The sequence below is a fragment of the Planomicrobium sp. CPCC 101079 genome (genome assembly GCF_007859275.1).
Classification (GTDB): Bacteria; Bacillota; Bacilli; order Bacillales_A; family Planococcaceae; genus Planococcus.
Genome location: NZ_VOHC01000011.1, coordinates 115,118 through 172,788, shown reverse-complemented (window position 1 = coordinate 172,788; position 57,671 = coordinate 115,118). Strand labels below are relative to the sequence as shown.

Here is a 57,671-nt window from a genome sequence, read left to right as displayed (position 1 = left end):
CTTTGAATTTGATTTCCTTGTTGCACATAACGTCCGGGTTCGGTGTTCTTCCTGCTTTGTATTCCTCAAGGAAGTACGTGAACACCTTGTCCCAATATTGCTTTTCAAAGTTTACGGCATAATACGGAATGCCGATTTGGTTGCAGACGCGGATAACGTCTTCATAATCTTCCGTCGCTGTGCAGAAGCCATTTTCGTCGGTATCATCCCAGTTTTTCATGAAGATGCCGATGACATCATAGCCTTGTTCTTTTAATAGGTACGCGGCGACCGAGGAGTCGACGCCGCCGGACATGCCGACGACTACGCGTGTATCTTGTGGTGCTTTTGCAGTCATTTATCTCACCTTTTCACTGAAGCGCTAAACGCTTGCTGATTTGGGCTGTTTTTTCAGCCGCTTGGATAATATCCCCTTCAGTCAGGCCGATGCCGAAACTGAAACGGATCGAATTGCGAATTTGTTCCGCTTTTTCCCCATACATCGCCACGAGAACGTGTGACGGATCGATTGAGCCCGCTGTGCATGCAGAACCGCTTGACGCAGAAATGCCGGCCAAATCGAGATTCACCAGGAATGACTCGATATCGATGCCGGGAATGCTTAAATTTAATATATGCGGCATTTGGTGGCTGCCGTTTTCGCTAAATTCAACGCCTTCTTTTTTAAGAACGGCTTTGAACGTTTCTTTAAATCCGTTGTAAAGTGCCCATTTCTCTTCTTTCGTCTCCAAAGAAATGGCGACGGCTTTCGCGAAAGCCGTAATGCCAGGCACATTTTCAGTGCCAGCCCGCCGCTTGCGTTCTTGCTCACCGCCGGTCATTTGCTGCGCAAGCGGCGTACCTTTGCGCTGGTACAAGAAACCGACGCCTTTAGGCCCGTTCAATTTATGTGCGGACACAGACAATAAATCCACATTCAATTGTTCCACATCGATCGGCAAAATGCCATAGGCTTGCACCGCATCGGTGTGGAATGTAATGTCTGAATCTTTTAGAAGCTCCCCGATTTCTGCAATCGGCTGAATCGTTCCGACTTCATTGTTGCCTAACATGATCGTCACTAAAATTGTATCGTCACGCAGCGCTTTTTTCACGTCTTCTGCCTCGACCTGTCCATTTGCGTCAACCGGCAGGTAGGTGACATCATAGCCTTCGCGTTCCATTTTCGCACAAGCATGCAAAACTGCATGGTGTTCAATGGCAGAAGTAATGATGTGTTTGCCGGCCTTTTTTGCAGCTGTGCCAAAAATTGCCAAGTTGTCAGCTTCAGTACCGCCGCTCGTAATGATGATTTCCGGATCGCTTGCGTTTATGCTTTTCGCGAAAACCCGGCGTGCATCGTCAAGCGCCTTTCGCGCTGCTCTTCCGGTGCTATGGATGCTTGACGGATTGCCATAAACTGTTCCGAGCGCTTCTGTGAATGTTGAAACCACTTCCGGATGCATCGGAGAAGTAGCCGCGTGGTCTAAATAAATTCGGTTCATTTCCTTAACTCCTTCTATATATAAAACATGTAATTTTCATTTTCGCCGTCTTGGTGGTTGGCTAAATCGTCAATTGTCGTCGTATCGAGCACGTTTTTTACGGCATCGCGTATCCGCACCCATAATTCCCGCTGTGGCTGAGCTTCATCGTCAATGCCTTCAACTGGCTGGATCGGCCCTTCTAGCACGCGGATCACATCACCAGCTGAAATTTCTTTTGGCGAGCGCGTCAGCATATAGCCACCATATGCCCCACGGACACTTTTTACAAGCCCGGAATTTCGGAGCGGCGCAACTAATTGCTCCAAATAAGCTTCTGACAAATCGTAATCAGCAGCAATTTTCCGGAGCGGAACCGGACCTTCCCCATATTCTTTTCCTAATGCGATCATTATGGTCAAGCCGTAACGGCCTTTTGTCGATATTTTCATGGTTACACCTCTAAGTCAAATTCCATTATTCTTCAAATCAGTATAGCATAAATGCGCCAAATGGACTTGCAATGACTTTTCAAAGTTGACGCGATATACTGATAGAACAGATGTACGGAAGGAGTTTTTTATTTGCAGAACGAACCTTTGGCTTTCCGGATGCGTCCTCGGACGATCGATGAAGTGGTCGGCCAGCAAGACGTCATCGGCCCACAAACCGCGCTATACAAAATGATCAAGAATGGGCACATCCCGTCCATGCTTTTATACGGCGAGCCCGGGATCGGCAAAACGTCGATCGCCCATGCCATTGCGGGTACCTCAAAGTTGCCGTTCATCGCTTTGAATGCGACAACCTCCGGAAAAAAAGATGTGGAAGATGTCGTCACCGAATCCCGGATGACCGGCAAAGTGCTGCTTTTCCTTGACGAAATCCACCGATTCAATAAGCTTCAGCAAGACGCGCTCTTGCCGCATGTCGAAAGCGGCTCAATCATTTTAATCGGGGCGACGACGGAAAATCCTTTCCACGACGTCAATCCGGCGATACGTTCCCGCTGCGGCGAAATCAAGCAGTTAAAGCGGCTGACGCAAGAAGACGTTGCCGCATTGTTGAAAAGCGCGCTGGAAGACCCGAAACGCGGACTTGGCAGCCAGGCGATCGATATATCGCAGGAACAGATTGAGCGCATTGCTTCGGGTTCCAACGGCGATGCCAGAAAAGCGCTGACGATGCTTGAATCAATCGTCATGGCTTCTGATGAACGCGATGATAAAACGATTGTCGATGACGCCATCATTGAACAGATGATGAAGCGAATCGGCGTCTTTGGCGATAAAAAAGGGTCGCATTTTTATAATTTGCTATCGGCGCTCCAGAAATCAGTGCGCGGCAGTGACATCAATGCTGCAATGTATTATTTGGCGCATCTTCTCGAAAATGGCGATTTAACAGCGGTGACGCGGCGCTTGCTCGTCATGGCCTATGAAGATATCGGCCTAGCCAATCCGGCGGTCGGCGGCCATGTGCTCGCCGCATGCCAGGCGGCCGACCGCCTCGGATTGCCGGAAGCGCGCATTCCGCTTGCTCAAGCGGTCGCTGAAATGTGCTTGTCCGAAAAATCCAATTCGGCCTATAAAGCGATCGACGCGGCAACTGCCGCCATCCACAAAGGCCATACCGGCGACATTCCGATGCATTTGCGTGATGCCCATTATGCCGGCAGTGCCGAACTTGGCCACGAGGGCTACCGTTACCCGCACGATACACCGATCGGCTCGTTCGGCGGCTGGGCCGACCAGGATTATCTGCCGGCAGCAATCAAAACCGCCGAGTACTACAAACCTGTCATTGCGGGCGAAGAGAAAAAGTTCGCCGGCATTTATGAAAAACTAAAGACGTTCCGAAAGAATAAACGATAAACCAGAGCCATTTCCTAGACGGAAATGGCTGCAGACTGTAGACAAAGTGCAGGATAGTTGAATTAGGATGCATTAAACCAACCGGACCGGCCACTCCGCTTTCCGTGGGCTCGGCTTCAGCCTCCTCGCCACTGGAAAAACGGTTGCTCCTGCATCGCTGCGCTAGCTTCGTCGCAAAGACTTGGCCTCACTGCCTTCGGCCAATGTCTTGCCTGCGGGGTCTTCAGCTCGAGTCGCTGCGCTGCTCCCACAGGAGTCTGCGTTGCCGATCCGGTTGGACATCCTTCTTGAATCCGGACTGCCTCCATCCCATGTGTCTGGATGGAGGAAAAGATGGCGCAAGGCACCGGGTATCCACTTCTTGCTTAGGCACCGGAGCGCAAGCCGGCGGAAAACCACTTGCTCCTGCATCGCTGCGCTGCTTCGTCGCAAAGGCATTGCCCGAACGGCCTTCGTTCAATGCCTTTCCTGCGGGAAAGCGAAGTGCCGAAATCCACTCGGGACGCCAGGACCGAGTCCGTTCGGCGCGAGCCCGCGGAAAGCGACCGGCTGAAGCGGAGATGCCGGTCGCTCTCCTGTAGAATGTGTATCTTTATTCCGTTAAAAAGTTAATTAGTCTTTTGTCTACAAGCTCGAGCCATTTCCTAGACGGAAATGGCTTTTTTTATGGTTGCATGGGATTTATGGACGTTCACTAAAATTCCCAAAGAAAAACCGGCTCAACTTTCGAGCCGGTTCCTATTAGTTTGTGCGAACACGCTTGATTGGAATATTTTTTGTAATGTCGTTGATGACCCAGCTCGCTGCAATCAAGCCGACAGTGGATGGAGTGAACGCGTTTGAACTCGGAGGCATTTGCGCTTTCCGGATAGCTGCACCTGGTTTGCCGACAGTTTCTACCACATCTTCACGCACAACTATCGGGCTCTCGTCCGAAAACACGACGGGAATGCCTTTTTTGATCCCCGCATCGCGCAGTTTTTTGCGGATCACTTTTGCAAGCGGATCGGTGTGCGTTTTGGAAATGTCCGCAATCTGGAAGCGGGTTGGATCGGTCTTGTTTGCAGCTCCCATGCTGGAGATGATTTTCACCCCGCGCTTATAGCATTCCTGCATCAAGTGGACTTTGTAGATCATTGTATCGGATGCATCAATGACATAGTCCGGATTATAGCTGAAAAATTCTTCGTACGTCTCTTCGGTATAGAACATATGTAAAGAAATAACTTCGCAATCCGCGTTGACATCCGCAATCCGCCGTTTCATGACTTCTGCTTTGGATTGGCCCACTGTGGAAAGATTGGCCACCAGCTGGCGGTTGATATTTGTTATATCGACATTGTCCTTATCGACGAGAATGATCCGGCCGACGCCGCTGCGCGCAACAGCTTCCGCAGCGAATGATCCGACACCCCCGACGCCAAGAATGGCGACAGTTGAATTTTTCACTAAATCAAGGCCTTCTTTGCCTATTGCAAGTTCGTTTCGAGAAAATTGATGTAACATGATGTCCCTGCCCTTCAAAATTAATCGGTGTACTAGGAATTATACACATAAAAAATCCCTCCGACAAATTGTTGGAGGGAGAAAAGTTAATATTAGTAAAGAATCCCGATCGTGCCGTCTTTTTTGATGCTCATCGCTTTGAACCCGCTTCTAGCAGGTGGGTGACCTCTTCATCACTTTTAACTTCCGGTGAGGGCATGTTAGCCATGATGAAATCCAGTCTCCCGACGACAAAATGTTGGGTCAAAACTGAATTGCTGAAAACGAACACATCAGGATTCTTTAATAACTAGATATTAGCACACCTTCACGAAATAGACAAATGTTTTAATCTGAAACTTATTGATTATTCTGATCTTTCACCACTAGGCTTAATTCCTCAAGCTGCGCTTCTGACACAGGGCTGGGTGCATTCGTTAAAAGATCGCTGGCGCTTGCCGTTTTCGGGAAGGCAATGGTATCACGCAAGTTCGTGCTGCCAGACAGCAGCATAACCAAGCGGTCCAGACCAAACGCAATTCCGCCATGCGGAGGTGTTCCATATTCGAAAGCTTCCATCAAGAAGCCGAACTGCGCTTTTGCTTCTTCTTCCGAAAAGCCGAGAACGCTGAACATTTTCTCTTGGATGTCACGGCGGTAAATGCGCGATGAGCCCCCGCCAAGTTCGTAGCCATTCAGCACCAAGTCATACGCTTGCGCGCGGACATTTTGCGGCTCTGACTCCAACTTGTCGATATCTTCTTCAAACGGCATCGTGAACGGATGGTGGGCAGCGAAATAGCGGCCTTCTTTTTCGTCGTATTCAAATAGCGGCCAGTCAGTGATCCACAAAAATCTATAGATCGAGTTGTCGATCAAGCCAAGCTCTTTGCCGAATTTCAAGCGAAGTGCACCAAGCGCGTCTGCAACAACCGATGCAGAATCAGCTACAAACAGCAGCAAATCCCCTGCTTCCGCTTCTGCACGCTCGGTTAGAGCGGCAGCTGCATCGCCTTCAAAAAACTTGGCGATCGGCCCTTTCACGCCTTCTGCTTCCACTTTCAGCCATGCCAATCCTTTGGCTCCGTATACAGCTGCAAATTCACCAAGCGCATCGATGTCTTTGCGTGAGTAGTTAGCGGCAACGCCTTTGACGTTGATCAATTTCACTTGTCCGCCGTTTTCGATAGCGCCAGAGAACACCTTGAACGCGGAATCTTTGACCAAGTCCGAAACATTTACCAATTCCAGGCCAAAACGGACATCAGGTTTATCGGAACCGAACCGGTCCATCGCCTCTGTATAGCTCATGCGCTGGAATTTCGGTTCAATATCAACGTTCTTGACTTCTTTCATCATCTGAACCATCAGGCGTTCGTTCAACCGGATAATGTCTTCCATCGTCTGGAAGCTGACTTCCATGTCGATCTGTGTGAACTCCGGCTGCCGGTCAGCACGCAAGTCTTCGTCGCGGAAACAGCGGGCTATTTGGTAATATTTGTCAAAGCCCGAAACCATGAGCATTTGCTTGAAAAGCTGAGGCGATTGCGGAAGCGCGTAAAATTCGCCTTCATGCACCCGGCTCGGCACCAAATAATCACGCGCGCCTTCAGGTGTCGATTTTGTCAAAATCGGTGTTTCCACTTCAAGGAATCCTTCTTTGTCGAGGAAGTTGCGGACGGATTTCGTGATATCGGAGCGCATTTTGAACGTTTCGAACATCACCGGACGGCGAAGATCCAAATACCGGTATTTCAACCGCAAGTCTTCGTTGACATCCGTATTGTCTTCAATGGCAAATGGCGGGTTTTTCGCTGCGTTAATGATGGCTGCATGGTCCACTTGCACTTCAACTTTCCCGGTTTTCATTGATGGATTGACTTGGCCATCGGCTCTTGCAACCACTAAGCCTTCGATGCTGACAACAAATTCGTTGCGCAATTTTTCGCCGATTTCAGCAGCGCGCTCGGAAATTTCCGGGTTGAACACCACTTGGACAATGCCTGAACGATCGCGTACATCGACAAAAATCAAACCGCCCAAATCCCGGCGTTTTTGAACCCAACCTTTTAATGCGACACGCTGGCCGATGATAGATTCGTTTACTTCTCCACTATAATGCGATCTTAGCATAATTATTCCCCCAGTGATTTCTTCTTCATAATCGTTTCTGCTAATTGTTCAAATGCCACATTTTGCTGCTCGCCACTGGCCATTTCTTTGACTGCGGCTTTGCCATTGGCAATTTCGTTCTCACCGATGACAATAACATACGCCGCTTTTTTGCGGTCAGCCGATTTCATTTGCGCTTTTAATTTACGGCCGCCAAAATCCATATCCGCTGAAATGCCGTTTTCGCGCAGCTCTTTTACGATGCTGAACGCTTTTTTCTTGGTCGACTCATCCATCGCAACCACATACGCTTCCAGGTTTTGAGACTGCCCAATTTCGACTTTCTCCATTTCAAGCGCCAACAGCAGCCGCTCGATGCTCATCGCAAAGCCGATTCCTGGCGACTCCGGTCCGCCTAGGTCTTCGACTAAACCATTGTAGCGCCCGCCTCCTGCGAGGGTAGTAATGGCTCCGAAACCTTCAGCGTCGCTCATGATTTCGAATGCGGTGTGGTTGTAATAATCCAGGCCGCGAACCAAATTCGGATCGACCACATAGTCGATGCCCAAGTTTTCCAAATAGCCTTTTACGTCGTCAAAGTATTGACGGGATTCTTCGTTTAAGAAATCGGCAAGTGAAGGCGCTGTCGCCATCAACGGGTGGTTGCGGTCCACTTTACAATCCAGAATGCGCAGCGGGTTCTTATCAAGACGCGTTTGGCAGTCGCTGCAAAACTCGCCGATGCGCGGCGCAAAGTGAGCAATCAATGCTTCTTTGTGTGCGATCCGGCTTTCCGTGTCGCCAAGTGAATTGATGACGAGGCGCAAGCTTTTCAGGCCGACTGAACGGTAAACGTCCATCGCAAGGGAAATAACTTCCGCATCAATCGCCGGGTCTTTGGAGCCGATCGCTTCCACCCCGAATTGGACGAATTGGCGCATGCGTCCAGCTTGCGGGCGTTCGTAGCGGAACATCGGGCCCGTGTAGAACAATTTCACCGGCTGGTCGGGCAAGCCGAACAGTTTATTTTCAACGTATGCACGGACAACAGATGCTGTTCCTTCCGGGCGCAGCGTCAAGCTGCGGTCGCCACGGTCCTGGAATGTGTACATTTCTTTTTGGACGATATCGGTCGTATCTCCGACGCCGCGCTGAAACAATTCGGTATGTTCGAAGATCGGAGTCCGTATTTCCTTATACTGATAAAGCCGGCAAAGCTCATTGATTTTTTGTTCAACTTCCTGCCATTTGCCAGATTGGTCCGGCAAGACATCATACGTGCCACGTGGTGCTTGAATGCTCATGATTTTCACTCCTCTAATTTTCCATACAAAAAAGCTCCCGCCCCTTGCAATAACGCAAGGGACGAGAGCCTGTATTAGCTTCCGCGGTTCCACCCTAGTTGATGCACAAACGTGCACCCTCTCATTCCGGATAACGGCCGGTTCCGTCTTTTCCTAATAAACAGCAAATGCCGTCGTTCAGAAAAAAGCCTCAAAAGTGTTTTTCATCACCGATCCCTGCAGGAAAGTTTACAGCCTAAGACTTCCCCTCTCTTTTCAGCCAATCATGCGACTACTTTCTTCGTCATCAGCAAAATATATAAAGATAATAAAGTTAATCTTAATTATTCTCGCAAATCTTGTCAACCTTTTTCACCAATGCGCTGTTTTTTTTGATATTATAAATTCATAATCAAATATGGAGGTGCTAAATGAACCGCAAGTGGCTTACTGCTATAATTTTATTTTTTTTACTGACAGCCAATTGCTTGCCGATTTTCGGCGGCCACTCAGCTGTCGCAGAAACTGGGGGCACAGAGATCAATGCCTCAACAGTCAATGTCCGGACCGGACCTGGCTTGTCGTACAGCGTTTCAGGCTCACTCGCTAAAGGCGACAAAGTGACCGTCACCGGCCAGGAAGGCGATTGGCTTGAAGTACAGGCTGGCGATGCCAGCGGTTGGATCGCTTCATGGCTGACTTCCTCATCAAGCGATAATGCAGCGGCCCAAAAAGCCGTATCTTCTGTTGACCGTTTGAACGTCCGAGCGCAACCCGAGCTTTCGGCTTCAGTCCTTACCCAAATGAACGCTGGCGACCAAGCGGAATTGATTGGGGAAACAGGCGACTGGGTGGAAGTGGAATTCCGCAATACGCGCGGCTTCGTTTCCAAACAATACATAACAGCGACAAAAACCAGCACGGAAAACCCCGCTCCCGCGGCAAACGATGTGTCTTCTTTTGAAATCGCAGTCAGCGCCTTGAATGTCCGCAAAAAAGCTGACCTTAGCTCAGATAAAATCGCGACGGTCCATCAAGGCGAAGTGTATTCGGTCCAGTCCCTCCAAGGCAATTGGGTAGAGATCCGCTTGTCTGCTGATGCAACGGGCTGGGTATACGCTTTCTACGGCCACTTGTCCGACAAGTCCGCTAAATCAGCGGCTTCTGCAGCAGCAGAAACGGTTACCGTTCTGACTGCCGGCACCAATCTGCGCTCCGAGCCTTCTACAGCTTCCGGAGTTGTCAGCCGGGCAGATGCTGGCGATCAATTGACCGTAATTGACAAGCAAGGCGATTGGTACCAAGTTGCTTTGCCGGATGGCCAAGAAGCTTTTATCGCGACTTGGGTCGTGACGGCTGGCGAAACGGCAATTGCCCAGAAAACAACAGAGAAAAAAGAAGCAAGCCGAAAAGCCGGTACACTGAACGGCCTGACGATCGTCCTCGACCCGGGGCACGGTGGCCGTGACGGCGGAACCGTAGGAGTGCGCGGAACCACAGAAAAAGATTTGACGCTTAAAACAGCGGAAGCTTTGTCCCATTACCTCCGCTCTGCAGGGGCCGAAGTCATTATGACCCGCCAATCAGATGTTTACGTCGATCTTCGCAAACGCGTATCGGACGGCCACCAAGTCGCGGCGGATGCATTTATCAGCATCCATTACGACGCGATTGCCGACAACAGTGTCCACGGATTTACCACATACTTCATGCACAGTTACCAGCAACAGCTTGGCGAGTACGTCAACGCCGGTCTTGAAGGCAAACTGTCGCTCGACAGCCGCGGCGTCCGCAATGGCAATTACCTGGTGCTCCGCGAGAACCAGCAACCGGCCATTCTTGTCGAACTTGGCTATTTGAGCAATTTCAACGAAGAACGGATTGTCACGACCAGCCAGTTCCGCGATCAAGCGGCGCTTGGTCTGTACACAGGAATCATCAATTATTTCGACGCCCAGCTCGGGCAATAGCGAAAAACGGCATGGGAGCCCCCATGCCGTTTTTTTATCTTTTTAGCCATTTTATGTTTTCTATAGAACAAAACCGGCACAGGGAAGTGATATTCTGTGCCGGTTTTGTTATTTGGATTCGACTAGAATGGTGACGGGGCCGTCATTGATAAGTTCAACGTCCATCATGGCGCCGAAGACGCCGGTTTCAACCGTCAAACCGTTTTCCCGCAACGCATCATTAAATGCATGCCAGAGCGGTTCGGCAATTTCCGGACGGGCGGCCGAGGTAAAGCTTGGACGGCGCCCTCTTTTCACATCGCCATATAACGTGAACTGGGAAACCGACAAAATGTCGCCGCCCACTTCTAAGACCGAATGATTCATTTTGCCTTCTTCGTCTTCGAAAAGCCGCATTTGAGCGATTTTTCCAGCCACATATTTTGCATCATCGACAGTATCCTCATGGGTGATGCCGACAAGCAGGACATAACCTGAATCAATTGCTCCCGTTACGGTCCCTTCGACTTTGACGGAAGCTTGTTTGGAACGCTGTAAAATTACCCGCATAGCTCCTCCTTAATTGGTGACGCGCGTCACTGAATAGACATCCGGAAGCTGTTTGATCCGCTCGACGACTCGGTTCAAATAAGAAATATGCGGGATCATGATCGTCAAATTGATCGTCGCGATTTTGTCGTTATCGGCGCGGCCGCTAACGGCGGTGATTGTTGTCTTCGTCTCACTGACCATATGCATAACTTCGTTGATCAAGCCAGTGCGGTCATAGGCCTGGACTTCAATATCAATCTGATAAGACTTGTTCTCGATCGTCTCCGTATTTTCCCATTCAACCGGAATGAGCCGGTCGGTTTCATTCGACTGGACGTTCGGGCAGTCGCCCCGATGGACCGAAACGCCGCGCCCTTTGGTGATAAAGCCGATGATGCTGTCGCCTGGCACCGGGTTGCAGCACCGGGATAAGCGGATCATGACATTGTCAATGCCTCTGACAATGACGCCCGATTCGGTCTGTTTTTTCGGCTGAGCCGTTTTCATTTCGACGGTGATTTTTTCCAGCGCTTCTTCTTGTTCACGCTTTTTGCGCAACTTTTCGGCTAGCCGGTTGACCACTTGCTGGGCGGTGATGCCGTTAAAGCCAACCGCCGCGTACATATCATCTTCCCCGGCGAAATTAAACTTTTCGCAGACGCGTTTTATGTTCTCATTCGTTAACACTTCTTTAACCGGAAATTCTTGGGCTTTTATTTCTTTTTCAATCAATTCCCGGCCTTTTTGTACGTTGTCGACACGCAATTGCTTTTTAAAGAACTGCTTGATTTTATTTTTCGTTTGCGTCGATTTGGCAATTTTCAGCCAATCCCGGCTAGGCCCGACCGATTGCTTCGAAGTCAGGATTTCCACAATGTCACCGGTCACTAACTCGGTATCAAGCGGGACCATTTTCCCATTCACTTTTGCGCCGATGGTTTTGTTGCCGATTTCAGAGTGCACCCGATAAGCAAAGTCGATCGGACATGAACCTGCCGGCATTTCGATCACATCGCCTTTTGGCGAGAACACGTAGACCATATCGGAAAACAAATCATACTTCAGCGATTCCATGAATTCTTCCGCATTGTCGGCTTCGTTTTGGAAATCCAAAATTTCCCGGAACCATGTCAGGCGCGAATCCACCGAACTCTTCGGGCGTTCAACTGTCTTGCCTTCTTTATAGGCCCAATGCGCCGCAACCCCGTATTCGGCGATGCGGTGCATTTCTTCGGTGCGGATTTGGACTTCCAATGGATCGCCTTGCGGTCCGATAACTGTCGTATGCAGCGATTGGTACAGATTCTGCTTCGGCATGGCGATGTAATCCTTGAAACGCCCAGGCATCGGTTTCCATGTGGAATGGATGATGCCAAGCACAGCATAGCAGTCTTTTACAGTTTCGACAGTGACCCGGACGGCCAGTAAATCGTAGATTTCATTGAATTGCTTGTTTTGCAGAACCATTTTCCGGTATATGCTGTAAATATGTTTCGGGCGGCCAAAGAGCTCCGCCTTGATATCGACATCGTTCAATTGCGAGCGGATTTCGCCCATCACTTTATTCAAATATTCTTCACGTTCAGTCCGCTTTTTCTTCATCAAATTAACAATGCGGTAATATTGCTGCGGGTTCAAATAGCGGAGTGCTGTGTCTTCAAGCTCCCATTTGATGGTATTGATCCCTAAACGGTGTGCAATCGGTGCAAAGATTTCCAGCGTTTCATTCGCTTTGATGCGCTGCTTTTCCACCGATTGGTACTTTAGTGTCCGGAGATTGTGCAGCCGGTCCGCCAATTTGATCAAAATGACACGGATGTCCTGAGCCATCGCTACAAACATTTTACGGTGGTTTTCCGCCTGCTGCTCTTCTTTTGACATGTATTTAATCTTGCTCAGTTTCGTTACACCATCAACCAAAAGTGCCACTTCTTCGTTAAAGTCGCGGACAATGTCTTCACGGCTGACATTTGTGTCTTCTACGACATCGTGCAAAAAACCTGCAGCTACAGTTGCAGGGTCCATTTGCAGATCCGCCAAAATCCCTGCCACTTGCACAGGATGCACGATATACGGTTCGCCCGATTTGCGGAACTGTCCTTCATGGGCTTCGAGCGCGACTTGATACGCCCGTTGGATCATTTCGACATGATCAGCATTCATATAAGAGGCAACCATTTGGAATACGTCTTCAGCTGTCCTAACTTGATCTTTGGCCATAATTGCCCACCTTGCTTCTATTTTTTCAGAAAGTATATCTTTATATTATAAAAAACAAGCAGGCGAAAAGTAAAGCTTTGTTGTTATTTTTCCATCACTTTAATGAATTCCCGCATATACTCCGGCAAATCCGGCGGACGCCGGCTCGATACGAGGTTGCCATCGACGACTACCGGTTCATCAAACCATTCCGCCCCTGCATTGACCATATCGTCTTTGATCCCTGGGGTGCTGGTCACTTTTCTGCCAGTTAAAATATTTGCTGAAACAAGCACCCAGCCGGCATGGCAAATTTGGCCGATCGGTTTTTTCTTGTCGTCCATTTGCTGCACGATGTTCAACACTTCCGGGAACCGGCGGATTTTATCCGGTGCCCAGCCTCCTGGAACAAGGATTGCATCATATTGCTCCGGTGTGATGTCGCCATATGCAAAATCGGATTCGGCAGGAACGCCGTACTTGCCGATGTACTTAACATTCGCTTCTTCCCCGGCAAGATGGACCGTCGCCCCTTCTTCCCGCAGCCTTAAAATCGGATACCACAATTCCAAGTCTTCAAACTCATGATGGACAAAGCTGAGAACTTTTTTGCCTGTTAATCTCATGATTGTGCCTCCTTTTGGGTAACGCTTTCTATGATCACGTCGACGCATTCATCGCCGACCGATAAGGCTTCTGCCGATGAGTCGATGCTTTCGATATTCCGGACGCGCACATGGTTGGCGCCATTGTCGCCGCCGGATACCAAGATATCCGATTTGGCTGTCTTAAAGCCCTTCACAACTCCGTTATTCAATGAAACATGATTGGCCCGGAATTGGATTGTCACAGCCGGGTTGCCTTGGTAATCGTATTCCGGATCCCCAGCGAACAAGAAGCGGTTGATGACCACGTTGCGGTAGCCGGAAACGACTAAAGCCCGCGGCGTCGATACCCAATACAAATCGGAAAAAACTGGCGCGATCGCAATAATGCGCTCTGCCGTAATGTTATAAGCTGACACGGATTCCGGATCGGTAGCTTTGTGGTGGCCAATATGCCGGAAGTTATACGCACGGTTGTCGTTTAATGACAAATGGCCTGAAATATGGACGCCTGATGCAGCAGATGATGAACCGTGCGCTTTTATTTCGATGCCCCCGAAGCAGCGGGCGGTCGCATTGTTGACAAGCCAGACATGGCGGGAACCATCATCAATTTCTAGGCCGTTGGAATTGGCAACGCCTCTATCATGGGCGGCTCCGCTCGGGTCCCAGAAGAAGGAGTTAGAAACGAAGATGTAATCACTGTGGTGGGTTGTTACGCCGTCGTCGCCGAATCCATAACCCGTTACACGGTCAAGCCAAATATACCGGCTTCCTCCTCGTGCACGGAACCCGTCACCGGAATAGTTGTATAAAGGGGATGTGATATCGAAGCAATGCAGTCCCGGATTGATGCCTTCCACGTTTTTCACCCATCCATAGGTAACTTGGGCAAATACAAGGCAGCTCGAAAAATTGCCGCCAAAACCGGTTTTCTCTAAACTTTCCAGGCGGTGGACATTCCAGTCCATGCTTAAATCTTCAACTGCAATATTGCGGTTGCCCCGCAGATAATTGGAATTTGTTATGAGCCGGCGCCGCTTTGGAGTATCTGAATGCAGTTTTAATATCGTCTTGCCTTTGCCTGCACCGACTAAACGTGTCCAGGAAGGCAGTTCGATGAATTTTACTATGTAGGTGCCTGGCGGTACGTAAACATGTACACGGCCTTTACCAATCGCTTTTTGAAATGCTGCCGTACAATCGGTCTCGCCGTCGCCGACTGCGCCAAAATCTGTCACGTCCACACGGCGGGAAATGGTCCGTTCCAGGTTCTCGTATTCCTGGTCAAGCGTCACTTTCCATTCGGGATACAAGTCTGTACCGTCAGAAGCCCAATTATAGCCATGCTGGTCAGGAATGGAATAAGGCATCCGGTAAAACGACAACGCCTTTTCCGTCACCGAGATCGGACGTTCCAATACCGGGTTCGCAAGCGGTTCAATTTTAATTTCGTCAAAAAACGATTCGGTTTCTTGCATGGTTTCATCCATAGATAGCGGATTTTCCAATAGTTCATCGATCAGTTGCTTGTTTGTTGATGGATCATGGTTTTTTTCTAATTGAATCATTCGGCCACCTCTTCCACATTAGTTTCTCTATTACATACCCTGCATTGTATAAAAAAACCCCTTCGCCCCGAAAGACGAAGAAGAGATTTTAGTATTTCAATAATGTATTTACATCATAGCCGTCCAAGTTTTTGCGGCCATCCAAGTATGTTAATTCGATCAAGAAGGCACAGCCAACAACCACGCCGCCAAGCTGCTCAACCAAGTTGATCGTCGCGCCGATAGTTCCGCCAGTAGCCAATAAATCATCTGTAATAAGCACGCGCTGGCCGGGTTTGATGGCATCTTTGTGCATCGTCAAGACGTCTTTGCCGTACTCAAGGCCGTATTCGGCACGGATTACTTCGCGCGGCAATTTGCCTTCTTTGCGTACAGGGGCAAATCCGATTTCAAGCGCATAAGCAACCGGGCAGCCGATGATAAATCCGCGTGCTTCCGGTCCTACGATGATTTCTGCGTTTACCGTTTTTGCATACTCTACGATTTGGTCCGTAGCGTATTTATAGGCAGTGCCGTTGTCCATCAAGGATGTGATGTCTTTGAAACGGATGCCTGGTTTTGGCCAATCTTCAACTATTGTTACATACTGCTTTAAATCCATATCTTTTCCTCCTTGGCCGATAGTTTCGTATCGAACCACTCTTTTAAATCTTTATAGGACGCATACAAGAGCTTTTGCTCGAGCGCAATTTGCTGTTCACGCTTTTTATAAATCGGCGCTTCTGACAAATCCCGTTTGCTTGGCGCTTTTGCAATCTCGGTAAGTCCATTGTTAAGTGTAACAAAACCGAGTTCAAAAAACACCTGAAGCATGAAAAATATCGCTTCCCGCGGCCAGCCTTTGTGTTTTGCCAGCTCGTCGCCATGCTTTTTAAAGTCAAACGAGCCGCGCTTTTTGATGAACGAAAACAGCCAAGCGAATTGATCCCGCGTCGGTATTTGCTCGAAATATTGAGAGTCTTTCGCATAGAAATGGGCATAGACCCGCTTCGGCCTTAATTCGGTCAAAACTCGGGCCAGCTGCTCTTCGCTGTCCGGCAGATCCAATAGTACAAGATGGTGCTTAGGAGAATCAATCGCGCCGAGCGTTTCACTTGAGTATATCGGTTCGTTGATCAATGATTTGAAAATCGACGCTGTTTCCGGTTTGAACGCCAAAAATACTTGGTCCCTTTCCGGAATAAGCTTTGACCAGCGCGAAACCTGGCGGATGCCCCGAATATCAAACAGCTGCCATTGGTCCGTACGTACATCCTCAATCAAAAGCTGCGGCTTTTTCCGGCCGTTCCATTCATTGATCTGCAAATCGCCGATCACATCGATTTGGACATCGGGCGTCAATTCGTCCCCGACCGAGCCAATGCCAAAACCGACCGCATCAAGCGTCGCGGCATTTTGGACCAGCTCCATTTTCAAGTGGTTTTGGGCGGCGCCAATTTTCCGGATCGATGAAACTTTTACAGCGTCCAAGAAGAATTTCGGCTTGGAAAAGCCCATGCCAAAAGGAGCCAGATAACGCATCGATTCGATGGTTTCGATGTCGATTTCGTCCAGGCGGACCGGAATGTCAATTTCCACAACAGGAAGCAGATCTTCTTCTGAAAGACTTGTTTCAGCCTGTTGGTTCAACCGCTCCCGCAACTCATCGACTTTATCGAGTTCAAGCGTCATGCCGGCAGCCATTGGATGCCCGCCGAAATGCGGCAAAATATCACGGTTCGCCGCCAGTTCGTTATACAAATGGAAGCCTTCGATGCTGCGCGCCGACCCTTTTGCTTTTCCGGTTTCCGGATTCAAACATAAGACAATCGATGGCCGGTAATATTTTTCCGTCAGCTTGGAAGCCACAATTCCGACAACGCCGGGATTCCAGCCTTCTTGCGCAACGACAATGACCCGCGGCGGGCCGTCAGGATAATTCTGGTCAACTTGCGCGGTCGCTTCGTCTGAGATTTGCTTGACAATCGCTTGCCGTTCTTTGTTCAACAGATCCAAGCTGCTCGCCAAATCACGCGCCTCGGCCGGATCTTCTGTCATGAAAAGCTGGACTGCCGGATCAGCATCTTGCAGCCGGCCGATGGCATTGATCCGCGGCCCGAACATAAAGCCGATCGTCTCTTCAGTAATGTCGCGTTGTTTGACGCCTGATACTTCACATAGCGCGTCGATGGCTGCCCGCGGAGAAGTCCGAAGTGCAGCCAAGCCCTCTTTTACCAGGAACCGGTTTTCATCGTGCAGCGGCACCAAGTCGGCAATCGTGCCGATTGCCACCATTTCAAGCAAATGGTCCGGCAGATCTTCATACAACGCTTGCGCCATTTTGAATGCCACGCCAACGCCGGCCAACTCCCCGAACGGGTAATTGCCTTCGGGATGGCGCGGATGGATGATCGCCAGCGCATTCGGCATCGTATCGCCGATATCGTGGTGGTCGCTGATAATAATATCGAGCCCGAGGCTATTGGCGTAATCCACTTCGTCGATTCCCGAGATGCCGTTGTCGACGGTCACGATAAGTTTAGCGCCTTCTTCACTCGCTTGCTTGAAGAGTTCTTTATTCGGCCCATAGCCATGCTTGAAACGGTTTGGAATCATAAATGAGACATCTGCCCCTAAATCCTGCAAAACCGTCAGCATAACCGTTGTGCTCGATACGCCATCAGCGTCATAATCGCCATAGACGACAATTTTTTCGTTATCCTCGATTGCTTTGCGGATTCGCTCCACTGCAATGTCCATATCTTTCATCAAATACGGATTATGTACTCCGCTTTCGTCCATGTTCATGAAGCTGCGTGCTTCTTCGGCAGTGGTGATGCCGCGTGTCACTAATATTTTAGCCAATACGGATGAGATGGATAATTCTTGCTGAATGGCTTGTACCAACCCGTTGTCCGGTGTTGTCAGCCGCCATCGTTTTTTGGATTCTATCATGGCTCTTCACTTCCTTACCCGTTCATTATACAGAAAAAATGCGCAGACAAAAACCTTTCGGCATAGTCCGAAAGGTTTTAATTTATATGCGTTCAGTTTCACTCGTAACAACCATCGCTTCAGGAACGACATCAGCCTTTTGGTATTCGGCGATTTCGTTTTGCTGCGTGGCGATCAACGATTCTTTAACCGCGATTTCTTTCTGAAGCGCTTTGACTTTGCGCTGCAGCGAATAAGTCCGCACGAGCGCAAACACGCCGCTCAGCAAGAACCCTAAAAGCGCAGAAGCGAGAATAACAAGAATCAGCGGCCACTGGGCAGTCCCAAACATGTAGTTGACCGGCACCGGGTCCACGTTTACAACAGCAAACAAGGCAATAATAACTGCAAATACAAGTCCGATTAAAATAAGCCATTGAATTTTCATGGAGATTCCTCCTTTCAAAAATAAAAAAATGGAACAAGGTCATTATTCTATACCCTGTTCCATTTCTTTTATAAACTTATCCCATTTTGGCAGCCAGCGGGAGGGCTAAGCCTCCCACTAAAAAGTTTCACCTTATACGACCGGCTCGTCAGAACCCCATTTGGATTGTTGTTCTTTTTTCTCGATGTCGATCGGGCCTTTTTTCTTTAATTCGCGTTTCTTCAGTACGAGCCATAGCTGGGCCGCGATGAAAATCGACGAGTACGTGCCAGCAATCAAGCCGATCAATAATGCGAGCGCGAAGTTGGTGATGGAAGTAGCGCCGAATATCAAAAGCGCAACTACAACCAATACTACCGTCATGACCGTATTCACTGAACGTCCAAGCGTTTGGCGAAGCGACTTGTTCACAACCAGTGAAAGCTGCTCTTCCGACTCGACTTTCTTCATGCGTTTCAGGTTTTCACGGATCCGGTCAAACGTGACAATCGTATCGTTGATGGAATAACCGACGATCGTCAGAACAGCCGCAATAAACGTGATGTCGACTTCAAGCCGCAGCAAGCTGAAAGCCGCTATGATAAAGAAGGCATCATGCAGCAAAGCGACGATTGATGCGACACCCATCCGCCATTCAAAGCGCAATGCAACATAAATGATAATGCCGATTGCAGCATAAGCCAAAGCCAGCATGGCATTTTTCGCAAGCTCTCTCCCTACAGTATCGGATACTGTGGAAATGTTTGCGCCGCTAAATTCTTCAGAAGCTAAGGTTTTTAGTTCATTCACTTGTTCTTGGCTGAATTCTTCGGTATAGCGGGCAACCCCAATATCAGATGCATCGCCTGAAATCACGACATTTTCTGAAGGGAATCCGTGATCCTCCAAGAACGTTTCGACTTGCTCCTGCGTCAATGCCGAATCGGATGTGATCTCAACACGTGTACCGCTCGAGAAGTCGATTCCAAGATTTAATTGGAAAATCCCAAGAACGACCATACCTGCTACAATCAATGCAATTGAAGCTGCAAAGAATTTATTGCGGTTTTTCGCAAAGTCAAAACGGTCAAAGCGAGTGGTCAAATCCAGCATCTCCAGATTTTCTTCCGGTTTGTGGACCAGCGATTTCCGCAAGCCGAACAAACCATATTTGCCGTCAAGCACGCCGCTGTTGACCAATAGGCCAAGCAAAACCCGCGAACCCCAAACAGCGGTGATAAAGCTGGCCAAAATCGAAATGATCAATAAAGTCGCAAACCCTTTTACGGAGCTTGTACCAAAAATGAATAAAACGATGGCCGCAATCATAGTAGTTACGTTGGCATCCAGAATCGCTGAGAACGAAGAAGCCGCCCCGGCACGGAAAGACTCTTTCGTTGATTTTCCGACCCGCAATTCTTCCCGGATGCGTTCGTATGTGATGATATTGGCATCAACCGCCATACCAACTCCCAGAACGATCGCCGCGATTCCCGGCAGCGTCAAGACGCCGCCGATCCATTCAAATACGAGAAGGATCAAATACACATATACTGATAAAGTGACAGCAGCTATCAAGCCTGGCAAACGGTAGTAGACAAGCATAAACAGCAATACAAGCCCGATACCGACCGCAGCCGCGAATACTGTTTCGTTCAGTGCTTGTTCACCAAACTGCGCACCGACTGATGTCGAGTAAATCTCCTCTAAACTAACAGGCAAAGCACCAGCGTTCAAGATACCCGCCAAGTTCTGGGTTTCTTCCTGTGTGAAAGAACCGGAAATTTCCACTGATGGCGAATTGATGCGCTGGGATACCCGTGGATCTGAAACGAATTTCGGATCCGGCTTCAAGCGCTCTTCCTGATAGGAATCGACACCTTCTTCAAAATCCAGCCAGATGACGAGCACATTGTCCGGCTCTGCCATCGCAGCGATTTGTCCGGTAACTTCCGCAAACTTGCCGGGATCATTCAATTCAAGCGTGACAATCGGCTGGCCGTCCTGGCCGAAAGTGGCCTGTGCCCCGCCTTGCTTCAAATCGTTTCCAGCTAGCATGATGTTGTCATTGGCATCGCGGAACGTTAAGTTCGCTTCTGTCGACAACAATTCCCGGGCAGATTCCTGATCTTCTACTCCGGCAAGCTGGACGCGTATGCGGTTGTCGCCTTCGATCTGGATGACCGGTTCGCTGACTCCAAGCACGTTGATGCGGTTCATCAAGGCGTCCGTTGTATCCGCCAATACGTCCTGCGTAATTTCCTGTCCTTCTTCAAGCGCTTCTACTTCGTAAAGCACTTCAAAGCCGCCTTGAAGGTCCAATCCCAATTTAATGTCTTTTGCAATTGGCATTCCTGTGGTGCCAATCAGTCCAAATAGCAATACGACCAGGATAAAAAAGGCGATGATGCGACCTCTTGCTTTCATATGTAATCTTTCCCCCTCAGTCTGTAAAACACAGCACTATCATTATGAGACAGCTGCCGCCTAGTGTCAAATTCTTCTTATTTTTTTGAAGCCGGACGCAAAAGCTGTTCGAGGTCTTCTTGTTTCATATCTGAAAACCAATTATCGCCCTTAAAGCCCTCTATTTGGTGGTATGCGACAAATTCAGAAGCGGTCATTTCCATAATATCGTTGATCATTTCATGAAGGCGCATTTCGCCGATGTCTTTTTTTCGCCATTTTTTCTTCAGGCAATATTGCCATAAATCTTCGGCTGTGAAAGTATCATATCCGAAATAATGGAATTCCTCGATTTTGCTTTCCAAAGCAGGCAAAACGGTATCGTATTGATCTGTATACTTCAACATGCTGTTTCTCCTCTCGGCACTTCTTATTCTATTGTAGACGAAAGCGGGAAAATGGTGAATACTGACCCTATAATTTTCCAAAAAAAATCGCCTTCTATTAAAGAAGGCGAACTTTTCTTAAAGGCCTGTTTTTGCAGAATCCACAACGCGGGCAATTGCTTGGCGTTCGAATTGCAAACGTGTGCCATCAGCGACTTTGATGTAAACAGTCGTGTCGTCAACTGCATCGACCTGGCCGTGAAGGCCGCCGATCGTGACGATCTGATCTCCACGTTTGATTCCAGTCTGCATTTGCGCTGTTTGTTTCTGGCGTTTTTGGGCAGGACGGATGATGAAAAACCACATTAACACGAACATTAATAGTAAAGGCGATAACGCTACTATTGTATCCATTTGTTCATTTTCCCCCTTTCGCTATCTCTATTTCTTTCAAACTTAGAAGTTTTTCGCGTTTGGCAGATTAAATCCGTACGCTTCGAAAAATTCTTCGCGGAAATCTCCCAGGCGGTCTTCGCGGATCGCTTGACGGACCTGTTCCATTAAGTTTAACAGAAATTGCAGGTTATGATAACTAGTAAGTCGAATTCCAAACGTTTCATCTGCGCGAATCAAGTGGTGAACGTAAGCACGCGTATAGTTTGTGCATGTGTAGCAATCGCATTTTTCATCGATTGGCCCGAAATCGCGTTTGAACGCGGCATTTTTAATGTTCAAGCGGCCTGTGCTCGTCATCAACGTGCCGTTGCGCGCAATGCGTGTAGGCAAGACGCAGTCGAACATGTCAACGCCACGTATGGCTCCATCGATCAGCGAGTCCGGAGACCCGACGCCCATCAAATAACGCGGCTTGTCGAAAGGCATCAACGGCGTCGTGAATTCCAACGCGCGATTCATGACGTCTTTGGGTTCGCCGACAGACAAGCCGCCGATTGCGTATCCCGGAAAATCAAGCGATACCAAATCCCGCGCGCTTTGCTTGCGCAGGTCTTCGTATTCGCCTCCTTGGATAATGCCGAACAGAGCTTGGTCATTTGGCCGGGCATGTGCTTCTAGACAGCGTTCTGCCCAGCGGGACGTGCGTTCGACTGATGATTTCATGTACTCATGGGATGCCGGGTAAGGCGGGCATTCATCAAACGCCATCATGATGTCCGAACCCAAATCATTTTGGATCTGCATCGCTTTTTCAGGGCTCAAGAACAGTTTGTCGCCATTCATGTGGTTGCGGAAATGGACGCCTTCTTCTTTGATATTGCGGAATTCGCTTAGTGAAAACACTTGGAAACCGCCGGAATCCGTCAAAATCGGCCGGTCCCAGTTCATGAATTTGTGCAAGCCGCCAGCTTCTTTAATGACATCATTGCCGGGCCGCAGCCATAAATGATAAGTGTTGCTTAAAATGATTCCGGCGTTCATTGCTTTCAATTCTTCCGGCGACATTGTTTTTACGGTCGCTTGCGTGCCGACCGGCATAAAAGCAGGTGTTTCAAAAGAGCCGTGCGGAGTGTGGACGATGCCAAGCCGCGCGCCTGTTTGTTTACAGGTTTTAATGTGTTCATACGTTACTGCTGGTATCATGGAAAGTCTCCTTTTTCTCTGGTTCAATAAACATCGCGTCTCCAAAACTGAAAAAGCGGTATTGTTCGCCGATCGCTTCGTTGTAAGCATTTAAAATATTGTCCCGGTTCGATAAAGCGCTGACCAGCATGACCAATGTCGATTTTGGCAAATGGAAATTGGTGATCAAGCCGTCCACAGCTTTGAATTCAAAGCCCGGGAAGATGAAAATATCGGTCCAGCCGCTGTCTTCTTGCAGCTTTCCGCCAAACTTGTTCGCCACGGATTCGAGTGTCCGGGTCGATGTTGTCCCGACCGAAATAATTCGTCCGCCGCGCTGTTTCGCCGAATTTATGACATCTGCGGTTTCCTGGGTGATCCGGTAGAATTCCGCATGCATGGCATGGTCTTCAATCGAATCAACGCTCACCGGGCGGAATGTGCCAAGCCCGACATGCAAAGTGATAAACGCGATCTCAACGCCTTTTGCGCGGATTTCATCAAGCAATTCTTCTGTGAAATGCAGGCCGGCTGTCGGAGCGGCTGCACTTCCCCGCTCTTTGGCAAAGACCGTTTGGTAGCGGTCCTGGTCGTCCAACTTTTCGCGGATATAAGGCGGAAGCGGCATTTCGCCAAGTGCATCCAAAATTTCGTAGAAAATGCCGTCGTAGATCATTTTAAAGTGGCGGCCGCCGTGGTCCAGAATGGCGGTGCATTCCGCGCGCAGCAAGCCTTCACCAAATGACACGACCGTTCCCACTTTGACTTTCTTCGCAGGTTTGACAAGCGTTTCCCACACATCGTCTTCAATCTGTTTCAATAGAAGCAATTCGATATTCGCTCCTGTATCTTCTTTTACGCCCATCAACCGGGCCGGCAAAACGCGCGTGTCGTTTAATACAAGTACATCCCCGGCATGCAGATGGTCGAGAATGTCACGGAAATAACGGTGCGCAACCACTCCCGTTTCCTTGTCCATCACAAGCAGGCGGCTCGATGTCCGGTCAAGAAGCGGCGTTTGTGCAATCAGCTGTTCCGGCAACTCAAAATCAAAATCGTTTACGTTCATTCTAACTCTTCCTTTGTTTTAGGCTTTATTAAATCATATAAATTAAAAATGCTATTGAATATTCCGCAAAGCGGCTGCGCTTTCCGGCGGGCAAGGTATTGGCCGCTAGTTCGGCCAATACCTTTGCGACGAAGCAGCGCAGCGATGCAGGAGCATTGCCTTCGCTGTCCCGCTGGAGTCTCCGCCGCTTTGCTCCATACTTCATAACAATAAAATATTATTATTTTAGATTGATTTGTATTGTGTTATTCAGGCACTTCCATGTTGAAGTGCTCATAGGCGGTTGCTGTTACGACTCGGCCTCTTGGGGTGCGCTGGATAAAGCCGATTTGCAGCAGATAAGGCTCGTAGACGTCTTCTATCGTCGTCGATTCTTCCCCGATGCTTGCCGCAATCGTATCGAGGCCTACCGGACCGCCCCGGAACCGCTGAATCATGCCGGTCAATAATTTATGGTCAACATGGTCAAGGCCGAGCGGATCCACTTGAAGCATCTCCAGTGCTTGATCGGCCATATCAACTGTTATAGCACCCGTGCCGCGAACTTGTGCATAATCACGGACACGCTTCAATAGACGGTTGGCGATACGCGGGGTCCCACGGGAGCGCCGCGCGATTTCCACGGCGGCATTCGGGTCGATCTCCGCTTCGAACAATTGAGAGCTGCGGACAACAATATCAGTCAATGCTTCCGTGTCGTAATACTCGAGTCGTGCCATGACGCCGAAGCGGTCGCGCAACGGAGCTGATAAAGCACCAGCACGCGTGGTCGCGCCGATCAACGTAAACGGCGGCAAATCAAGGCGGACAGAGCGTGCTGTCGGACCTTTGCCGACAACGATATCCAAACAGAAATCTTCCATCGCCGGATACAGCACTTCCTCGATCGAGCGGTTCAACCGATGGATTTCGTCGATAAACAAAACATCTCCCGGTTCAAGCGACGAGACAATCGCTGCCAGATCGCCGGGACGTTCTATTGCCGGCCCGCTCGTCATTTTCACATTAACGCCCATTTCATTGGCGATTACTGCCGCAAGCGTAGTTTTACCAAGTCCAGGAGGCCCGTATAGCAATACGTGGTCAAGGCTTTCCTGGCGCATTTTAGCCGCTTCGATGAAAATTTCCAAATTGTGTTTTACTTTATGCTGCCCAATATACTGGGAAAGAAATTGCGGGCGCAGCGATTGTTCAAAGCGTTCATCAAACTCGGATATTTCGCCTCCTATGACCCGTTCTTCCATGCCGTTCGCCTCCTTTTCATCAGTTTAATTTCAATAAAAGCTGCAATGCTTTTTTCATATAGCCTTCTGTATCCAAATCCAAATCCTTTAGTTGCGGTTTTACTTTGGCGATTTCACGCTCTGAATAGCCGAGTGCGCCTAATGCCAGCATCGCTTCCTCAAGTTCCGTATCGTCACTTGCGAATAAACCATGCGGTTCTGCTGACTCCAGCGGTTCCCCGAAAAATTCAGCAAGCTTGCCTTTCAAATCCAAAATCATTTGGCGTGCCGTTTTTTTGCCGACGCCCGGGAATTTTACCAAAAACGATTCATCTTCGCGTTCGATCGCCTCGATCACGTGCTGCGGCTGGCCGCTTGCTAAAATCGCCAGCGCCCCTTTTGGCCCGATGCCGGATACCGATATAAGCTTGCGGAAAAGTTCGCGCTGTTCAAGCGTCGGAAAACCGAACAACAGATGCGCATCTTCCCGCACATGATGGTGCAAGAACACTTGCAGTTCTTCGGATCCGAACGAATACGGATTCGGCGCAAAAATCTGCCAGCCGATTCCTTGCTGTTCTACTACCAAATATTCGGGTGTCACGCGTGTAACGGTCCCTTTTATGTAATCGTACATAGTAGTCTCCCCTTTAATTCAACCTATTGATTATAGCATATTTGTTCGCATTAGACGAAATAAACCCGTTAGTAAAAGCCTCATGTTAAAATAACATTAAACACTTCTATAAGCGAGGGTTCTACATGAAAAAATTATACGGCGACGACCGCCGACAGATTTTATTGCAGAAAATTAAAACATCTTCAGCTCCTTTAACAGGCAGTGAGCTCGCCGCGTTCGCCAACGTATCAAGGCAAGTTATCGTCAGCGACATGACCTTGCTGAAAGCAAAAGGCGAACCGATCATCGCGACGAGCCAAGGCTACTTGTACTTGAACGGCCGTTCGACCGAAGAAATCAGCCAGAGCATCGCGTGCCTGCACACAAAAGAAGACACCGAACTTGAATTGAAAGTGCTGGTGAATGCTGGCGTGACCGTCAAAGATGTTATTGTCGAGCATCCTGTCTATGGTGAACTGACGGCCGGAATCCACGTGTCCAATGAACAAGAGGTGGAACGTTTTATGCAGCGCGTCCGCGACACCGGCGCCAGCTACCTGCTTGAGCTGACCGGCGGCTATCATCTTCACACGATCACTGCACCGAACGCGGAAGCACTCGAACGCGCGCTCGACTCGATGCGGGAGCACGGTTTTCTATTGGAAGAGACGGAATAAGCACATAAAAGAAGCCCCTCAGCACTAGGCATGAGGGGCTTCTTTTACTTATACGTATAATACGAGCCGAGCGATTTCACGCTGCAGCCGATTGCTGCCAGTTCTTCGAACGCACCTTTCATCAGTGCCGCGTTTTCGTCCTCCAACACGTCGACGATGAAAAAGTAGTTGCCTAGCCCGGTTTTTAACGGACGCGACTCGATCTTGCTCAAGTTCAGCTTGCGCCATGAGAAGACCGAAAGCACTTGATGAAGCACACCCGATCGGTCGTCTTCCGGCAAGGAAATCATCAGCGTCGTTTTGATCTGCTCATCATGCCCGCGCACATCCAGTTTGTGATTTTCCCTGGACAATACGAAAAAGCGCGTATGGTTGAAGTGGAAATCATGGATTTCCCGGTGCAAAATATCGAGCCCATATTTTTCCGCCGAGAATTCATTGCCGATGGCCGCAATCGGACGTTCGGGCAATTCGCTGACCATTTTGGCTGCAGCCGATGTCGAGCTGAATTGCTCGAGCGGCGTGGTCTTATATGTATAGAACAAAAACTTATGGCACTGCGCCAATGCATGCGGGTGCGAATAGATCGCTTCAAAAGATTCCGCGTACCGGTTTTCAGGATGCACCAATAAATGCTGTTCGATCGGCGACAGCACTTCTGCCGTCACAAAAAGCTGCACTTCATGGAACAAATAATCAATGGTCAGCGGCACTGAACCTTCCAATGCATTTTCCAGCGGCACGACCGCGTAATCAACACGGCCTTCTGCCACTGCTTCTATGCATTCAGGAATTGTAGTATAAGGAAGCAAGGAGCTGTCCGGAAAAACTTTTAAAGCAGCCATATGCGTAAAAGACGCTTCTGGTCCTAAGAAAGAAATCTGGTGTTGCCTTGTATTTTCTGCCATACAATCCCGCCTTTTTATTAATAGGAGCCGCTTGAAACAACGTCCGCCGATTCGACAAAATCGAGCTTTTTCAGTTGCTGCAAAAACGTCTCCAAGTCTATTTCCATCGCCGTCACGTCCAAAGAAAGCGTCACATTTGCACGCCCTTGAATCGGAATTGTCTGATGGATTGTCAAAATATTGCAATGCGCCTCTGCAACTGACTGAAGGAGAGTCGCAAGCGTCCCCGCCCGGTCTTCCAATTGAAGAAAAACGGTCAAAATCCGTTCTTTGACAATGGAATGGAACGGGAACACCGCATCCCGATATTTATAGAAAGCGCTGCGTGAAAGACCAGTCTGCGCTACCGCATCCAAAATCGACATGCGGTCACGCTGCAGCAATTTTTTCACTTCAAGCGTCTTTTGCATCGCTTCCGTCAAAACATCTTCGCGCACCAAATAAAACCGTTGTTCCGAGATATCCTTCATTCACGCAACCTCCAGATCAAGTAAAACTTTACCGACCGGGCTGAAAGCCTGATCAGTCCATAAATTCAAATTCGAATTCAAGCAAGCGAACCGTATCGCCGTTTTCAGCGCCACGCTCCCGCAATGCATCATCTATCCCCATGCCGCGCATTTGGCGGGCAAACCGGCGGATTGAATCTTCCCGCGAGAAGTCGGTCATCTTGAACAGGCGCTCAATCGCATAACCGCTCAAGACGAACGAACCGTCCGAATCGCGGGTAATTGTAAAGCCGTCGCTTTCCGCTTCGTGCTTGTAAAGAACTGCATTTTCCGATTCTTCATCCACTTCGTCGATCAACGGGAATTCCGGTGTGACTTCCAGCAAATCGGCAATCGCAAACAATAAGTTGTTCAGACCTTTGCGAGAAAGTGCTGATATCGGGAAAATGCGGGCATCTTCCGGCAATTTCTTGCGGAATTCCTCCAGATTTTCTTCTGCATCCGGCATATCCATTTTGTTCGCTACGATCAATTGTGGACGCTCTGTCAAACGCATATTGTATTGCTGCAACTCTTCATTGATGGTCAAATAATCTTCATAAGGGTCGCGGCCTTCCATACCCGACATATCGATCACATGGACAATTACGCGTGTCCGTTCGATATGGCGCAAGAATTGGTGGCCTAATCCGACGCCTTCATGCGCGCCTTCGATCAACCCTGGAAGGTCTGCCATGACAAAACTGCGCTGATCTTCTGTTTCTACCATCCCTAAATTTGGAACAATTGTCGTAAAGTGGTATTCGGCAATTTTCGGCTTCGCAGCTGATACTACCGATAGGAGCGTCGATTTGCCGACACTCGGGAATCCTACAAGACCGGCATCCGCTAATACTTTCAGTTCCAGAATAACATTGCGTTCAAATCCTGGTTCGCCTTTTTCCGATAATTCCGGTGCTGGATTGGCTGGTGTCGCAAAACGCGAGTTACCGCGTCCGCCGCGCCCGCCGCGCGCAATAACTGCTGTTTGGCCATGTTCAACCAAATCGGCAATTGTTTCGCCGGTATCGGCATCTTTCACAACCGTGCCAGGCGGAACTTTGATCAATGTATCTTGTGCTTTTGCACCGTGCTGGTTTTTGCTCATGCCGTGCGTACCGCGGTCCGCTTTAAAAATTCGCTTATAGCGGAAATCCATCAATGTCCGCAGACCTTCTTCTACGATAAAGACGATATCTCCGCCTTTACCGCCGTCGCCGCCGGCTGGTCCGCCGTTCGGCACATATTTTTCGCGGCGGAATGCGACCATTCCATCGCCGCCGTCTCCACCTTTAACATAAACTTTTACGTGATCGACAAACATATTATCCCTCCATCTGTGCGCTGACAGTGAAAACCGTCCTGCCTTCTGCACACTCTTTTCGTACCTGTAATTCCGGAACCTGCGGAACTTCGACATCCGCCCAATTTCCTGCCGCATCCACAGTCAGCGTGAATGCAGACGCTGTTGAGGCAAGTTCAATCCGGCAATCATATTCTTCCCATGGATCCATGCGCTCATTAATCGCCTGTACAATTGCTTCCAATGTTTCCGCAAATTCCACATCCAATGAATGGGGCGCTTTTTCCGCCATACACTCTATCCGGAACCCGAATTCGGGAAAACGCCATTTGGAAACGAGCAGCCATTCTTCCGTTTTTGGCAGTTTGAGCGCCGCCAACCGGCTCGCATGCACAGCCGCTTCAGCATGCGAACGAATTATTTTCTGCGCTTGTTCAATCCGGCCCAAGTCCAAATTCATTTTGATCAATTGCAATTCGTTCAAAAAATCATGGCGCGCATGCCGAAGCGATTGTGCCATTGTCAGCGTATCTTTCATACGTCACGTCCTCTATCAGCTTCTCTTTTCAGTATACCAATTCCACTCCGAAAATTCCTGATAGAAAAAATAAAAAGGGCTGCCAAAAGCAGCCCCTTCATCGTTTATTAAGCTTCTTGTGCTACTGGGTATACGCTAACTTTTTTCTTGTCGCGTCCGTAACGTTCGAAACGTACGATTCCGTCAACTTTAGCAAAAAGTGTATCGTCTCCACCGCGTCCAACGTTTTCACCTGGGTAAATTTTAGTACCGCGTTGACGGTATAAAATTGAACCACCAGTAACTTCTTGGCCGTCTGCACGTTTTGCGCCAAGGCGTTTAGATTCTGAGTCACGTCCGTTTCTCGTTGAACCTACACCTTTTTTGGATGCAAAAAACTGAAGATCTAATCTTAACATTCTGTTCCACCTCCTAAGCTGTGAAGGTTATTTTTATATATTTCCCATAATCTTGCTCAATCGTTTTCAATGAAACAATCATCGCGCGTACAAGCAATTGAACTTGTTCGTCTGTTTTTTCATCCACACCTTCCGGAAAAGCAACTTTCAAAAAGCCGCTGTCCGCCTGCTCGATTACAGGTTCGATCTTCGTCAACTCCATAATGGCGTTCACCGCTCCAAATGAGACAGCGGACGCACCAGCACATACGAGATCTTGGCCATGTTCGGCATAGTCGGCGTGGCCCGACATTTCAAAAGATGAAATGCGGTTTGACGATTCCTTTACGGTGACTTGTATCATTTCTTACAGGTTGATTGCATCAACAGTCAATTTTGTGTATGGCTGACGATGACCTTGTTTTTTGCGGTAGTTCTTTTTCGCTTTGTATTTGAAAACAGTAATCTTTTTCGCTTTGCCGTTTTTAGCAACAGTAGCCGTAACAGTAGCTCCTTCAACAAAAGGAACACCAACGCGTGATTCGTCTCCACCTACAAATAGAACTTTGTCAAAAGTTACTGCGTCGCCCGCTTCTACATTCAATTTCTCGATGAAGATTTCTTGGCCCGCTTCAACTTTGATTTGTTTACCACCAGTTTCAATAATTGCGTACATATCCTTGCACCTCCTCTTAGACTAAGACTCGCCTATCCAGGTGATCCGCAAATTCTTGCGAACGCTTCAAGACCCGGTTCGAGCGGTTGTAGCACAGGTGCGCTACAAACATAACATTAAAATAATACCATGTGGAGGCGGCGGCGTCAACTGTTTCTTGATAATCAAGGTGCAGCGCCATAAGCAATGATTCACTGACCTATCAAAGAGAGGGCCATTCCGCTATTATGACTGGCACAAAAGCCCATAGACAGCCAGGTTCTTTCATTCATGGAATACCCGTAGCTGCTCTCATAAAAACCAAAAGTGCATTTGGCCAGTATAATTTATAAATATAAAACCCCTGCGTTTCTGCAGGGGTTGCTGTACTGTATTATTTTGAAAAAATCGCTTTGATTTTCGAGAACACGCCTTGGTTTTGCTTGTCCATCGTCATAAGCGGAACAGATTCGCCGAGCAATCGCCGGGCGATGTTGCGGTATCCGAGCGCAGCACGGTTTGTCGGGTCCATGACAATCGGCTCTCCACGGTTCGAGCTTGAAATGACGCTTTCGTCATCGGCGATGATTCCTAGAAGATCGATCGATAAATGCGTCGTGATTTCGTTGACGTCAAGCGCTTCGCCCGCTTTCATCAAATGCGGACGGATGCGGTTGATGATCAATTTCGGCGGATCGATGTTCTCTTCCAATTCCAGAAGCCCGATGATGCGGTCGGCATCACGGACTGCTGAAATTTCCGGAGTCGTGACGACGATTGCGCGGTCAGCCCCCGCTACAGCGTTTTTGTAGCCTTGTTCAATGCCGGCCGGGCAATCGATGATGACAAAATCATACTGCTCTTTCAAGCCCATCACCAATTCCCTCATCTGGTCCGGATTGACAGCATTTTTGTCGGTTGTCTGTGCAGCCGGCAATAAATACAGCATATCTTCAAAACGCTTGTCTTTGACAAGCGCCTGATGAACCTTGCAGCGGCCTTCTAGGACGTCTACCAGATCGTAGATGATCCGGTTTTCGAGCCCTAGAATTACATCTAAATTCCGCAAACCTATATCCGTATCGATCAAGCATACTTTTTTCCCTTGAAGAGCCAATGCAGTACCGAGATTAGCGGTCGTCGTCGTTTTACCGACGCCTCCCTTTCCTGATGTCACAACTATTGCTTCTCCCACATTAGCTTCCTCCTTTAAACGTTGAAATTTCCGGCCGTATATACCGTAATTCCTGCAAGCGGTCAATGATGATATGGCCGTTATTATGTAAATAAGCGCATTCCATTTCCGGCTGCTCCGACAAAACCGTCAGTTCATCGGTCATTATTTCCAGGGCGTCGTGAATCATTAAATGAGTGGCTTCCAACCAGGAAGCCGCAATCACCGCTTCGCGGTTGCCATTGGCTCCAGCATGAGCCTGGCCTTTCAATCGGCCAAGCACGTAAATATTGCCTCCCGCAACGACCTTGCCATTCGGGTTGACATCTCCGACGACCACAAGGTCACCTTCGGCTTTTACAATCTGGCCGGAACGTACAATACCAACATACGTTTCGGATTGGCGCTCTTGGATGCGGCGATTGCTTTCTTCAACAGTGATCACGTCGCTCATCATTTTTGAAACCCGCAAATGGGTATTGGTTTGAATTGTGGCGACGATTTCTTTTTGCTGAGCTTCTGTGCAAAAACGGAACCCGAGATTCACTTGCACTTCAGCACTGCCATCTAGCGCAGGGTCCGACACCTTTGCCGCAAGCTCCGCCAGCAGATCGGCGTAAGCACACTGGTCATCAAGCTGCAGCACGAGCCCTTGTTTCGTCCCTTTAATATAAACAAGATTCTTCAAAAATGGTACACCTGCGCTTTCATTAAGATAACCTTGGGTTTTTTTCCCGCTCAATCAAGCGGGCATCGATAACTAACTTAAACACCCAACCGAGCATTAGCAAAAATAGCGAATTCGCGATCATGGTCGGCAACAGCCGGGTATTTAAAAAAACATCCAACGGCATGGAGACGAGTGAGATGAATCTAAAAAATTGATACAGGATAAATTCGAACAATGCCGTCAGCACTAGGGTTAGAACTGTAGTCACCACTAAATGGCGGTGTATCGATTTTACGATATATCCGGCAGCCAAACAGATGGCGGGATATAAAAAAGAATATAACCCAATAATATCAATGAAAAACACATCGTACAAGAGCCCGAAAAATAATCCGTAGTAAATGGCGTGCTTTAAATCATAATAAACGGCTATAAAAATCAAAAACATGATAAGAAAACGGGGCACAATATAATAAAAACCCCCATCAAGTTGGAGCGGCGAAAACAGGCCGAAAATCGGTTCCATGAAAAACAAGGCGAGACCAATCAACGGAATCCAGAATCGAATCATGAGCCATCCTCCTCTGTTTCCGCTGCATCCTCAGTTTCGCCATTGTCTTCCCCATTAACTTCAGGAGCCACCCGGTCTGCAATAATCACATGGTTCAAGAGTGAAAATTCTGCAGCAGGTTTGATATAGGCAAGGTTCGTCAAACCAAATTCGTCGATTGTCACTTCTGTGATTTCTCCGATCAAAATCCCTTTCGGAAAAATCCCTCCCAATCCGCTTGAGACGACTTGTTGGCCTTTTTCCAATTCGATTTCCGCATCCACCCGTTTTAATAGCAGCTCGCGGCGCTCCGCGTCATAGCCTTCGATCAATCCGAATACTTCCTTTTCACCGCCAAGGACCATGGCAGAAACCCGATAATTGGGGTTCTGGGTTGAAATCAGCTCCACCGTCGAAAAGAATGGTGTCGTCAAGACAACTTTGCCGATCAATCCGGAAGCTGTCATGACCGCCATATTTTCTTTGACTCCGGTAGATGAGCCTTTGTTAATGATGACTTTTTCTTCCCACTGATCCGGATTCCGCGCGATGACAGTCGCTTGGATCGGGTTATAATCGCGGAGGTCTTCTTCTTTACCGACAATTTCCTTCAGCTCGGCGTTCTCTGTCCGCAAATCCTTCACTTCCGCTTGGACACTTGCAAATTCTTCAAGACGCGCTTTCAAATGCTGATTTTCCTCGTACGTATTCAGGAGGGAATCAACATTATCAAATATTCCAGTTACAAAATGGGCAGGACCTGAAAAGATCGATTGCCCGACTCCCACTGCATCTTTTATGACTTGCTCCGGAGGCGACACATTGCCGCGGTCCCGGAGTGAATACGAAATCAATGCAACGAGAAGGATGACGCCCAACAGCAGCAAAATGAGCCGCTTGTTTGAAAAAAGCTGTGGCATTACGGCAATCCTCCCTATTTAGTAGATTGCAGGCGACGAATTTGATCAATGTTGTCTAGCGCTTTGCCCGTACCGATTGCCACACAGTCTAAAGGTTCATCTGCGATAATGACAGGCATCATCGTTTCAGTCGAGATTACTTTGTCCAAGTTTTTCAATAAAGCGCCGCCGCCCGTTAAGACGATCCCGCGTTCCATGATGTCAGCCGATAATTCCGGCGGAGTCGTTTCAAGCGTCTTTTTAACGCCTTCTACTATGGCAGCGACTGCTTCTTTTAATGCTTCAGCAATTTCTTCAGATGAAATTTCAATCGTTTTTGGCAATCCAGTCAACAAATCACGGCCGCGGATGTCCATTTTCAAGTTTTTCTCGGCATCCGTTACGACGCTTGCAGAACCGATTTCAATTTTGATCGCTTCCGCTGTGCGTTCGCCGATTGTCAAATTATACACTTTTCGGATGTATTGCGTAATCGCAACATCCATTGCATCGCCTGCTACTCGGATGGATTCGCTGGTAACGATTCCTCCCAGTGAAATAACGGCAACTTCCGTTGTTCCGCCACCAATATCGACGACCATGCTGCCCATAGGTTCCCAGACAGGCAAATTCGCGCCGATTGCTGCAGCAAACGGTTCTTCAATTGTAAAAGCTTCGCGGGCACCCGCTTGGCGGGAAGCGTCGATGATGGCACGCTGTTCAACAGACGTAATGCCATATGGTACACATACCATAACGCTCGGCTTTTTCCAAGTGCCTCCCGATGCTTTCATTGCTTCTTTTAAATAATATTGGATCATGGCAGTTGTAGTATCGTAATCTGCAATCACGCCATCTTTCATCGGGCGGATAGCGACGATCGACCCCGGTGTCCGGCCGATCATGTTTCGCGCGTCGTTTCCGACCGCTACGATCTCGCCAGTATTCGTATTTTTAGCGACAACAGACGGTTCACGGAGAACAATCCCTTTATTTTTGACAAAAACAAGTGTATTCGCAGTACCTAAGTCAATTCCAACATCTTTTGATCCAATTCCAAACACGTAAATACTTCCCTTCTTTATATGCCTATTAAGCCATAGAGTTTACACAATACTTCTCATTATAGACGATAAGAAGAGAAATAGACAGTACTACATATATCCCTTTTCTTTCAAAGATGTGAACTGATGGTCACCTATGATGACATGGTCCAAAAGTTCAATGCCTATGATGCTGCCAGCTTCCATCAACCGCTTGGTGACGTCGATGTCTTCCGGAGATGGGGCTGGGTTCCCAGAGGGGTGGTTGTGCGCGCAGACGATTGAGGCAGCGGACCGTCGGACGGCTTCGCGGAATATTTCTCGCGGATGGACGATGGAGGCATTCAGGCTTCCGACGAATATTGTCTGCCGGTGCATCACTTGGTTTTTAATGTTTAGAAACAGCACGACAAAATGTTCTTGCTTCAAGGAAGTCATGTCCGCCATCAAGTAAGAGGCAGCGTCTTTGGGGGACCGGATCGTATATTTCACATCTGTCTGTTTCGAGGAAAGGCGGCGGCCAAGCTCTACTGCAGCAAGAAGCTGCACTGCTTTCGCTTGGCCGATGCCTTTGATGGAAGTCATTTCTTCGATAGTGGCGTCTTTCATTTGCTGGATTTGCTCAAAAGTAGTCAGCACCCGGTTGGCTAAATGCAGCACCGACTCTTGTTTGGTGCCGGTGCGCAGTAATATCGCAATCAGTTCCTGGTTCGACAAACTATTGGCGCCTTGGTTGACCAGCCGCTCGCGCGGACGGTCGGCAACATGGACATCCCGGATCATCAGTGACTGTTCCGTCAGCATCCGATCCGGCTCTTTTCCAGGGAAATATAACCGGCTTGCGCCAATTTCTGTGCAAGGCTTGCGAGCGGCAGCCCGACGACCGTGTTGTAATCTCCGTTGATTTTTTTGACGAAGAGGCCCGACATCGTCTGGATGCCGTATGCACCCGCCTTATCGTATGGGTCGTCCGTGTTGGTGTAGGCGTCGATCCAGTCATCCGGCAAATCGTAGAATGTCACTTGCGTTAATTCATGGAACGACAATTCATTGTCGCCATGCAAAACCGTAATTGCTGTGATGACGTCATGGGTGTTGCCGGACAATTTCCGCAGAAACTCCTCCGCTTGTTCTTTGTTTTTCGGCTTCAGTAATACTTCTCCGTCTAACGTGACGATCGTATCGGAACCAATGACTACGGCCTCCTTGTGTTTCTTTGACACCTCACGGGCTTTCTGCGCAGCGCATGCTAAAACATAGCCCATGGCAGTCTGGAAGTCCGCCGGGTCCGGCTCATCCTTGATGCTGGGCACGACAGCGAAATCGAATCCCAGCGAGCCGAGCAGCTCTTGCCGGCGCGGCGACTGCGATGCGAGAATAATTGGTTGGTTGGCGGTAAATTTCATAACTGATTCCTCCTTTTCTAGCATCATACCCAATAATCGCCGGGCTGAAAATTGTACGGGAAAACGGAAAAATAAATTTTGGCAGCTATGCGCCTTTCAAAAATGAGATTTGGGTGGGCGGATTTGCGGGAAATGATCAGCTAATAGATTTAAAAAAATATTTTGAAGTTGATGAATCGCTCTGGGCGGACATTTTCCTCGGGAGTCGCGCCCTCTGCTCTTCATCTAAAAAGTGTCAATATTTTTTCTCCTCCATCTTTGATGCGAAATAAAAAAGATGAAGCCTAGGCTTCATCCCATAAAACTCATATACCAATCCAAAATGTTAATGCCATAAAAATAAACGATCAACGCCCCAACTGCGATTGACGGGCCAAACGGGACAGGTGTCTTGCGGCCTTTATTGGTGACGCGCAGTTGGATAATGCCGGCAACTGCCCCGATTACGGAAGCAAAAAACAGCGTCATCAGTGTGCCCACCGTTCCGACCACTAGGCCAATGGCGAGAAACAATTTGATGTCCCCGCCCCCCATACCGCCTTTTGAAACGACCGCTATCAAAAACAACAACGAAAATCCGATTACAGCGCCAAGCAGGCTGTCCCACCAGGAATCAAGCTGGATGACGAAGCGAAGCACCAGCAAGAGCGCTGCAAAGGGCAAGAGCACCCGATCCGGTATGAGCATATACGCGATATCCGACACGGTGATGATAACGAGCAGCGAGACGAAAAGAAGCGCGATGACCAGTTCCGGTGTAAAGCCGAAATGCAGAAACGACAGCGTAAACAACGCGCCGGTGATGAACTCCATCAGCGGATACACCCAATGGATTTCCGAGCCGCACGTTCGGCACTTCCCACGTAAAAAAAGGAACGACAGGACCGGAACGAGATCGATCGCCGTCAATTGGCGATTGCATTTTGTGCAGTGCGACGGGGGGTAAGCAATTGATTCTTTTTTCGGCACGCGCAAGCCGACCACATTGAAAAACGAGCCGAATACCAGCCCGAAGATAAAAAAGAAAAAAGCGTACGTAATCGTCATAATGACCCTCATTTACTTATAGAATTTTTATTAAAAAAAGAGAAATCGGAGTGATTTCTCTTTTAAGGGCGTTGCGGGATCGTTAAGGCCATGCCGACTTTGACAACTGAGCCGGACAAGTTGTTTGCTTCTTGAATAAGCGCTGCACCTGCGTTATCCCCATAATATTTCCGGGAAATCTGCAAAAGCGTCTCACCCGCAACGACTGTATGGACTGTAGCGGTCTGAGCGACAACAGCATCAGTATTTTCTTCTCCATTCTCAGAAGAAGCTTCAATAGCACTATCACTGGAAACAACCAAATCAGTGCCGTCATTTTGAGGCAATGGATTAGATTTTTTCGCAGGAGCAGGAGAATCGACTTTAGGCAAAGTATCTTCCAATTTGATCAAGTCGGGACGGAAAAAGGCTGAGAATGAGACAGAAACCGTTAATGGTTCACCTTCTTGCTCTTGTGTTGTAATTTCCTCGTTTGAAGCGAAATCGATTGAATCGATCACCATGATGCGTTCCATCGCTTCTATTTCTTTTATGAATGCCGTGATGCTTTTATAATCGCGGGCATTAAATTCAACTGTCGTGATGATTTCTTGCACATTTTCCAACCCTTCAACCGGCTGCAGAAGCGTTAATGGCGCTTCCGTAAAATTGACTGCTGTGACAAGCGTTCCTGAGATTAATTCCGCTTGCTCTATTTGGAGCAAGATCAAATCGGCCATCGGTTCGACGGCGACTTTTTGCTGCAAAGCACTCGTACTTATTTTCTCTGCTACTGGTGCGGCTTTTTGCTGCGCTTGCAGTGCCATCAACACTTCTTTCTCAGAAGAAAGCAATTGCTCGGCTTGCAGGCGGGCGTCTCTTGCCGGTGCATAAAGAGAAAAATAAGAATAAGCGGCGCTCCCCGCCAGCAAAACGGTAGCCACAATCACGAGAGCCAGTTCTTTTTGGCGTTTTGTCCAATTGCTCATTGCGCATTCTCCTCCGTTTCTGCCGGAGCAGCTTCTGCAGGTTCATCTGATGCCGGCGCTTCTTCTGCAGCCGGTGTCTCCGCCACTGTTCCATCGGCAGCTTCCACTGCTTCTTCAGACGGCGTGCGCTCATCAACATAGACCAAACTGTAAGTGGCCAAATAACGCGGATTTTCAATGATTTTTTCTTCTGTATCTTCCAAAACGTCTGCCTCTTCAGCGGCTTCAAGTTCTTCGTTGATCACGGAGTCGAGTTTTGCTGAAGTTATCAGTTCTGAAGTTTTTAACTGAGCCAAATAATAAGCCGCTTCGCGCGCCGTATCAAATTGGACTGAAAGGATTGCTTCATTCGGCTTTGTGAATGAAAACGAATCGAAAAACCCGCGTTCCGGCAAACGTGAAACCAAATCTGCAAGCAGCGGAATCGTATCAAACTGATAGCTTTCCGCCCAGTCGACCGTGGCTTTTAATTGCTGTTCTTCGTTCATGCCGACTGCCGCTTCAAGCTGGGCACGAAGTGCTGCCCCTTCTGCAGAGACTTGGGCATACTCGGCGTCCAGCGCGGCTTGCTCAGCCGCTTGGGACTGCGCCATAAAGAAAAAAATCAGCCATATTAAAATGGCAGCCAAGACAATTCCGAGTGCCGCAAAGAGCATAACGGGGCGGTCCCTTTCTTTTTGCGGCAATAAATTAATATCTACGAGCATAGTTACACCTCTTTCAGGGCCAAGCCGATGGCACGGTTAAAATGTTCAGGAACGCCAGCATGGGAATCCGAAGGGATAGGCTCGATGACAATCGGCGAAACCGGCACCGACAATCGGCTTTCCAACCGCTTTTGCAGCAATGGCCAATTTTCCACATGTCCATTGCAGATAATGCTGGAAATGCCCGTTTCTCCCGCGTTCATGCTATAGCGGTAGAAATTACCCAGCTTTTCAATTTCACTTTCGATTTCTTCTATTAGAACTTCCGGCCCTGCCAGCTCCTCGTCAGCGACATTCAGCGCCACTGAACGCATAAAGAGCGGATAATGCTCGTGGAAAATGGAGACCGTAATTTTTTCCGATTGAATATCGACCATCATAACGTGTTCATCTGCTGCAAAATCATGCTGCAAATACGCCAGGCGATACAAAGCGAGCGGCGTGATGTCCGCCACCACAGCTTTCAGCTTCGCCTGCGTGAACATTTCTTCGTAGGAATGGATGACAGATTCTTTGGAAGCGATGATCAGCGCTTCTTCACTGTTGTTATACGGAACCACGTCGAACACCGGATCTTCGAACGGCAAATAAAGCGTAGAGCCGATCTCGATGAAGAAATGGCCTTTCAGTTCATCAGGCTTGACGCCTTGAGGATATGGCACTTTGCGGATAATAGCGAATTCGTCAGGGGCGAGGAATCGGACTGACTTCTTAGAGAGACCCCACTGATTGACAGCCTCATCGAGTATCGAACTAAGCATTTCTGCGTCGGCGATTTCCCCATCCACAATGGTGCCAAGCGGAAGAGCCAGCTCTTCCGCCCGGCTGATGTGAAGCGGTGCTGCGGATTTCAGTTCCACATACCGGATGGCGTCTTCTTCTATAGTAATGGTCACAACGCGTGCTTTTTTCGATAAAAACGATAAGGCCATGTTTTCAGCTCCTAGAATAAATGAATAATTTTTCTTTTAAATTTCTTTATTATCGTTAGAACTTCCTTTTCTATTATCGTCGTTAATTTGCTTGACGGTTGCATTAGAGAAAGTAAGTGTTTTAGAACCGGAATATTTAATTGCTGAAGTTGTAAGTTGTAATGCATTATCAGTTCCAGTACCGCGCGTTATTGTAGCAGTAGTTGGAATTTCTCCTTCACTTTCAAGAAAACCTTCAGTTTTTAACATTGCTACAGTTAAATCTGGAGCAGTAACATTCTGACCTGTTGGTTGTGGACCTTGAGGGTTTTCAGTGTAATAAAGTTGTGCAGCATTTAAAACATTCGTAGCATCCGACTTAACAGCACTATAACGGCTGTTCTCAATAATATTCCCAATCGCCGGAATTGCGATTGCTGCGATGATTGCGATGATTACGATTACGGCTAAAAGCTCGATCAACGTCATCCCTTTTTGGTCTTTCAATTTGTTCTGAATGAACTTTTTCATTCTCATTTCCTCCTGTTATTTTCTATTTTTTTAGTACTTCTTGAGCACAAGCTAATTATATCAATAGTCACGAATTAAGCAATAGAGAAATCATCAAAAATTATTAATATTTTGTATAGTTTTCCCTACAAATTGTCTATGTTTTGGAACATCTCGAACATCGGCAACATAATAGAAAGGACTATAGTCCCAACTAATGCAGCCAATAAAACAATCATTAAAGGCTCTATCAACGCCTTCAATCGGTCAGTTTCCGCTTCCACTTCTTTTTCGTAGAATTCGGCCACTTTTATGAGCATATGGTCTAAAGAACCAGTTTGTTCCCCGATGGAAATCATATGGGGAATGAGAGGCGGAAACGCCCAATGGTTGCGCATCGGTTCCGTCAATGATCCTCCGCGCTCCAGGGAATCACGGGAAGCGAGCACCACTTTTGACATGACTTCGTTGCCGACGACTTTTTCGACCATCGTCATCGCCTGCAAAATTGGGACTGAGCTGGAAAACAGCGAACTCAATGTCCGCGTCAGCCGGGCGAGCGCCGATTTTTTCAAGATCTTGCCAAATATCGGCATGCGCAAAAGCATCGTATCCAAGGCCAGTTTGCCTTTTTCATTGCGCTTCATCGCCCAGACGCAAACAATCAGTAAAATAACGAGCAGGACGAGCACATACCAATATTTGACCGTCCAATTGCTGGCCAGCATGACCACCTGGGTCAGCAGCGGCAGTTCCCCGCCAAAGCCCGCGAACATGTCGACGAACATCGGAACGATCGTCGCCAGCAAAAAAATCACTACCCCGATGGCCAGGAAACCCACCACCAACGGGTAAGACATGGCAGAGATGACTTTTTGCCGCGTCTGGTATGCTTTCTCGTAATGATCGGCCAACCGGTCCAGCGATTCGTCGATATTACCGGACATTTCCCCCGCTTTGATCAAGTTGACGGTCAAAGGTTCAAAGATCTTCGGGTGCTTGGCGAGCGAATCCGACAGCGCATTCCCTTTTCGCAATTCATCTTCGACCGTAGCCAGCACTTTGCTCAATGCCCTCGATTCGACTTGCTGGGACAAGATGCGGATAGTATCGACAATGGTCACGCCGGAACGCATCAACGTCGAAAATTGGCGCAGGAACATGATGAACTGGTCCCGCTTTACCGGGTTGCCGATGGAAATTTCTTTTTGGAGAACCGTTGTTTCAATTTCCCGGATTTCAATCACTTTAATGCCTTCGTCACGCAATTTCAGGATGGCTTCCCGCCGGTTGTCCGCGGTCATCATGCCGGTCCTGATTTTTTTTGTGTCCCGACCTTCGTATTTGAAACGTGCCACGTTATCCTTCTCCTTTCAGGAAAGGGTGCGCGGTTTGGCGGGTGATTTTCCCGCTTGTCAATAACTCTTGCACCGATGTCGACATCATATGCATGCCGCCTGCCCGGTTTGTCAGAATGACGTTCGGGATTTGGTGCACTTTTTCCGTACGGATCAAATTGGCGATCGCCGTGTTGTTGATCATGACTTCTGTTGCCGCTACCCGCCCTTTGCCATCAGCTGTTGGAAGGAGACGCTGTGAGACGACCGCTTTTAAGACACCGCCAAGCTGCGTCCGGATCTGCGCTTGCTGGCCGGCCGGAAACACGTCGATGATCCGCTCAATGGTAGATGCGGCGCTTGAAGTATGGAGCGTCGCCATTACCAAATGCCCCGTTTCAGCTGCCGTGATGGCCGTCGTGATCGTTTCCAGATCACGCATTTCCCCCACCAGAATCACATCCGGGTCTTGCCGCAAAGCAGCGCGCAGCCCATTGGCGAATGAGTTGGTGTCAAATCCGATTTCGCGCTGATTGATGATCGATGAACCGTGCCGATGCAAGTATTCAATCGGATCTTCAAGCGTGATAATATGTTTGGTCATCGTTTCATTGATGTGGCGGATCATAGCCGCAAGCGTTGTCGATTTCCCGGAACCTGTCGGCCCAGTCACCAAAATCAGCCCTTGGTGGGTTTCGGCGAGCGTTTTTAAGTTTTGCGGCATTTTTAGTTGGTCGATGGTTGGAACACCGGCTGAAATGGTCCGGAATGCATGGGACACCGAACCTCGCTGCTGGAACGAGTTGACTCGATAACGGGCAACTCCCGGCAGCGAGTAGGAATAATCCATCTCGCCTTTTAACTGGAACATTTCCCATGCTTTCTCGGGAATCAGCGCTTTGCTGATTTCTTTTGTCTGGTCAGGCGTAACAATCTTGTCGCCATAGCGCCGAAGTTCCCCGTTCATCCGGAAGACCGGCGGGATGCCGGCTGTTAAGTGGACATCCGAAACATCCAAATTATAAGCTGCTGTTAAGATTTCATTGATATAGGTTTTCGGCATAAGCTAATCCATCATGGCAACACGCAGAACTTCTTCCGTCGTTGTCATGCCCTCCTTCACTTTTAATAGGCCGTCATCAATCAGGAAAATTGTTTTGTTTTTCACCGCAACTTCCCGGATTTCAGCCGCTGAACCGTTGCGGTTGATGATGTCTTTGATTTCTTCGTTGACGACTAACACCTCATGGATGGCCATCCGGCCCCGGTATCCGGTCATATTGCATTGTGAGCAGCCTCTGCCACGGGCAATGGTTTCGATAGCCAGTCCTCTTTTAGCAAAAATATGTTTTTCTCGATCAGTTGCAGCATGCACTTCGCGGCAATCCCGGCAAACTTTGCGGATCAGCCGCTGTGCGACAACAGCATTTAAAGAAGCCGTTACAAGAAACGGCTCGATGCCCATGTCCATCAAGCGGGTGATCGAAGCGATCGAGTCATTTGTATGAATGGTGCTCAACACCAAATGGCCGGTCAAGGACGCCCGGATGGAGATATCCGCCGTTTCTTTGTCGCGGATTTCGCCGACCATGACGATGTCGGGATCTTGGCGCAGGATGGAGCGAAGCCCGACCGCGAACGTCAATCCGACATTCGTATTCACTTGAATCTGGTTTATGCCTTCAAGCTGGTACTCGACCGGATCTTCTACGGTGATGATGTTCACTTCTTCGTTATTCAATTTGTTCAATGCAGCATAAAGCGTCGACGATTTTCCGGAACCGGTCGGCCCGGAAATCAAAATGATGCCATTCGGTTTGTCGATTTCCGCCATAAACCGCTCCATATTCAAGTCCGAGAACCCAAGTTTTGAGATATCCGTCAAATTGGCGCTTAAATCAAGAATCCGCATAACGATTTTTTCCCCGTAAACAGTAGGCAGCGAGGAAACGCGCAGGTCAATAGGCCTGAAATCAACAGTCGTCTTGATCCGTCCATCCTGCGGAATCCGGTTTTCCGTAATGTCCAAATTCGACAAAATTTTAATCCGCGCTGTGATCATGCCTTGCATCGCTTTCGGCAAAACACGCTCAGTCCGAAGGGCCCCGTCAATGCGATAGCGAACCAGCACGCGGTTTTCCTGCGGGTCTATGTGGACATCACTCGCTTTCAAACTGACTGCATTCGAAAGAATCTGGCTGACCAAACGGACAATCGGCGCATCCAAATCTCCCATATCTTCTTGCTGTTCTTGCTGCGTTTCAGGCATATTCCCAATCAGCTCATCATAAGATTCTTCATCATAATATTTGGCGATCGTTTTCGTCACATCTTCTTTTGACGCGATGGCCGGTTGAATCTGAAATCCGGTTGTCAGCCGAAGATCGTCAATGGTGATAAAATCCATCGGGTTGGTCATGGCGATAAACAGTTTATCGCCTTCAATTTTCAATGGCACCAATTGGTTGCGTTTCGCCATTTCCTTTGGCACCATATTGAACAGATTTTTGTCAAAAGGATAGCGGAATAGCGACACATGCGGTATTCCCAACTGCATTTCAAGTGTTTCAATCAGCTGCTGTTCGGTGATCAGACCGCGCTGCAGCAAGGCATCCCCTATTTTTTGATTCGCTGTTTTGTTCTGTAATGTCTCGTTTAAGTCTTCTGCTGTTATTAGTCCATGTTCGACTAGAATATCGCCTAATCGTTTACGTATCTTTGCCAATCGTCATTCCTCCTCAAAACCGATTAAGGATGGACCAGATTTCCACCTTTATCGTATACTGGTTCACTTGGCTCCAAGCTGTCTTCTGAGTCAGGATTTGTGCTGCCGTCTTGGCCTTCAGCCGCATCTTCTTCGGCCGTTGAACTTGTGGAGCCCGCTGAATCCTCGTTAGAGCTTTCAGTTGATGAGTCCACAGGCGTTTGCTCCCCTTCTGTTGCTGCCGCTTCTTCTGCCGTGCTCCCGGCAGCCGGTATTTCAGCTGTGCCGGTTACAGTTCCCGCAGCCGCCGGAACGCTTTCTGGCAAGGCAACGGCTAACGGATGAAGTTCCACTCGGTTTACCGGCGGATAAAAATCAGTTGAAACGGTTTCGATTTCCAGTTCTTTTCCTTCTGACACAATTGATCGAAGCACTTGAATCCGGATTCCTTCACTGCCTTCTTCTTCTACCGCTTTGCCGCTTGAAACGAATGCGCTGTATTGCTTGATCAAACGGGGTTTTACAGTTTCTTTGCTGCCGGTTTGAAGGGCATATTCATAAACCAATGGAAATCCGGTCAATGTTACAGCCAATGAATTTCCTTCAAATGCTGCATTTAGCGTGAATGAGCTTGCGTTTGGATTTGTAAATACCAAGTCTATTCCAAGTGAGCGATTAATGGCCGCTTCTTGTCCGATCGGCACCGTTTGGGGCACCGCCGTTCCGATGCTGCGTTCTTCTACGGAAAAATTCGTTTTTAGCACCGCTGTATAAATGGCTGAAGCAATTTCGGTCAATTCCCCATCTGTAACTTCCGCCAGTTGCAGTTCGCTGATAAAGTCTAAAAAGGAGAATTTTGTGCCCGGAGCGATTTGGATTTCATCAATCGCTTCTACAATTGCCGCCGCGCCGTCGCTTTTCGGCTGAAGAGGGAAAACCACTTCAGCTATCGCCGAACGGTCTATGCCGAGCGAATCGTCACTGATGGTCACATGGGTTTGAGCAATGCCCGATTGAAGGGCTTGTTCTAATTTGGATGTGATTTTTTCAACTTCTGAAGCTGAAAATTCAGCCACTGGAAATTGCTCAGCTAAAAAAGCAGCTGTCGTAGCTTCTTCCAACTGAAAGATAAAACTGTTTTGCATGCCTGACTGAGCTTGGCCAGCAGTTTCTTCCAGTAAAACCTCAGCGTTTTCCAACGGATAATTGGCTGTTGCGTCTTGATAGGTCACAGACAACTCAGCTGTTTCACGCCATGCTTCCGCCGTTTCCGAAACTTTAGCCATTGCGCTTGCAACTTCCATTTTTGATACGTTCGTTGTGCCGATATATGTATGGTCACCGAATTCTTTGGCCGGGAATATCCAATGGTCCACTGCCGCCGCGCCTGCATTTGCAACACCGAACAAAAGCAGCGCTATAGAGATAATAGATATAAAAGCCGTCCCAAAAACCTTATTATCCAACTTCTTGTTCCTCCCTAACCGCGCTGATTGTCTGCATGCCAAACTGTTTGCCCGCTGCTTGTTCTAAAACCGGTTTTTTTATCGGTTCAAGCGGACGGGATTGGCCCATGTTATTCTTGGCTCTTCGCTCTTCAATCATTTGCTGTTTTTTTTGTTTTTCTCTTTCGATCACTTTTGCATAGCCCATTGCCGCGATAAGCGAAATCGCCAGGATCCCTAACAACGACAGATGCAGCGGCAAAACAGTTTGCATAAAAATGCCGGCAGCCGCCGCTATAACTGCTCCGCTGCTGACAAACAAGTTTCTTTTTTTCCCGTCTCCCCTTGTTAAGAAATAAGAACTCGCTGCCACAATAGCCGCGATGGCAATAAAACAAAGAATGCGCACCATTTGTAATTCCTCCCTGATTCTAAAAAATATTTCATTGTTGTCCAGTCGTTTCAAGGTTCTTTTTACTGCATTTGACCTTCCTTATTAAATGTAAAATAAAGTAATTCAGGCAGTAAAACAATCCCACTTCTATAGTTATAATACAAGATAAAAGTGATAAATAATAGACGGTCCAGAAAATTAATTTAATGCTTTTTTACTAATCTAATCTACTTTCAACTATGGGATTTTATCAGGCAAATAAAAATAAAATGCCATACATAACAGTAAATTCCGTGGAATGGCCCTTTCATTTGAGCCTTCTAACCTACTAAATGAAAGGTTTAATTTAAAAAAGAAAATAGATAGCATCAGAGGTTTTAAAACAATTCTGCCTTCTTGTATAATATTGACCGCAAAAAGAGCAGGAAGAAATGGCATCCGCCTTTTCTTCCCGCTCTTTTTTATTTGGCATATGCAGCCACTTTATTGCGCCCGGCTTGCTTCGCCCCGATATACAATGCTCTGTCCGCATTTCGGATAAGCGCCATGCCATCGTCGCTGTCTTCTGGAGCGGTCGACACCCCGATGCTTAATGTGATTTGTATTTTTTGAAGCTTCCGTTCCGAGTCAAGGTCGCTGATGATTTCAAACGGATGGCTTTCAATCCGTTTCCGCAAGTTTTCCGCGAACAACAATGCCAAGTCTTTGCCGTAGTTCGGCAGCAACACAACAAACTCTTCCCCGCCGTATCTGGCACATGTTCCTTCTTCGCCCACTTCTTCTTCGATGATGCGCGCGAGCTGGACCAAGATATCATTGCCGCTTTGATGGCCGTATTGGTCGTTGATGCCTTTGAACCGGTCAATGTCCATCATAACGAGCGACAGCTTATTGAGCTCCCCGTCAGTGATTTTCTTCATGCTTTTTTCCAGCTTTGCATCGAGATAGCGATAATTATACAGTTTCGTCAATCCGCACCGTTCACTGATTGCAATCGCCCGCTCGACATAACTTGCTTTCTCTAAGGAAACCGCAAAGTATGTGCTAAGAATATCCAATATTTGGAGTTGGCGAGAAGTAAATGCGTATTTTTGGCGAGACCCTAAAATCAAGACCCCTTCTGTTTTGTTGTTCCGGGCGATCGGCACTGCCATGATGCTTTCAGAATCGATTGGCAGATGGCCCGTGACGATGTCTTTCCACTCGGATTTGCGATTGTAGATTATTGCTTTGTTCGTGGTGACCACTTTGCCGCCCACCCCTTGGTTATAGCGGACTGGCGGCACGCTGTTCTTGAGCAATTCGTTGTTTTCGAACATCCTGAGCATCTGCAATTGATTGTCCCGATAGTCTAACACATAGGCGTAATCCGCTTTGAACAGATCTGCCACCTGCAAGACAAATTGGTCAAGCACTTCATCAGTAGAAAGGCGTGCAGCCAGCTGATGCCCGATTTCCCCAGCTTTTTTCAAATCGATGTTAATTTTTTCGGAGCTGTTATACAGTTTCATAATCGCAGTCATGATGAAAAAGGGAATGCCGAGAAGCAGTAGGGCCGGTATGCCGATATAGGACTCGGAGATATAAATGGCCAGCGCATATGGGAATACCAACAAGGTGATGGCAAAATCCCAGATAACGTCGATAGAGAAAAACTTCGGGTTGGCTCCGACTGATTTGTCGTAAAAATAAAAAATCAGTTGATTGGCTAGGAAAGAAACAAACTGAAAGATAAAGCCATACGCCAAGATGTGGGTGAGCTGCAGCGAACCCACTTGGCCGCCCGCTGCATAAAATGCAATCCCTGCTAAAAGAGAAGCTGCATAAAACATCAGGGAATTGAAAGGAATGCGGAATGATAACGGTTCGGCAGTCCGGCTCCTCAATGTAACAATCAATACAGTTAACTGTGAAAAAAGAATTTCTGCAAAAATCCCGTATTTTAAAAATACAGCGACCGTTGCCCACTGAACCAAATAAGCGGATGACCCGTTGATATTCATCGGCATTAAACAAGCTACAACAAAAAACAAGACATAAGCCAATAAATTCCAAGCATTCATCTCTGGAGGTGGATAGGTGTGATAAACGAAAAATAAACTTACTGGAACGATTGATATCCATAGAGACCAAAGAACTACTTTTCTTTTGGTTGAAATCGGCACGGCATCTTCCCCTTTATAGATGATCGCTCATTTAGCATGTCAAAACCTATCAAGAATGAGGATATAAGTTTTGAAAAGTAGGAATGTCTCTTTCACGCAAGCTTGACAATAAATAGAGCGAACCTGTGACTATTGTCACTTCTTTTTCTTCTCTTTCAGGTAATATATCATACATGTTCTGAATTGTCTTTATTTTACTTTTACTTTCATCAAATAAAGTTTTTGCCGGAAGTGCCCGTTCATTAGTAAAATCGATGAACGTAAAACGGTCACTCACTTGTTCAAGTTGACGTAATATATTTATATAGTCTTTATCTTTTAATATCCCTAAAACAATATGAATGGTTTTGCCGGGATATGTGTCTTTGATCGTTTCCACAAGAGCTTGGATGCTTGCCGAATTATGCGCCCCATCAAAAATCACATTCGGATAAATTTCTTCAAAGCGGTTTGGAATTACTGCGTTGGCAAGCCCAGCTTCTGCTTTTGCTTCGTCGTAGCCAAGCCCCAACAGCTCTTTTGCAGCTTCTGCAGCGAGCGCGGCGTTGTGGAGCTGATGCTTGCCCTTTAGTTTCAATTCCACTTGCAGCGGTTTTTTCGGTTCAATAACTTCAGCGTGCATGGCATTTGCAGTTTCGATTACTCTGCTCTTTGCTTGTTCAAGCAGATTGCCGATGACAACCGGCCGCCATTTTTTGATGATTCCCGCTTTATGCCAGGCAATGTCCCCAATTGTCTCGCCCAAAAACCCCATGTGGTCGAGCGCGATGGATGGAATGATAGAAACTTCCGGTGTGATGACATTCGTGCTGTCAAAACGCCCGCCCATTCCTGCTTCAATGATTGTGATATCCGAAGCATTTTTTTCGAACGCCAAAAAAGCCGCCGCTGTCAGCAATTCAAATTCAGTGAGCGGCGTCTTAATTTCAGCTAGCCTTTCCATGGCATTGTCCATTTCCGTTTCGGAAATCGGCGTCCCGTTTAATTGGATTTGGTCGTGGACATCATTTATAGCCGGCGAGAAAAAACTGTTGACAGTCAAACCATGTGCACGCAATATTCCGGCCAATAGAACAGCGGTCGACCCTTTGCCGTTGGTTCCGGCAATATGGACGAATTTTCCGGATTGGTGCGGATTGTCCAGTTCTTCAAGTGCGGATTTTATAGAGGCCAAACCGGGTATAATTTCTGAACTAGTTTTAATTTTCCATTTAGAGGTATAATTATTGAATCCTTTTATCATCGGGCACCTTCTTTCCAGCATGAAACATGTTACACTTTATAGCATAATTATAGCATGAAGGTGGAGTAGAAATGACAACATGTTGGGTTATTTACAACGGCAGCCTGGTCTCTGATAAGTTCGCGGACCAGGCCAGGCTTGTGGCTGAAGCAGCTGGACGCGCAGGTGTGGCTGCCAAACTGATGAAAAATTATGAAACGATGATGGATCTGTCATCGGAGGTGGAGCTGCCTGATTTTGCCGTTTTGCTCGACAAAGACATATTGCTCGGCTATTTTCTGAAAAGCCGCGGCGTACCGGTTTACAACGATCCATCGATCATAGACCTTTGTGACAATAAGGCCACCCAATATATCCGCTTGGCTTCCCTCGGCTTGCCAATGCCAAAAACCATTATCGCCCCGAAAGTGTATCCCAACTTTTCCATACTGGGATCCGGCTATTTCGAGCGTGTCATTGAAGAATTGGATTTTCCGATGATCGTAAAAGAAGGACACGGTTCTTTTGGCATGAAAGTCTATTTGATCGAAAACGAAGCCGCTTTTCACCAGAAAGTTGAAGAGCTGCGCGGCGTTGATTTTGTTTTCCAGGAATTTATCCAGTCGAGCCGGGGCCGTGATATCCGCGTGAATATCGTTGGCGGTAAAATCGTGGCTGCGATGTACCGGCATTCTGAAACGGATTTCCGGGCGAACATCACAAACGGCGGTCAAGCTTCCCCTGTCAGCTTGACCGAGCCACAAAAAGAATTGGCTTTAAAAGCTGCTGATGCGGTTGGTGCGGTTTTTGCCGGAGTTGATTTGCTTTTTGGCGCTGATGAAGAGCCGCTTGTTTGCGAAGTGAATGCTGCTGCGCATATCCGCAATATCATGAATGTCACGGGAGTTAACGTAGCAGATGCGATGATTGCTTACATTCTGGAGGATTTGAAATGATCCTGTTATATGAGGCGGAGGATGCCAAGCGCAATTCGGGTTTTATCGAAGAGCTGCAGAAGTTCGGTGAATTCAAGCTGGTGGAGTGGGATGACTGGTCGCAAGACGGTCTGGTGAAACTAACCGCTCAACTTGCAGACACGCTTGTGGTGTTTCGCTGCAGACGACCAGATGCAGCGCGCGTTTTGGAAGACTTCGGCATCCACTTGGTAAATCGGGCAGAAGTCAACCGCATTGCGAATGACAAATGGCAGGCGTACCAGTTGTTCCTGATGCTAGGTGTCCCTGTTATCCCGACCTATCGCGATACTGCTGGATTTCCATGTGTTGTGAAAACCGTTGACGGCCATGGCGGCGTTGAAGTGGAAGTGGTGGAATCACACGCTGATCTCCCCCGTTTTAAATCGGAAGTCGTTTTCCAGCCGCTTGTCCCTCACGAAGCCGATGTGCGGGTTTACGTGGTTGGCAATGAAATCGTTGGAGCAGTGAAACGCAGTTCAATCGTTTCGTTCAAAATGAATTATTCGCTTGGCGGGTCGGCTGAAAAATATACCGTGACAGCAGCTCAAGAAAAAGACGTTTTGCGCATTGCACGAGCGCTCAACAGCGACTACGTCGGCATCGATTTCTTGCTGCTGCCGGATGGCCGGCATTTGTTCAATGAAATTGAAGACCCTGTCGGCGCCCGCTCGTTTTACAAAACGCATGAAGAGAACATTGCGGAATTGCTGGTGCGTCATTTAAAGGAAATCGAGAATCAGTCTCCATTTCGAGAAAAAGATCTATGAACGGGCAGTTCGCTTCGGCGGACTGCTTCTTTTTCATGTTGTAATGGGGATAAGTTCTGCAGAAAATGCGGTAATGCTTGTAGAAAACGAATCAGCTCCTGTAGAAACTTGATTTGTTCATGAAAGACTTGAAAAACTTCATGAAGCAAATATTTCCAGCCAATAAAGATTCACGCTCCGCCCAAGAAGCCAATGCTTAAACACCTAAATTCATTGAACAACCAGATTTTATTTATATATATTTTTTTATCATTTAACGACTTGTTTCAATAAGGCATACTCCCTTCTCTATCCGGGTACTCCATTACAAGAAACCAATTTAGGAGGGATTAAATGAAAATTCAAGCTGCAGTTACACATGCTTTAGGTGAAGATTTCAAATTTGAAGAAGTTGAGCTGGCTGAGCCAAAAGCGCATGAAGTGCTGGTCAAGATTGTCGCATCAGGCGTATGCCATACAGACGCGGTCGCACGGGATTTAGGCTTGTCACCGTTTCCCGTTGTTCTTGGACATGAAGGGTCAGGAATCGTCCAAAAAATTGGTTCAGCGGTGACGACGATCCAAGAAGGCGATCATGTGGTTTTGTCGTTTGCTTACTGCGGACATTGCGAGAATTGTTTAACTGGCCATCCCACCGTTTGCTTGAACTTCAATGATTTAAACTTTGGAGGAAAGATGCAAGACGGGACCAACCGGCTTCATCAGCACGATCATGCGGTTTCAACGTTCTTTGGGCAATCGTCATTCGGAACGTTCGCGGTCACCAATGAACGAAACATCGTCAAAGTGGATAAGGATGTGGACTTAGCGCTGCTCGGACCGCTTGGATGCGGCATACAGACAGGCGCCGGGACGGTATTGAACCGCGTTAAGCCGGAGTTCGGTTCTTCGATCGCAATTTTCGGCAGTGGAGCTGTCGGGCTGAGTGCGGTAATGGCGGCGAAAATTGCCGGCTGCCTTAATATCATTGCGGTTGACATCCACGACAACCGCTTGGAACTTGCAAAAGAATTGGGAGCAACCCATACGTTAAACGGAAAGAATGTTGATGTTGTAAAAGAAATCAAAGAAATTACAGCTGGCGGCACCCATTATGCGGTGGAGACGACAGGCGTCCCTCCTGTTGTTAAACAGGCCATCCACTCGCTTCGCCCGCTCGGAAGCTGTGCAATTGTTGGCGTAACGCCGGAAATGACGTTCGATGTCCACAATGACATCATGGCTGAAGGCAAAACGGTAATGGGCGTCATTGAAGGCGACTCGATTCCACAAGTCTTTATACCGCAGCTGGTGGCTTATTTTAAACGCGGCATGTTCCCGTTTGATAAGCTGACCAAAGTTTATGACTTTGAACAAATCAACGAAGCGTTCGAGGATTCGAAAAACGGAACGACAATCAAGCCGATCGTTAAAATAGCAGAATGAAAAAACGCTCCTGATTGGATCAGGAGCGTTTTCTATTACCCATTATCAAGATGTCAGTTTAAGCCCGACCACACCAGCCAGTATCATGCTGATGAACAGGAGCCGTTTCCAGTCTTTTGATTCGCCGTAGACGAACATGCCAATGAGCGTTCCGCCCACTGTCCCGATGCCGGTCCAGACCGCATAGGAAACGCCCATCGGCAAGGTTTTCATCGCCAATGACAGCAAGCTGAAACTAATGACAAAGCCTCCGACTAATACAACATAAGACTGCACTGTTTTGTATTTGACGACCCGGTTCATCCCGATGACTCCAAGCACTTCGAAACAGCCCGCTAAAATCAGGTATACCCAAGCCATTTAAATCGCCTCTTCTTTCTTGTCAGGATCCGCAGTGACCAGTTTCAAACCGATGACTCCTGCCAACAGCAGCCCGATAAACAACAGTTTACTCCAACTGAACGATTCGCCGAAAATTACCGTTTCTACCAGGACTGTCCCTGCTGTCCCAATTCCGGTGAACACTGCGTAAGCTGTTGCCACCGGAACTTTTTCCAGCGCTTTCAACAGCACCACAAACGATATATAAATAAGCACGGCGATGCCTAACCATGTAATTAGATTTGAAGCATGCTTTAAACCGGTCGCCCATAAGATCTCAATAATACCTGCAACGATTACAAGCATCCAATGTAAGTTCATGTTCTTTCCCTCGCAATTTTCTTTAGTCTTTCGATACTCCACGCCAATAAAAATGCCAAGACGCATCCAATCTCTTTTCCAAACGCTTAGGCCCACCGTAGAGCATTTCCACAAAAACGCTGTCCAATACACCCAAAAAAGCGACAGTTGCCTGTTCCGCATCGATTGCCGGATCCAAATTTTTTGCTTCTACTGCATCTCTTATGATCGGTACAAGCAATTTCTCCAGTTCATCCAAATATGTATACACTTTCTCCATGATTTTGTCATAGAGGTGAGCCGGTGGAAAAAAAGAAATCCGCAGCCAAAATTTAGTGTCGGTGTTTCTCTCAAAACGCTCTTTCTGATGCAAAAGAAATTGATACAAAAACTCCTCGATCGGCAATGTTTTATATTGGCCAATAAATTCTCGGGTGGACTCCCATTCATTTTCCGCGGCATCGCTAAACACTTGCAGAAAAAGTTCGTCTTTTCCTTTGAAGTAAGTGTAAATGGACTGTTTTTTGATGCCTACATCTTCCGCGATATGCGCTAATGAAGTGCCGTCAAAACCATGTGATGCAAACCGGTTTTGCGCCGCTTTTTTTAATTGGTCCAGTGTCATGCCTCTCATCCTTCCGAACGTTCGTAAGTCAACTATAGCAAGTGTACGATCCTTTGTCAATTTTTTGTGTTTCCAAAAGTGAAAGGCTTTTCCCATGTAGAAATACCGAATATGCCGATTAAAAGTTCTTCAACACATCTTTAAAATTGTTTGGTCTGTGCAAAACCGAAAAACTTCATGAAAAAGATTTTTCCACCCATAAAAAAACCCGCTTTCCTTCCCTGGAAAGCGGGTCCAACTTTTATAATGCCTTTAATTCTTCCATGCGTTTTTCGACTGTGGAATGCTTCTCCAAATAGTCGGCTTCTTTTTTGCGTTCTTCGGCTACTACCGCTTCCGGCGCTTTGGAAACAAAGCGTTCGTTCGACAGCTTGCCTTGAACAAGTTTCACTTCTTTTGCCCACTTTTCGAGTTCTTTCGATAAACGCGCAAGTTCCGCGTCAACATCGATCAAGCCTTCAAGCGGCATGAAGAGTTCTGCTCCGGAGACAACCGCCGACATCGATTTTTCTGGCGCTTCGATGTTTTGGGCGATCGTCAGCGTTTCCGGGTTGCAGAAGCGCTCGATATAGGCAGCATTCGCTTCAAGAACAGCGTGCGTATTGGCGTCTTTCGCCAGAATCGTCAATGGCACTTTTTTGCTCATCGGCGACTGTACTTCTGCGCGGATCGTGCGAACCGAACGGATGATGTCCACCAACAGCTTCATGTTTGTCGACTCTTCTTGGTTCGACAGCGACTCGTCCACCGTCGGCCAAGCTGCTACCGTAATGGATTCGCCTTGATGCGGCAAGTTCTGCCAGATTTCTTCTGTGATGAACGGCATGAACGGATGCAGCAAGCGCATTGTATTATCTAAAACGTATGCAAGAACCGAACGCGTCATTTTCTTCGCGTCTTCGTCTTCGCCGTATAACGGCAGCTTCGCCATCTCGATGTACCAGTCACAGAAATCATCCCAGATAAAGTTGTAAAGCAGGCGGCCCACTTCACCGAACTCGTAGCGTTCAGCAAGGCTTGTTACTTGCTCGATTGTTTCATTAAGGCGAGTCAAGATCCATGAATCGGCTACCGAACGTTTGCCGGAGAGGTCGATTTGGTCATAAGCCATGCCTTCCATGTTCATCAATGCAAAGCGTGAAGCGTTCCAGATTTTATTGGCAAAGTTCCAAACACTTTCTACTTTTTCCATCGAGAAGCGAAGGTCTTGGCCTGGAGATGAGGCAGTTGCCAGGAAGTAACGCAGCGAATCCGCTCCGTACTGTTCGATTACATCCATCGGGTCAACGCCGTTTCCGAGCGACTTCGACATTTTGCGCCCTTCCGCATCGCGTACCAAGCCATGGATCAATACATCGTTGAACGGTTTTTCTCCGGTAAATTCAAGTGCCTGGAAAATCATGCGCGATACCCAGAAATTGATGATGTCGTAGCCGGTTACAAGCGCGTCTGTCGGATAATAGCGTTTCAGCTCTTCGTTGTCCGCATCCGGCCAGCCGAGCGTTGAGAACGGCCATAGGGCTGATGAGAACCACGTATCCAAAACGTCTTCGTCCTGTGTCCAATTTTCTGCATCTTCCGGCGCGGTCCGGCCTACGTAGATTTCACCTGTTTCGTTGTGGTACCAAGCAGGAATCTGATGGCCCCACCACAATTGGCGTGAAATGCACCAGTCGCGGATGTTTTCCATCCAGTGAAGGTATGTTTTCTCAAAGCGTTCCGGTACGAAATTTACGCCGTCTTCGCCTTTTTGCAGTTTCACCGATTCAGCAGCTAGCGGCTGCATATCAACAAACCATTGGGTTGAAAGGTATGGTTCTACTACCGCTCCGCTGCGTTCCGAATGGCCAACCGAATGCAAATGCTCTTCGATCTTGAAAAGAACACCCATCTCTTTCAAGTCTTTAACGATTTCCTTGCGGCATTCGAAGCGGTCGAGCCCTTCGTATTTGCCGGCGTTTTCGTTCATGGTGCCGTCTTCGTGCATAACCAACACGCGCTCCAAGTTGTGGCGATTGCCGATTTCAAAGTCGTTCGGGTCGTGCGCCGGCGTGATTTTTACCGCGCCGCTTCCGAATTCCATGTCCACGTAATCATCAGCGACAATCTGCATTTCGCGGCCGATTATCGGAAGCGTAACCGTTTTGCCGATCAAGTGCTGGTAGCGCTCGTCTTTCGGGTGAACCGCAACCGCTGTATCTCCGAGCATCGTTTCCGGACGCGTCGTCGCAACTTCGATGTGGCCAGAGCCGTCCGAGAGCGGATAACGCATGTGGTAAAACGCGCCTTGTACGTCTTTATAGATAACTTCGATATCGGAAATCGCCGTTTTCGTCGCCGGATCCCAGTTGATGATGTATTTGCCGCGGTAGATGAGTTTTTTCTCGTATAACCGTACAAAAACTTCCTGTACCGCATCGGACAAGCCTTGATCGAGCGTAAAACGCTCACGCGAGTAGTCTAGGCCAAGGCCAAGTTTCGACCATTGCTGGCGGATAAAGTTTGCATATTCCTCTTTCCACTTCCACGATTCTTCTAGGAACGCCTCGCGTCCCAAATCATAGCGGGATTTTCCTTCTTCACGAAGTTTCCCTTCTACTTTCGCTTGCGTTGCAATACCGGCATGGTCCATGCCCGGCAGCCATAAAGCGTCATAGCCCTGCATGCGCTTCATGCGAGTCAAGATGTCTTGAAGCGTTGTATCCCAAGCGTGCCCTAAATGCAGCTTGCCGGTAACGTTCGGCGGCGGAATCACAATGGTATATGGTTTTTTGCCGCTGTTGGGCTGGGCTTCAAAAAACTTGCCTTCGAGCCACCACTCATAGCGGCCTTTTTCAATTGCTTGCGGGTCATACTTGGTCGACATTTGTTCAGTCATTGAAAATTCCTCCTTTTTGTTAGTGGTTTGCGACGCTAATATCTGTTTTACTAGGTGATAATGCCTAGTTCGACCAAATAAAAAAACTCCTGTCGTCTTTAAAGGACGAAGGAGTTTGTTCGCGGTACCACCTTTATACACAGACCTAAAAAAGCATCTGGCTCTCAAGTTCGATAACGGATTTCACATCCGGTTTCCGCTACTCGCATTTCACGGAAACTGCTCAGAGGTGACATTCAAATGCTTGTCCATGAAAGCCTTTCACCAAGCGGCCTTCTCTCTAAAATGTACGCACATTCTACTATCCTCTTCAACGCATCGATATATAATTAGGTTTATTGTACTCAATGTTTGGTTTTTGCGTCAAGTTTTTTTACCACAAATGCAATAATTGGCGAAGCCAATAGCAAAATGAAAAATAACCGGAACAAATGAAAACTGGTGATGAGTGCAACATCCCCACCAGAAGCCAGCGCCGTAATCGCCATTTCCGCCATGCCCCCAGG

The 57,671-nt window shown here is 48.0% G+C and carries 58 protein-coding genes, 1 other RNA gene and 3 other annotated features (2 of these 62 running past the window's edge); of the genes, 7 read left to right on the top strand and 52 right to left on the bottom strand.

Annotated elements, in window-relative coordinates; all coding sequences use genetic code 11:
- The 3 genes in view from mnmA to cymR are tightly spaced (at most 14 nt apart) and all read right to left on the bottom strand, a layout consistent with a single transcriptional unit that may run on beyond the window.
- Positions 1–337, bottom strand: partial view of a tRNA 2-thiouridine(34) synthase MnmA gene (mnmA, locus tag FQV28_RS05310; protein ID WP_146494530.1) — the 5' end (the start) only. It extends 782 nt beyond the left edge of the window; 337 of the gene's 1,119 nt are visible here — the first part of the coding sequence; the start codon lies at positions 335–337; the stop codon falls past the left edge of the window.
- Positions 338–350: 13 nt separating this feature from the next.
- Complete coding sequence (locus tag FQV28_RS05305) at positions 351–1,484, bottom strand: cysteine desulfurase family protein (RefSeq protein WP_146494529.1); 1,134 nt, start codon at positions 1,482–1,484, stop codon at positions 351–353.
- 14 nt (positions 1,485–1,498) lie between these two features.
- Positions 1,499–1,915, bottom strand: coding sequence for a cysteine metabolism transcriptional regulator CymR (cymR, locus tag FQV28_RS05300; RefSeq protein WP_146494528.1), 417 nt, complete (start codon positions 1,913–1,915; stop codon positions 1,499–1,501).
- Positions 1,916–2,047: 132 nt separating this feature from the next.
- Between cymR and FQV28_RS05295 the strand changes: the two genes are divergently transcribed.
- The gene (locus FQV28_RS05295) at positions 2,048–3,337 is read left to right on the top strand and encodes a replication-associated recombination protein A (protein ID WP_146494527.1); all 1,290 of its coding nucleotides are present in this window, start codon (positions 2,048–2,050) and stop codon (positions 3,335–3,337) included.
- A 287-nt stretch (positions 3,338–3,624) separates the two neighbouring features.
- The gene (locus FQV28_RS05290) at positions 3,625–3,918 is read left to right on the top strand and encodes a hypothetical protein (RefSeq protein WP_146494526.1); all 294 of its coding nucleotides are present in this window, start codon (positions 3,625–3,627) and stop codon (positions 3,916–3,918) included.
- Between the two features lie 160 nt (positions 3,919–4,078).
- Here the strand turns inward: FQV28_RS05290 and FQV28_RS05285 are convergent, their stop codons facing one another.
- The 4 genes from FQV28_RS05285 to hisS form a co-directional block, all read right to left on the bottom strand.
- Positions 4,079–4,843: a tRNA threonylcarbamoyladenosine dehydratase gene (locus FQV28_RS05285; RefSeq protein ID WP_146494525.1), complete on the bottom strand. Its 765-nt coding sequence runs from the start codon at positions 4,841–4,843 to the stop codon at positions 4,079–4,081.
- 98 nt (positions 4,844–4,941) lie between these two features.
- Positions 4,942–5,125, bottom strand: a non-coding RNA gene (gene ssrS / locus FQV28_RS05280) — 6S RNA.
- A gap of 57 nt (positions 5,126–5,182) precedes the next feature.
- A complete protein-coding gene (gene aspS / locus FQV28_RS05275) occupies positions 5,183–6,955 on the bottom strand; it encodes an aspartate--tRNA ligase (RefSeq protein WP_146494524.1) in 1,773 nt (590 codons plus the stop codon).
- Positions 6,956–6,957: 2 nt separating this feature from the next.
- Positions 6,958–8,238 (bottom strand): histidine--tRNA ligase, encoded by a 1,281-nt coding sequence (hisS, locus tag FQV28_RS05270; protein WP_146494523.1) that lies wholly within the window; start codon positions 8,236–8,238, stop codon positions 6,958–6,960.
- A gap of 54 nt (positions 8,239–8,292) precedes the next feature.
- Positions 8,293–8,534, bottom strand: a binding site (T-box leader).
- Positions 8,535–8,648: 114 nt separating this feature from the next.
- On the opposite strand from hisS, the gene FQV28_RS05265 reads away from it, so the two are divergent.
- On the top strand, positions 8,649–10,187 hold the full coding sequence (locus FQV28_RS05265) for an N-acetylmuramoyl-L-alanine amidase family protein (RefSeq protein ID WP_146494522.1): 1,539 nt from the start codon (positions 8,649–8,651) through the stop codon (positions 10,185–10,187).
- A 108-nt stretch (positions 10,188–10,295) separates the two neighbouring features.
- Here FQV28_RS05265 and dtd read toward each other — a convergent pair whose 3' ends face one another.
- The 14 genes from dtd to ruvA all read right to left on the bottom strand — a co-directional run bounded on the left by dtd (position 10,296) and on the right by ruvA (position 25,732).
- Positions 10,296–10,736, bottom strand: a complete 441-nt coding sequence (dtd, locus tag FQV28_RS05260; protein ID WP_146494521.1) for a D-aminoacyl-tRNA deacylase — start codon at positions 10,734–10,736, stop codon at positions 10,296–10,298.
- Between the two features lie 9 nt (positions 10,737–10,745).
- On the bottom strand, positions 10,746–12,938 hold the full coding sequence (locus FQV28_RS05255) for a RelA/SpoT family protein (RefSeq protein ID WP_146494520.1): 2,193 nt from the start codon (positions 12,936–12,938) through the stop codon (positions 10,746–10,748).
- Positions 12,939–13,021: 83 nt separating this feature from the next.
- The gene (locus FQV28_RS05250) at positions 13,022–13,543 is read right to left on the bottom strand and encodes a type 1 glutamine amidotransferase domain-containing protein (protein WP_146494519.1); all 522 of its coding nucleotides are present in this window, start codon (positions 13,541–13,543) and stop codon (positions 13,022–13,024) included.
- A complete protein-coding gene (locus FQV28_RS05245; protein WP_146494518.1) occupies positions 13,540–15,093 on the bottom strand; it encodes a glycosyl hydrolase family 28-related protein in 1,554 nt (517 codons plus the stop codon). Before FQV28_RS05245 ends, FQV28_RS05250 begins: the two co-directional genes overlap by 4 nt.
- An 88-nt stretch (positions 15,094–15,181) precedes the next feature.
- Positions 15,182–15,694, bottom strand: a complete 513-nt coding sequence (locus tag FQV28_RS05240; RefSeq protein ID WP_106533798.1) for an adenine phosphoribosyltransferase — start codon at positions 15,692–15,694, stop codon at positions 15,182–15,184.
- Positions 15,685–18,027: a single-stranded-DNA-specific exonuclease RecJ gene (gene recJ, locus FQV28_RS05235; RefSeq protein WP_146494517.1), complete on the bottom strand. Its 2,343-nt coding sequence runs from the start codon at positions 18,025–18,027 to the stop codon at positions 15,685–15,687. The genes FQV28_RS05240 and recJ overlap by 10 nt, the downstream gene beginning before the upstream one ends.
- Before the next feature lie 82 nt (positions 18,028–18,109).
- Positions 18,110–18,454 (bottom strand): LapA family protein, encoded by a 345-nt coding sequence (locus FQV28_RS05230; protein WP_146494516.1) that lies wholly within the window; start codon positions 18,452–18,454, stop codon positions 18,110–18,112.
- Between the two features lie 132 nt (positions 18,455–18,586).
- On the bottom strand, positions 18,587–20,860 hold the full coding sequence (gene secDF, locus FQV28_RS05225) for a protein translocase subunit SecDF (protein WP_146494515.1): 2,274 nt from the start codon (positions 20,858–20,860) through the stop codon (positions 18,587–18,589).
- Between the two features lie 77 nt (positions 20,861–20,937).
- On the bottom strand, positions 20,938–21,246 hold the full coding sequence (locus FQV28_RS05220; RefSeq protein WP_146494514.1) for a post-transcriptional regulator: 309 nt from the start codon (positions 21,244–21,246) through the stop codon (positions 20,938–20,940).
- A 117-nt stretch (positions 21,247–21,363) separates the two neighbouring features.
- Positions 21,364–21,639, bottom strand: a complete 276-nt coding sequence (gene yajC / locus FQV28_RS05215; RefSeq protein ID WP_106533803.1) for a preprotein translocase subunit YajC — start codon at positions 21,637–21,639, stop codon at positions 21,364–21,366.
- 42 nt (positions 21,640–21,681) lie between these two features.
- The gene (tgt, locus tag FQV28_RS05210; protein WP_146494957.1) at positions 21,682–22,821 is read right to left on the bottom strand and encodes a tRNA guanosine(34) transglycosylase Tgt; all 1,140 of its coding nucleotides are present in this window, start codon (positions 22,819–22,821) and stop codon (positions 21,682–21,684) included.
- Complete coding sequence (gene queA, locus FQV28_RS05205) at positions 22,802–23,872, bottom strand: tRNA preQ1(34) S-adenosylmethionine ribosyltransferase-isomerase QueA (protein WP_146494513.1); 1,071 nt, start codon at positions 23,870–23,872, stop codon at positions 22,802–22,804. Before queA ends, tgt begins: the two co-directional genes overlap by 20 nt.
- A 245-nt stretch (positions 23,873–24,117) precedes the next feature.
- Positions 24,118–25,116 carry a Holliday junction branch migration DNA helicase RuvB gene (gene ruvB / locus FQV28_RS05200; protein WP_146494512.1) on the bottom strand — a complete coding sequence of 333 codons (999 nt, stop codon included), beginning with the start codon at positions 25,114–25,116 and terminating at the stop codon, positions 24,118–24,120.
- 19 nt (positions 25,117–25,135) lie between these two features.
- The gene (gene ruvA / locus FQV28_RS05195; protein ID WP_146494511.1) at positions 25,136–25,732 is read right to left on the bottom strand and encodes a Holliday junction branch migration protein RuvA; all 597 of its coding nucleotides are present in this window, start codon (positions 25,730–25,732) and stop codon (positions 25,136–25,138) included.
- 125 nt (positions 25,733–25,857) lie between these two features.
- Here ruvA and FQV28_RS05190 point away from each other — a divergent pair, with 125 nt between their 5' ends.
- On the top strand, positions 25,858–26,391 hold the full coding sequence (locus tag FQV28_RS05190) for a transcription repressor NadR (RefSeq protein WP_146494510.1): 534 nt from the start codon (positions 25,858–25,860) through the stop codon (positions 26,389–26,391).
- Between the two features lie 44 nt (positions 26,392–26,435).
- On the opposite strand, the gene pheA is transcribed toward FQV28_RS05190, so the two are convergent.
- The 26 genes from pheA to FQV28_RS05060 all read right to left on the bottom strand — a co-directional run bounded on the left by pheA (position 26,436) and on the right by FQV28_RS05060 (position 49,833).
- Positions 26,436–27,299, bottom strand: a complete 864-nt coding sequence (pheA, locus tag FQV28_RS05185; protein ID WP_146494509.1) for a prephenate dehydratase — start codon at positions 27,297–27,299, stop codon at positions 26,436–26,438.
- Between the two features lie 17 nt (positions 27,300–27,316).
- Positions 27,317–27,769 (bottom strand): ACT domain-containing protein, encoded by a 453-nt coding sequence (locus FQV28_RS05180; RefSeq protein WP_146494508.1) that lies wholly within the window; start codon positions 27,767–27,769, stop codon positions 27,317–27,319.
- A gap of 52 nt (positions 27,770–27,821) precedes the next feature.
- Positions 27,822–29,111 (bottom strand): GTPase ObgE, encoded by a 1,290-nt coding sequence (gene obgE, locus FQV28_RS05175; RefSeq protein WP_146494507.1) that lies wholly within the window; start codon positions 29,109–29,111, stop codon positions 27,822–27,824.
- A 1-nt stretch (position 29,112) separates the two neighbouring features.
- On the bottom strand, positions 29,113–29,628 hold the full coding sequence (locus tag FQV28_RS05170; protein ID WP_146494506.1) for a Spo0B domain-containing protein: 516 nt from the start codon (positions 29,626–29,628) through the stop codon (positions 29,113–29,115).
- 107 nt (positions 29,629–29,735) lie between these two features.
- Positions 29,736–30,026 (bottom strand): 50S ribosomal protein L27, encoded by a 291-nt coding sequence (gene rpmA / locus FQV28_RS05165; protein WP_146494505.1) that lies wholly within the window; start codon positions 30,024–30,026, stop codon positions 29,736–29,738.
- Positions 30,027–30,039: 13 nt separating this feature from the next.
- Positions 30,040–30,369, bottom strand: coding sequence for a ribosomal-processing cysteine protease Prp (locus FQV28_RS05160; protein WP_146494504.1), 330 nt, complete (start codon positions 30,367–30,369; stop codon positions 30,040–30,042).
- A gap of 3 nt (positions 30,370–30,372) precedes the next feature.
- A complete protein-coding gene (gene rplU, locus FQV28_RS05155; protein ID WP_106533814.1) occupies positions 30,373–30,681 on the bottom strand; it encodes a 50S ribosomal protein L21 in 309 nt (102 codons plus the stop codon).
- 14 nt (positions 30,682–30,695) lie between these two features.
- Positions 30,696–30,779: a sequence feature (ribosomal protein L21 leader region), on the bottom strand.
- 275 nt (positions 30,780–31,054) lie between these two features.
- Entirely contained in the window at positions 31,055–31,855 is an 801-nt protein-coding gene (gene minD / locus FQV28_RS05150) for a septum site-determining protein MinD (protein WP_146494503.1), read from the bottom strand.
- Position 31,856: 1 nt separating this feature from the next.
- Positions 31,857–32,522, bottom strand: a complete 666-nt coding sequence (minC, locus tag FQV28_RS05145; protein WP_146494502.1) for a septum site-determining protein MinC — start codon at positions 32,520–32,522, stop codon at positions 31,857–31,859.
- 22 nt (positions 32,523–32,544) lie between these two features.
- On the bottom strand, positions 32,545–33,075 hold the full coding sequence (mreD, locus tag FQV28_RS05140; RefSeq protein ID WP_146494501.1) for a rod shape-determining protein MreD: 531 nt from the start codon (positions 33,073–33,075) through the stop codon (positions 32,545–32,547).
- Entirely contained in the window at positions 33,072–33,974 is a 903-nt protein-coding gene (gene mreC, locus FQV28_RS05135) for a rod shape-determining protein MreC (protein ID WP_146494500.1), read from the bottom strand. Before mreC ends, mreD begins: the two co-directional genes overlap by 4 nt.
- Positions 33,975–33,988: 14 nt before the next feature.
- A complete protein-coding gene (locus tag FQV28_RS05130; RefSeq protein ID WP_146494499.1) occupies positions 33,989–35,017 on the bottom strand; it encodes a rod shape-determining protein in 1,029 nt (342 codons plus the stop codon).
- A gap of 90 nt (positions 35,018–35,107) precedes the next feature.
- The gene (gene radC, locus FQV28_RS05125) at positions 35,108–35,800 is read right to left on the bottom strand and encodes a RadC family protein (protein WP_146494498.1); all 693 of its coding nucleotides are present in this window, start codon (positions 35,798–35,800) and stop codon (positions 35,108–35,110) included.
- Positions 35,794–36,429 carry a Maf family protein gene (locus FQV28_RS05120; RefSeq protein ID WP_255472837.1) on the bottom strand — a complete coding sequence of 212 codons (636 nt, stop codon included), beginning with the start codon at positions 36,427–36,429 and terminating at the stop codon, positions 35,794–35,796. Before FQV28_RS05120 ends, radC begins: the two co-directional genes overlap by 7 nt.
- 264 nt (positions 36,430–36,693) lie before the next feature.
- Positions 36,694–37,449 carry a prepilin peptidase gene (locus FQV28_RS05115; RefSeq protein WP_146494497.1) on the bottom strand — a complete coding sequence of 252 codons (756 nt, stop codon included), beginning with the start codon at positions 37,447–37,449 and terminating at the stop codon, positions 36,694–36,696.
- 62 nt (positions 37,450–37,511) lie between these two features.
- Positions 37,512–38,417, bottom strand: coding sequence for a LysM peptidoglycan-binding domain-containing protein (locus FQV28_RS05110; RefSeq protein WP_186763786.1), 906 nt, complete (start codon positions 38,415–38,417; stop codon positions 37,512–37,514).
- Positions 38,414–39,124, bottom strand: coding sequence for a PilN domain-containing protein (locus tag FQV28_RS05105; protein WP_146494496.1), 711 nt, complete (start codon positions 39,122–39,124; stop codon positions 38,414–38,416). Before FQV28_RS05105 ends, FQV28_RS05110 begins: the two co-directional genes overlap by 4 nt.
- A 2-nt stretch (positions 39,125–39,126) precedes the next feature.
- Positions 39,127–40,056, bottom strand: a complete 930-nt coding sequence (gene pilM, locus FQV28_RS05100; RefSeq protein ID WP_146494495.1) for a type IV pilus biogenesis protein PilM — start codon at positions 40,054–40,056, stop codon at positions 39,127–39,129.
- 36 nt (positions 40,057–40,092) lie between these two features.
- Positions 40,093–40,566 (bottom strand): prepilin-type N-terminal cleavage/methylation domain-containing protein, encoded by a 474-nt coding sequence (locus FQV28_RS05095; protein WP_146494494.1) that lies wholly within the window; start codon positions 40,564–40,566, stop codon positions 40,093–40,095.
- Positions 40,567–40,691: 125 nt separating this feature from the next.
- Entirely contained in the window at positions 40,692–41,903 is a 1,212-nt protein-coding gene (locus tag FQV28_RS05090; RefSeq protein WP_146494493.1) for a type II secretion system F family protein, read from the bottom strand.
- Position 41,904: 1 nt separating this feature from the next.
- Complete coding sequence (locus FQV28_RS05085; protein WP_146494492.1) at positions 41,905–42,945, bottom strand: type IV pilus twitching motility protein PilT; 1,041 nt, start codon at positions 42,943–42,945, stop codon at positions 41,905–41,907.
- Positions 42,946–42,948: 3 nt separating this feature from the next.
- Positions 42,949–44,607, bottom strand: coding sequence for a GspE/PulE family protein (locus FQV28_RS05080; RefSeq protein WP_146494491.1), 1,659 nt, complete (start codon positions 44,605–44,607; stop codon positions 42,949–42,951).
- 23 nt (positions 44,608–44,630) lie between these two features.
- Positions 44,631–46,052, bottom strand: coding sequence for a VanW family protein (locus FQV28_RS05075; protein ID WP_146494490.1), 1,422 nt, complete (start codon positions 46,050–46,052; stop codon positions 44,631–44,633).
- Positions 46,045–46,443, bottom strand: coding sequence for a hypothetical protein (locus FQV28_RS05070; RefSeq protein ID WP_146494489.1), 399 nt, complete (start codon positions 46,441–46,443; stop codon positions 46,045–46,047). The genes FQV28_RS05075 and FQV28_RS05070 overlap by 8 nt, the downstream gene beginning before the upstream one ends.
- Before the next feature lie 443 nt (positions 46,444–46,886).
- Positions 46,887–48,590 (bottom strand): sensor domain-containing diguanylate cyclase, encoded by a 1,704-nt coding sequence (locus FQV28_RS05065; protein WP_146494488.1) that lies wholly within the window; start codon positions 48,588–48,590, stop codon positions 46,887–46,889.
- A 49-nt stretch (positions 48,591–48,639) separates the two neighbouring features.
- Positions 48,640–49,833 (bottom strand): bifunctional folylpolyglutamate synthase/dihydrofolate synthase, encoded by a 1,194-nt coding sequence (locus FQV28_RS05060; protein ID WP_146494487.1) that lies wholly within the window; start codon positions 49,831–49,833, stop codon positions 48,640–48,642.
- A gap of 71 nt (positions 49,834–49,904) precedes the next feature.
- Here FQV28_RS05060 and FQV28_RS05055 point away from each other — a divergent pair, with 71 nt between their 5' ends.
- The 3 genes from FQV28_RS05055 (at position 49,905) to FQV28_RS05045 (ending at position 52,981) form a co-directional block, all read left to right on the top strand.
- Complete coding sequence (locus FQV28_RS05055; RefSeq protein WP_146494486.1) at positions 49,905–50,768, top strand: ATP-grasp domain-containing protein; 864 nt, start codon at positions 49,905–49,907, stop codon at positions 50,766–50,768.
- Positions 50,765–51,556, top strand: a complete 792-nt coding sequence (locus FQV28_RS05050) for an ATP-grasp domain-containing protein (RefSeq protein WP_146494485.1) — start codon at positions 50,765–50,767, stop codon at positions 51,554–51,556. Before FQV28_RS05055 ends, FQV28_RS05050 begins: the two co-directional genes overlap by 4 nt.
- Positions 51,557–51,889: 333 nt before the next feature.
- Positions 51,890–52,981 carry an NAD(P)-dependent alcohol dehydrogenase gene (locus FQV28_RS05045; protein ID WP_146494484.1) on the top strand — a complete coding sequence of 364 codons (1,092 nt, stop codon included), beginning with the start codon at positions 51,890–51,892 and terminating at the stop codon, positions 52,979–52,981.
- Between the two features lie 45 nt (positions 52,982–53,026).
- On the opposite strand, the gene FQV28_RS05040 is transcribed toward FQV28_RS05045, so the two are convergent.
- From FQV28_RS05040 to FQV28_RS05020, 5 genes are all read right to left on the bottom strand, one after another.
- Positions 53,027–53,341, bottom strand: coding sequence for a DMT family transporter (locus FQV28_RS05040; protein WP_146494483.1), 315 nt, complete (start codon positions 53,339–53,341; stop codon positions 53,027–53,029).
- A complete protein-coding gene (locus FQV28_RS05035; protein WP_146494482.1) occupies positions 53,342–53,683 on the bottom strand; it encodes a DMT family transporter in 342 nt (113 codons plus the stop codon).
- A gap of 22 nt (positions 53,684–53,705) precedes the next feature.
- A complete protein-coding gene (locus tag FQV28_RS05030) occupies positions 53,706–54,287 on the bottom strand; it encodes a TetR/AcrR family transcriptional regulator (RefSeq protein ID WP_146494481.1) in 582 nt (193 codons plus the stop codon).
- A gap of 241 nt (positions 54,288–54,528) precedes the next feature.
- A complete protein-coding gene (locus tag FQV28_RS05025) occupies positions 54,529–57,165 on the bottom strand; it encodes a valine--tRNA ligase (RefSeq protein WP_146494480.1) in 2,637 nt (878 codons plus the stop codon).
- 98 nt (positions 57,166–57,263) lie between these two features.
- Positions 57,264–57,488: a binding site (T-box leader), on the bottom strand.
- Positions 57,489–57,509: 21 nt separating this feature from the next.
- Positions 57,510–57,671, bottom strand: the final stretch of a protein-coding gene (locus tag FQV28_RS05020) for an AbrB family transcriptional regulator (protein WP_146494479.1). 888 nt of this gene lie beyond the right edge of the window; the window shows 162 of its 1,050 coding nt (coding positions 889–1,050); the start codon falls outside the window, past its right edge; the stop codon is at positions 57,510–57,512.

What these genes read in the sequence shown, in the direction of transcription:
- queA (WP_146494513.1), bottom strand. Translation starts at nt 23,872, where the DNA reads ATGAACGTAAACGATTTTGATTTTGAGTTGCCGGAACAGCTGATTGCA.
- secDF (WP_146494515.1), bottom strand. Translation starts at nt 20,860, where the DNA reads ATGAAAGCAAGAGGTCGCATCATCGCCTTTTTTATCCTGGTCGTATTG.
- FQV28_RS05110 (WP_186763786.1), bottom strand. Translation starts at nt 38,417, where the DNA reads ATGAGCAATTGGACAAAACGCCAAAAAGAACTGGCTCTCGTGATTGTG.
- FQV28_RS05285 (WP_146494525.1), bottom strand. Translation starts at nt 4,843, where the DNA reads ATGTTACATCAATTTTCTCGAAACGAACTTGCAATAGGCAAAGAAGGC.
- FQV28_RS05105 (WP_146494496.1), bottom strand. Translation starts at nt 39,124, where the DNA reads ATGCTCGTAGATATTAATTTATTGCCGCAAAAAGAAAGGGACCGCCCC.
- aspS (WP_146494524.1), bottom strand. Translation starts at nt 6,955, where the DNA reads ATGCTAAGATCGCATTATAGTGGAGAAGTAAACGAATCTATCATCGGC.
- pilM (WP_146494495.1), bottom strand. Translation starts at nt 40,056, where the DNA reads ATGGCCTTATCGTTTTTATCGAAAAAAGCACGCGTTGTGACCATTACT.
- FQV28_RS05220 (WP_146494514.1), bottom strand. Translation starts at nt 21,246, where the DNA reads ATGTTGAAGTATACAGATCAATACGATACCGTTTTGCCTGCTTTGGAA.
- FQV28_RS05160 (WP_146494504.1), bottom strand. Translation starts at nt 30,369, where the DNA reads ATGATACAAGTCACCGTAAAGGAATCGTCAAACCGCATTTCATCTTTT.
- radC (WP_146494498.1), bottom strand. Translation starts at nt 35,800, where the DNA reads ATGCTGACGGAACAGTCACTGATGATCCGGGATGTCCATGTTGCCGAC.
- FQV28_RS05305 (WP_146494529.1), bottom strand. Translation starts at nt 1,484, where the DNA reads ATGAACCGAATTTATTTAGACCACGCGGCTACTTCTCCGATGCATCCG.
- ruvB (WP_146494512.1), bottom strand. Translation starts at nt 25,116, where the DNA reads ATGGAAGAACGGGTCATAGGAGGCGAAATATCCGAGTTTGATGAACGC.
- FQV28_RS05240 (WP_106533798.1), bottom strand. Translation starts at nt 15,694, where the DNA reads ATGGATTTAAAGCAGTATGTAACAATAGTTGAAGATTGGCCAAAACCA.
- FQV28_RS05060 (WP_146494487.1), bottom strand. Translation starts at nt 49,833, where the DNA reads ATGATAAAAGGATTCAATAATTATACCTCTAAATGGAAAATTAAAACT.
- FQV28_RS05025 (WP_146494480.1), bottom strand. Translation starts at nt 57,165, where the DNA reads ATGACTGAACAAATGTCGACCAAGTATGACCCGCAAGCAATTGAAAAA.
- FQV28_RS05190 (WP_146494510.1), top strand. Translation starts at nt 25,858, where the DNA reads ATGAAAAAATTATACGGCGACGACCGCCGACAGATTTTATTGCAGAAA.
- yajC (WP_106533803.1), bottom strand. Translation starts at nt 21,639, where the DNA reads ATGGATACAATAGTAGCGTTATCGCCTTTACTATTAATGTTCGTGTTA.
- FQV28_RS05250 (WP_146494519.1), bottom strand. Translation starts at nt 13,543, where the DNA reads ATGAGATTAACAGGCAAAAAAGTTCTCAGCTTTGTCCATCATGAGTTT.
- FQV28_RS05255 (WP_146494520.1), bottom strand. Translation starts at nt 12,938, where the DNA reads ATGGCCAAAGATCAAGTTAGGACAGCTGAAGACGTATTCCAAATGGTT.
- FQV28_RS05115 (WP_146494497.1), bottom strand. Translation starts at nt 37,449, where the DNA reads ATGACGATTACGTACGCTTTTTTCTTTTTTATCTTCGGGCTGGTATTC.
- cymR (WP_146494528.1), bottom strand. Translation starts at nt 1,915, where the DNA reads ATGAAAATATCGACAAAAGGCCGTTACGGCTTGACCATAATGATCGCA.
- FQV28_RS05085 (WP_146494492.1), bottom strand. Translation starts at nt 42,945, where the DNA reads ATGCCGAAAACCTATATCAATGAAATCTTAACAGCAGCTTATAATTTG.
- FQV28_RS05070 (WP_146494489.1), bottom strand. Translation starts at nt 46,443, where the DNA reads ATGGTGCGCATTCTTTGTTTTATTGCCATCGCGGCTATTGTGGCAGCG.
- hisS (WP_146494523.1), bottom strand. Translation starts at nt 8,238, where the DNA reads ATGAGCATTCAAGCACCACGTGGCACGTATGATGTCTTGCCGGACCAA.
- FQV28_RS05120 (WP_255472837.1), bottom strand. Translation starts at nt 36,429, where the DNA reads ATGATGCTAGAAAAGGAGGAATCAGTTATGAAATTTACCGCCAACCAA.
- FQV28_RS05230 (WP_146494516.1), bottom strand. Translation starts at nt 18,454, where the DNA reads ATGAAAATTCAATGGCTTATTTTAATCGGACTTGTATTTGCAGTTATT.
- FQV28_RS05095 (WP_146494494.1), bottom strand. Translation starts at nt 40,566, where the DNA reads ATGAAAAAGTTCATTCAGAACAAATTGAAAGACCAAAAAGGGATGACG.
- pheA (WP_146494509.1), bottom strand. Translation starts at nt 27,299, where the DNA reads ATGGCAGAAAATACAAGGCAACACCAGATTTCTTTCTTAGGACCAGAA.
- FQV28_RS05030 (WP_146494481.1), bottom strand. Translation starts at nt 54,287, where the DNA reads ATGACACTGGACCAATTAAAAAAAGCGGCGCAAAACCGGTTTGCATCA.
- obgE (WP_146494507.1), bottom strand. Translation starts at nt 29,111, where the DNA reads ATGTTTGTCGATCACGTAAAAGTTTATGTTAAAGGTGGAGACGGCGGC.
- FQV28_RS05245 (WP_146494518.1), bottom strand. Translation starts at nt 15,093, where the DNA reads ATGATTCAATTAGAAAAAAACCATGATCCATCAACAAACAAGCAACTG.
- dtd (WP_146494521.1), bottom strand. Translation starts at nt 10,736, where the DNA reads ATGCGGGTAATTTTACAGCGTTCCAAACAAGCTTCCGTCAAAGTCGAA.
- mreD (WP_146494501.1), bottom strand. Translation starts at nt 33,075, where the DNA reads ATGATTCGATTCTGGATTCCGTTGATTGGTCTCGCCTTGTTTTTCATG.
- recJ (WP_146494517.1), bottom strand. Translation starts at nt 18,027, where the DNA reads ATGATAGAATCCAAAAAACGATGGCGGCTGACAACACCGGACAACGGG.
- rpmA (WP_146494505.1), bottom strand. Translation starts at nt 30,026, where the DNA reads ATGTTAAGATTAGATCTTCAGTTTTTTGCATCCAAAAAAGGTGTAGGT.
- rplU (WP_106533814.1), bottom strand. Translation starts at nt 30,681, where the DNA reads ATGTACGCAATTATTGAAACTGGTGGTAAACAAATCAAAGTTGAAGCG.
- FQV28_RS05035 (WP_146494482.1), bottom strand. Translation starts at nt 53,683, where the DNA reads ATGAACTTACATTGGATGCTTGTAATCGTTGCAGGTATTATTGAGATC.
- FQV28_RS05045 (WP_146494484.1), top strand. Translation starts at nt 51,890, where the DNA reads ATGAAAATTCAAGCTGCAGTTACACATGCTTTAGGTGAAGATTTCAAA.
- FQV28_RS05055 (WP_146494486.1), top strand. Translation starts at nt 49,905, where the DNA reads ATGACAACATGTTGGGTTATTTACAACGGCAGCCTGGTCTCTGATAAG.
- FQV28_RS05265 (WP_146494522.1), top strand. Translation starts at nt 8,649, where the DNA reads ATGAACCGCAAGTGGCTTACTGCTATAATTTTATTTTTTTTACTGACA.
- mreC (WP_146494500.1), bottom strand. Translation starts at nt 33,974, where the DNA reads ATGCCACAGCTTTTTTCAAACAAGCGGCTCATTTTGCTGCTGTTGGGC.
- FQV28_RS05050 (WP_146494485.1), top strand. Translation starts at nt 50,765, where the DNA reads ATGATCCTGTTATATGAGGCGGAGGATGCCAAGCGCAATTCGGGTTTT.
- ruvA (WP_146494511.1), bottom strand. Translation starts at nt 25,732, where the DNA reads ATGTACGATTACATAAAAGGGACCGTTACACGCGTGACACCCGAATAT.
- FQV28_RS05040 (WP_146494483.1), bottom strand. Translation starts at nt 53,341, where the DNA reads ATGGCTTGGGTATACCTGATTTTAGCGGGCTGTTTCGAAGTGCTTGGA.
- FQV28_RS05180 (WP_146494508.1), bottom strand. Translation starts at nt 27,769, where the DNA reads ATGAAGGATATCTCGGAACAACGGTTTTATTTGGTGCGCGAAGATGTT.
- FQV28_RS05170 (WP_146494506.1), bottom strand. Translation starts at nt 29,628, where the DNA reads ATGAAAGATACGCTGACAATGGCACAATCGCTTCGGCATGCGCGCCAT.